The organism is Thauera propionica (genome assembly GCF_002245655.1).
GTDB lineage: Bacteria > Pseudomonadota > Gammaproteobacteria > Burkholderiales > Rhodocyclaceae > Thauera > Thauera propionica.
This window is the reverse complement of the sequence record NZ_NOIH01000007.1, coordinates 338048-393728: the sequence shown is the minus strand read 5'-3', so window position 1 is coordinate 393728 and position 55681 is coordinate 338048. Positions and strand designations below refer to the sequence as shown.

General features: G+C 65.4%; 54 protein-coding genes (1 of these 54 only partly in view). 38 read left to right on the top strand and 16 right to left on the bottom strand.

Features of this window, described 5'->3' with window-relative positions; all coding sequences use genetic code 11:
* Nucleotides 1–1252 carry the 5' portion of a transglycosylase SLT domain-containing protein gene (locus tag CGK74_RS07805; RefSeq protein ID WP_094267906.1) on the bottom strand. 242 nt of this gene lie to the left of the window's left edge, so 1252 of the gene's 1494 nt are visible here — the first part of the coding sequence; the start codon lies at nt 1250–1252; the stop codon falls past the left edge of the window.
* 252 nt (nt 1253–1504) lie between these two features.
* Here CGK74_RS07805 and CGK74_RS07800 point away from each other — a divergent pair, with 252 nt between their 5' ends.
* Nucleotides 1505–1879: a response regulator transcription factor gene (locus CGK74_RS07800; protein ID WP_094267905.1), complete on the top strand. Its 375-nt coding sequence runs from the start codon at nt 1505–1507 to the stop codon at nt 1877–1879.
* 12 nt (nt 1880–1891) lie between these two features.
* Here CGK74_RS07800 and gloB read toward each other — a convergent pair whose 3' ends face one another.
* Complete coding sequence (gene gloB / locus CGK74_RS07795) at nt 1892–2665, bottom strand: hydroxyacylglutathione hydrolase (protein ID WP_094267904.1); 774 nt, start codon at nt 2663–2665, stop codon at nt 1892–1894.
* A 27-nt stretch (nt 2666–2692) separates the two neighbouring features.
* Here gloB and CGK74_RS07790 point away from each other — a divergent pair, with 27 nt between their 5' ends.
* The 3 genes from CGK74_RS07790 to dnaQ are packed head-to-tail and all read left to right on the top strand — an operon-like array spanning nt 2693 to nt 4652.
* Entirely contained in the window at nt 2693–3421 is a 729-nt protein-coding gene (locus tag CGK74_RS07790) for a class I SAM-dependent methyltransferase (RefSeq protein WP_165770055.1), read from the top strand.
* On the top strand, nt 3422–3880 hold the full coding sequence (gene rnhA, locus CGK74_RS07785) for a ribonuclease HI (RefSeq protein WP_094267902.1): 459 nt from the start codon (nt 3422–3424) through the stop codon (nt 3878–3880).
* A gap of 52 nt (nt 3881–3932) precedes the next feature.
* Nucleotides 3933–4652 (top strand): DNA polymerase III subunit epsilon, encoded by a 720-nt coding sequence (dnaQ, locus tag CGK74_RS07780; RefSeq protein ID WP_094267901.1) that lies wholly within the window; start codon nt 3933–3935, stop codon nt 4650–4652.
* A 3-nt stretch (nt 4653–4655) separates the two neighbouring features.
* On the opposite strand, the gene CGK74_RS07775 is transcribed toward dnaQ, so the two are convergent.
* From CGK74_RS07775 to mutS, 4 genes are all read right to left on the bottom strand, one after another.
* The gene (locus CGK74_RS07775; protein ID WP_094267900.1) at nt 4656–5063 is read right to left on the bottom strand and encodes a CBS domain-containing protein; all 408 of its coding nucleotides are present in this window, start codon (nt 5061–5063) and stop codon (nt 4656–4658) included.
* Nucleotides 5064–5091: 28 nt separating this feature from the next.
* On the bottom strand, nt 5092–5304 hold the full coding sequence (gene nqrM / locus CGK74_RS07770; protein WP_094267899.1) for a (Na+)-NQR maturation NqrM: 213 nt from the start codon (nt 5302–5304) through the stop codon (nt 5092–5094).
* A 119-nt stretch (nt 5305–5423) separates the two neighbouring features.
* On the bottom strand, nt 5424–6194 hold the full coding sequence (locus CGK74_RS07765; RefSeq protein WP_094267898.1) for a spermine/spermidine synthase domain-containing protein: 771 nt from the start codon (nt 6192–6194) through the stop codon (nt 5424–5426).
* Nucleotides 6195–6203: 9 nt separating this feature from the next.
* Entirely contained in the window at nt 6204–8762 is a 2559-nt protein-coding gene (gene mutS / locus CGK74_RS07760) for a DNA mismatch repair protein MutS (protein ID WP_420823169.1), read from the bottom strand.
* A 195-nt stretch (nt 8763–8957) separates the two neighbouring features.
* On the opposite strand from mutS, the gene CGK74_RS07755 reads away from it, so the two are divergent.
* On the top strand, nt 8958–10046 hold the full coding sequence (locus CGK74_RS07755; protein ID WP_094267897.1) for an extracellular catalytic domain type 2 short-chain-length polyhydroxyalkanoate depolymerase: 1089 nt from the start codon (nt 8958–8960) through the stop codon (nt 10044–10046).
* A gap of 60 nt (nt 10047–10106) precedes the next feature.
* On the opposite strand, the gene CGK74_RS07750 is transcribed toward CGK74_RS07755, so the two are convergent.
* On the bottom strand, nt 10107–10907 hold the full coding sequence (locus CGK74_RS07750) for an inositol monophosphatase family protein (RefSeq protein WP_094267896.1): 801 nt from the start codon (nt 10905–10907) through the stop codon (nt 10107–10109).
* Nucleotides 10908–11008: 101 nt separating this feature from the next.
* Here CGK74_RS07750 and CGK74_RS07745 point away from each other — a divergent pair, with 101 nt between their 5' ends.
* The 11 genes from CGK74_RS07745 (at nt 11009) to iscX (ending at nt 19470) form a co-directional block, all read left to right on the top strand.
* Nucleotides 11009–11740 carry an RNA methyltransferase gene (locus tag CGK74_RS07745; RefSeq protein WP_094267895.1) on the top strand — a complete coding sequence of 244 codons (732 nt, stop codon included), beginning with the start codon at nt 11009–11011 and terminating at the stop codon, nt 11738–11740.
* Nucleotides 11741–11890: 150 nt separating this feature from the next.
* Nucleotides 11891–12646, top strand: a complete 756-nt coding sequence (cysE, locus tag CGK74_RS07740; protein WP_094267894.1) for a serine O-acetyltransferase — start codon at nt 11891–11893, stop codon at nt 12644–12646.
* Between the two features lie 140 nt (nt 12647–12786).
* The gene (gene iscR, locus CGK74_RS07735) at nt 12787–13269 is read left to right on the top strand and encodes a Fe-S cluster assembly transcriptional regulator IscR (RefSeq protein ID WP_165770054.1); all 483 of its coding nucleotides are present in this window, start codon (nt 12787–12789) and stop codon (nt 13267–13269) included.
* Between the two features lie 8 nt (nt 13270–13277).
* Nucleotides 13278–14441 (top strand): cysteine desulfurase family protein, encoded by a 1164-nt coding sequence (locus CGK74_RS07730; RefSeq protein ID WP_094267893.1) that lies wholly within the window; start codon nt 13278–13280, stop codon nt 14439–14441.
* 51 nt (nt 14442–14492) lie between these two features.
* Nucleotides 14493–15704, top strand: coding sequence for an IscS subfamily cysteine desulfurase (locus CGK74_RS07725; protein WP_094267892.1), 1212 nt, complete (start codon nt 14493–14495; stop codon nt 15702–15704).
* A gap of 31 nt (nt 15705–15735) precedes the next feature.
* Entirely contained in the window at nt 15736–16119 is a 384-nt protein-coding gene (gene iscU / locus CGK74_RS07720; protein WP_004251048.1) for a Fe-S cluster assembly scaffold IscU, read from the top strand.
* Between the two features lie 26 nt (nt 16120–16145).
* Complete coding sequence (gene iscA / locus CGK74_RS07715) at nt 16146–16469, top strand: iron-sulfur cluster assembly protein IscA (RefSeq protein ID WP_094267891.1); 324 nt, start codon at nt 16146–16148, stop codon at nt 16467–16469.
* A gap of 31 nt (nt 16470–16500) precedes the next feature.
* Nucleotides 16501–17034, top strand: coding sequence for a Fe-S protein assembly co-chaperone HscB (gene hscB / locus CGK74_RS07710; protein WP_094267890.1), 534 nt, complete (start codon nt 16501–16503; stop codon nt 17032–17034).
* Nucleotides 17035–17056: 22 nt separating this feature from the next.
* Nucleotides 17057–18925, top strand: a complete 1869-nt coding sequence (hscA, locus tag CGK74_RS07705; RefSeq protein ID WP_094267889.1) for a Fe-S protein assembly chaperone HscA — start codon at nt 17057–17059, stop codon at nt 18923–18925.
* Between the two features lie 7 nt (nt 18926–18932).
* A complete protein-coding gene (gene fdx / locus CGK74_RS07700) occupies nt 18933–19274 on the top strand; it encodes an ISC system 2Fe-2S type ferredoxin (RefSeq protein ID WP_094267888.1) in 342 nt (113 codons plus the stop codon).
* A gap of 1 nt (nt 19275) precedes the next feature.
* The gene (gene iscX / locus CGK74_RS07695) at nt 19276–19470 is read left to right on the top strand and encodes a Fe-S cluster assembly protein IscX (RefSeq protein WP_094267887.1); all 195 of its coding nucleotides are present in this window, start codon (nt 19276–19278) and stop codon (nt 19468–19470) included.
* Nucleotides 19471–19524: 54 nt separating this feature from the next.
* On the opposite strand, the gene CGK74_RS07690 is transcribed toward iscX, so the two are convergent.
* From CGK74_RS07690 to dapC, 6 genes are all read right to left on the bottom strand, one after another.
* A complete protein-coding gene (locus CGK74_RS07690; protein ID WP_094267886.1) occupies nt 19525–19983 on the bottom strand; it encodes a response regulator in 459 nt (152 codons plus the stop codon).
* Nucleotides 19984–20022: 39 nt separating this feature from the next.
* Nucleotides 20023–20997 carry a 50S ribosomal protein L3 N(5)-glutamine methyltransferase gene (gene prmB, locus CGK74_RS07685; protein ID WP_094267885.1) on the bottom strand — a complete coding sequence of 325 codons (975 nt, stop codon included), beginning with the start codon at nt 20995–20997 and terminating at the stop codon, nt 20023–20025.
* Nucleotides 20998–21023: 26 nt separating this feature from the next.
* A complete protein-coding gene (dapE, locus tag CGK74_RS07680) occupies nt 21024–22166 on the bottom strand; it encodes a succinyl-diaminopimelate desuccinylase (RefSeq protein WP_094267884.1) in 1143 nt (380 codons plus the stop codon).
* A gap of 21 nt (nt 22167–22187) precedes the next feature.
* A complete protein-coding gene (locus tag CGK74_RS07675) occupies nt 22188–23366 on the bottom strand; it encodes a PilT/PilU family type 4a pilus ATPase (protein WP_094267883.1) in 1179 nt (392 codons plus the stop codon).
* Nucleotides 23367–23437: 71 nt separating this feature from the next.
* A complete protein-coding gene (dapD, locus tag CGK74_RS07670; protein ID WP_094267882.1) occupies nt 23438–24259 on the bottom strand; it encodes a 2,3,4,5-tetrahydropyridine-2,6-dicarboxylate N-succinyltransferase in 822 nt (273 codons plus the stop codon).
* Nucleotides 24260–24273: 14 nt separating this feature from the next.
* A complete protein-coding gene (gene dapC / locus CGK74_RS07665) occupies nt 24274–25467 on the bottom strand; it encodes a succinyldiaminopimelate transaminase (RefSeq protein WP_094267881.1) in 1194 nt (397 codons plus the stop codon).
* 161 nt (nt 25468–25628) lie between these two features.
* Here dapC and smc point away from each other — a divergent pair, with 161 nt between their 5' ends.
* From smc to galU, 4 genes are all read left to right on the top strand, one after another.
* Nucleotides 25629–29165: a chromosome segregation protein SMC gene (smc, locus tag CGK74_RS07660; protein ID WP_165770060.1), complete on the top strand. Its 3537-nt coding sequence runs from the start codon at nt 25629–25631 to the stop codon at nt 29163–29165.
* Nucleotides 29166–29194: 29 nt separating this feature from the next.
* Complete coding sequence (locus CGK74_RS07655; RefSeq protein WP_094267880.1) at nt 29195–30310, top strand: cell division protein ZipA; 1116 nt, start codon at nt 29195–29197, stop codon at nt 30308–30310.
* On the top strand, nt 30310–32367 hold the full coding sequence (ligA, locus tag CGK74_RS07650) for an NAD-dependent DNA ligase LigA (protein ID WP_094267879.1): 2058 nt from the start codon (nt 30310–30312) through the stop codon (nt 32365–32367). The genes CGK74_RS07655 and ligA overlap by 1 nt, the downstream gene beginning before the upstream one ends.
* Nucleotides 32368–32464: 97 nt before the next feature.
* Entirely contained in the window at nt 32465–33367 is a 903-nt protein-coding gene (gene galU / locus CGK74_RS07645) for a UTP--glucose-1-phosphate uridylyltransferase GalU (protein ID WP_094267878.1), read from the top strand.
* 148 nt (nt 33368–33515) lie between these two features.
* On the opposite strand, the gene typA is transcribed toward galU, so the two are convergent.
* A complete protein-coding gene (gene typA, locus CGK74_RS07640; RefSeq protein WP_094267877.1) occupies nt 33516–35333 on the bottom strand; it encodes a translational GTPase TypA in 1818 nt (605 codons plus the stop codon).
* A gap of 187 nt (nt 35334–35520) precedes the next feature.
* On the opposite strand from typA, the gene CGK74_RS07635 reads away from it, so the two are divergent.
* Together CGK74_RS07635 and CGK74_RS07630 are read left to right on the top strand one after the other, a co-directional pair.
* Nucleotides 35521–36258, top strand: a complete 738-nt coding sequence (locus tag CGK74_RS07635) for an S-methyl-5'-thioinosine phosphorylase (protein ID WP_094267876.1) — start codon at nt 35521–35523, stop codon at nt 36256–36258.
* Between the two features lie 13 nt (nt 36259–36271).
* Nucleotides 36272–36775, top strand: coding sequence for a TIGR00645 family protein (locus CGK74_RS07630; RefSeq protein ID WP_094267980.1), 504 nt, complete (start codon nt 36272–36274; stop codon nt 36773–36775).
* 26 nt (nt 36776–36801) lie between these two features.
* Here the strand turns inward: CGK74_RS07630 and CGK74_RS07625 are convergent, their stop codons facing one another.
* Nucleotides 36802–39378: a [protein-PII] uridylyltransferase gene (locus CGK74_RS07625; protein WP_094267875.1), complete on the bottom strand. Its 2577-nt coding sequence runs from the start codon at nt 39376–39378 to the stop codon at nt 36802–36804.
* 36 nt (nt 39379–39414) lie between these two features.
* A complete protein-coding gene (gene map, locus CGK74_RS07620; protein ID WP_094267874.1) occupies nt 39415–40236 on the bottom strand; it encodes a type I methionyl aminopeptidase in 822 nt (273 codons plus the stop codon).
* A gap of 294 nt (nt 40237–40530) precedes the next feature.
* Here map and rpsB point away from each other — a divergent pair, with 294 nt between their 5' ends.
* From rpsB to CGK74_RS07540, 16 genes are all read left to right on the top strand, one after another.
* Entirely contained in the window at nt 40531–41286 is a 756-nt protein-coding gene (gene rpsB, locus CGK74_RS07615; protein ID WP_094267873.1) for a 30S ribosomal protein S2, read from the top strand.
* A gap of 105 nt (nt 41287–41391) precedes the next feature.
* Nucleotides 41392–42291 carry a translation elongation factor Ts gene (gene tsf / locus CGK74_RS07610; protein WP_094267872.1) on the top strand — a complete coding sequence of 300 codons (900 nt, stop codon included), beginning with the start codon at nt 41392–41394 and terminating at the stop codon, nt 42289–42291.
* A 10-nt stretch (nt 42292–42301) separates the two neighbouring features.
* A complete protein-coding gene (gene pyrH / locus CGK74_RS07605) occupies nt 42302–43015 on the top strand; it encodes a UMP kinase (RefSeq protein WP_094267871.1) in 714 nt (237 codons plus the stop codon).
* A 19-nt stretch (nt 43016–43034) separates the two neighbouring features.
* Nucleotides 43035–43592: a ribosome recycling factor gene (gene frr, locus CGK74_RS07600; protein ID WP_094267870.1), complete on the top strand. Its 558-nt coding sequence runs from the start codon at nt 43035–43037 to the stop codon at nt 43590–43592.
* A gap of 46 nt (nt 43593–43638) precedes the next feature.
* Nucleotides 43639–44418 (top strand): polyprenyl diphosphate synthase, encoded by a 780-nt coding sequence (gene uppS / locus CGK74_RS07595; protein ID WP_094267869.1) that lies wholly within the window; start codon nt 43639–43641, stop codon nt 44416–44418.
* Complete coding sequence (locus CGK74_RS07590) at nt 44411–45232, top strand: phosphatidate cytidylyltransferase (protein WP_094267868.1); 822 nt, start codon at nt 44411–44413, stop codon at nt 45230–45232. Before uppS ends, CGK74_RS07590 begins: the two co-directional genes overlap by 8 nt.
* 40 nt (nt 45233–45272) lie before the next feature.
* Nucleotides 45273–46469: a 1-deoxy-D-xylulose-5-phosphate reductoisomerase gene (gene ispC / locus CGK74_RS07585; protein WP_094267867.1), complete on the top strand. Its 1197-nt coding sequence runs from the start codon at nt 45273–45275 to the stop codon at nt 46467–46469.
* Between the two features lie 2 nt (nt 46470–46471).
* Nucleotides 46472–47836: an RIP metalloprotease RseP gene (gene rseP / locus CGK74_RS07580; RefSeq protein ID WP_094267866.1), complete on the top strand. Its 1365-nt coding sequence runs from the start codon at nt 46472–46474 to the stop codon at nt 47834–47836.
* Nucleotides 47837–47844: 8 nt separating this feature from the next.
* Entirely contained in the window at nt 47845–50184 is a 2340-nt protein-coding gene (gene bamA / locus CGK74_RS07575) for an outer membrane protein assembly factor BamA (protein WP_094267865.1), read from the top strand.
* A 35-nt stretch (nt 50185–50219) separates the two neighbouring features.
* Nucleotides 50220–50720: an OmpH/Skp family outer membrane protein gene (locus CGK74_RS07570; protein ID WP_094267864.1), complete on the top strand. Its 501-nt coding sequence runs from the start codon at nt 50220–50222 to the stop codon at nt 50718–50720.
* Nucleotides 50721–50731: 11 nt separating this feature from the next.
* The gene (lpxD, locus tag CGK74_RS07565) at nt 50732–51766 is read left to right on the top strand and encodes a UDP-3-O-(3-hydroxymyristoyl)glucosamine N-acyltransferase (RefSeq protein WP_094267863.1); all 1035 of its coding nucleotides are present in this window, start codon (nt 50732–50734) and stop codon (nt 51764–51766) included.
* Between the two features lie 8 nt (nt 51767–51774).
* Complete coding sequence (fabZ, locus tag CGK74_RS07560; protein WP_094267979.1) at nt 51775–52209, top strand: 3-hydroxyacyl-ACP dehydratase FabZ; 435 nt, start codon at nt 51775–51777, stop codon at nt 52207–52209.
* On the top strand, nt 52206–52976 hold the full coding sequence (gene lpxA / locus CGK74_RS07555) for an acyl-ACP--UDP-N-acetylglucosamine O-acyltransferase (protein WP_094267862.1): 771 nt from the start codon (nt 52206–52208) through the stop codon (nt 52974–52976). The genes fabZ and lpxA overlap by 4 nt, the downstream gene beginning before the upstream one ends.
* Before the next feature lie 15 nt (nt 52977–52991).
* Complete coding sequence (gene lpxB / locus CGK74_RS07550) at nt 52992–54143, top strand: lipid-A-disaccharide synthase (protein ID WP_094267861.1); 1152 nt, start codon at nt 52992–52994, stop codon at nt 54141–54143.
* Nucleotides 54140–54763: a ribonuclease HII gene (gene rnhB / locus CGK74_RS07545; RefSeq protein WP_094267860.1), complete on the top strand. Its 624-nt coding sequence runs from the start codon at nt 54140–54142 to the stop codon at nt 54761–54763. Before lpxB ends, rnhB begins: the two co-directional genes overlap by 4 nt.
* The gene (locus CGK74_RS07540) at nt 54760–55548 is read left to right on the top strand and encodes a TrmH family RNA methyltransferase (protein WP_094267859.1); all 789 of its coding nucleotides are present in this window, start codon (nt 54760–54762) and stop codon (nt 55546–55548) included. Before rnhB ends, CGK74_RS07540 begins: the two co-directional genes overlap by 4 nt.
* Nucleotides 55549–55681 lie beyond the last annotated feature (133 nt).

Sequence of the window (55681 nt, the reverse complement as noted above, 5' to 3'; positions counted from 1 at the left end):
ATCCGCGTCCTGTCGGTGCCTTCAGCCCGCCGCCGCCCGTTCCGCCGATCTTGAGGCCCTGCTGGCGTGAGGCAGCCGCCGCAAAAGGCAGCAGGCTGCTGACCGCCAAGGCACCCTCGGGGTCGATGCCGGCAGGCACCAGGAGGACGTGGCCGGGTGACACGGTCTTGCCGCCCAGGCCGTTGATCTGCCGCAACTCGGCAGTCGACAGGTCGTGTCGTGCTGCGATCTTGTCGAGGGTTTCGCCGCGCTCGACGGTGTGCATCGTCCAGCCGCGACCGCTGCGCTGCAGTTCGTCGAGGCCCTCGCGCAGCTTGCGCGCGCGGTCGGTCGGCACGATGAAGGTCTGACCGGGCATCGTGGTTGCGGGCCGGTTGAAGCCCGGGTTCAGCGCCAGGAATTCGTCCAGCGGCATGTCGGACAGCTCGGCGGCGGTGGCGAGATCGACGCCGACCGGCGCTTCGACCGCGACGAAGTGCATCTCGTTGGCGACGTAGGGCAGCTCCAGATGGAAGAGTTCGGGCTCGCCGATGATGTTCTTGATCGCCTGCAGCTTGGGCACGTAGTTGCGTGTTTCCTCGGGCATGCGCAGGTGGCTGTATTCCAGCGGCAGGCCATCGTCCGCATTGCGTTTCAGCGCACGCTGCACCGCGCCTTCGCCCCAGTTGTAGGACGCCAGCGCGAGGTGCCAGTCGCCGTGCATCTCGTAGATCTTCTGCAGGTAGTCGAGCGCGGCGTTGGTGGAGGCGATCACGTCGCGCCGTTCGTCGACCCAGGAGTCCTGCGTGAGGTTGAAGTACTTGCCGGTCGAGGGAATGAACTGCCACAGGCCGGATGCGTGCGAGCGCGAGTAGGCCATGGGGTTGAAGCTGCTTTCCACCATCGGCAGCAGTGCCAGTTCGGTCGGCATGCCGCGGCGCTCGAGTTCGTCGACGAAGTAGTACAGGTAGCGTCCGCCACGCGCCAGCACCTGCTTCAGGAAGGCGGGACGGTTGAGGTAGAAGGCCTGCTGCTCGGCCACGCGCTCGCTGTCGAGATCGGGCATGCCGTAGCCGCGCCGGATGCGGTCCCAGATGTCGTTGGCGTCACGCGTCAGGTCGAGCGTGAGCACCCGTTCGGGAGCGATGACTTCCTCGACTTCGACAGGCTGCTCTGCAGGCCCTGCGGCATCCTGTGCCTGCACGGCCGACGGAGTGCCCGCAACCCAGACGCAGAGGACACCGGCGAGGAGGGCAACGAGGTGTCGGGTCATGATCGGGGGGCGCGAGGGGCCCCGTGGGCGTAAAGCGCGCAAGTCTAGCGACGAGGCGAATGGCGCGTCAATTTGGGATGGATAAGGGGCGGGACGCTCGTCCGCGGCTGCCTTGTCGGGCGAGGCGGCCTTGCGCCGCGTGGAAAACCGCACATGGCACGCATTGCGACCATGATCTGCCTGCGCATTCGGGCCGCAGTGCGGCGATAATCTCACCATTCCAGATCAACTGAATTCTTCCGGTGAGCAGGCATGTCGCGTAGGGACCGAACCATCGTTGTGGTCGATGACAACGAGCTCATCCGGATTTCGCTGCGCACGATCCTGCGGCAGGCAGGCCATGTCGTCGTCGGCGAGGCCAAGTGTGGTGACACCGCGCTCGAGATGATCGAGCGCCATGTGCCCGACCTGGTCTGCCTCGACGTGAACATGCCCGGCCGCAACGGCCTGGAGGTGCTGGGCGAGGTGCGTCAGCGCTGGCCCAAGGTCCGCGTGATGATGGTGACGTCCCAGGCCGACCGCGACAGCATCCAGACCATGCTGGCCAAGGGTGCGGACGACATCATCCTGAAGCCCTTCAACAGCGCGCGGGTGGTCGAGACCATCACCCGTGCGTTCAAGCTCTGAGCGCGGGGCGCGTCAGAACACGTTCTTCCACTCGCGCAGCGCGGCCAGGCAGGCCAGCGCGTCCGCAGGCCGCTGACCGGTGTGAGCGGTGACCGCATCGATGATTCCCGGTTGGCTGCAACGCAGGAAGGGATTGATGGCCTTTTCGTGCCCGATGCTGCTTGGCAGGGTCGGCCGGCCCGCGTTGCGCAGTGCCACGCAGTGTTCGGCGTAGGCGTCGCGCTCGGGGTTGTGCGGCTCGGCCACACGCGCGAAAGCGAGGTTGGACAAGGTGTATTCGTGGGTGCAATAGACGGCAGTGTCGTCCGGCAGCGCGGCGAGGCGGGCCAGCGATTGCGCGAGCTGGGCGGGTGTGCCCTCGAACAGGCGCCCGCAACCGGCCGAAAACAGCGTGTCGCCGCAGAACAGGATCGGCGGCGAGGCACTGCGGCACACGTAGGCGATGTGGCCGGCGGTGTGGCCCGGCACGTCGAGCACATCGAAAGTCAGGCCGAGCGCATCGATGCCCACCGTATCGCCATCGCCCACGGGATGATCAACCCCCTCGATCGCTTCGTTGAAGGGGCCGTACACCGGTGCGGTACAGGCCTGGCGCAGGCGGGCGAGTCCGCCGACGTGATCCGCGTGGTGGTGGGTGACGAGGATCGCGGCGAGCTTCAGCCCCTCGGCCGCGAGGTAGCCGAGCACCGGACCGGCGTCGCCCGGATCGACGACCAGCGCCTGGTCGCCCTCGCGCACGAGCCAGATGTAGTTATCGCGGAAGGCGGGAAGAGGGATAATGTCCATCCGCGAATTTTGAGGGGCTGATCGCCGATGTCAATGCCGGACCTCTCCGACTGGCTGGAGACCCCGCTCGGGCGCTATCTGCTGGATTGGGAGCGCGGCGCGATCGATCGTACGGTGGCAGACATCTTCGGCTATAACGCCGTCCAGATCGGTCTGCCGGGCATCGACCTGCTGCAGGCGAACCGCATGCCCTTCCGTCTCAATTGTGCGCGTGACGGTGAGGTGGCGGTGCGCGCGCAGGCCTTCGAGCTGCCGTTCGCGACGGCCAGCATCGATCTGGTGCTGTTGCCGCACGTGCTGGAGTTTTCGTCCGATGCCCACAGCGTGTTGCGCGAGGTGGAGCGGGTGCTGGTGCCCGAGGGCAGCGTGGTGCTGAGCGGGCTCAATCCGCTGAGCCTGTGGGGCGCGCGACGTGCGCTGGCGCGGGGCGAGGGTGCTTTCCCCTGGCGCGGACAATATCGCTCGTCGATGCGCATCAAGGACTGGATGAAGCTGCTCGGGCTGGAGGTGGTGGGGCTCGAATCCGGCTGCCACGTGCCCGTGGTGGGCACCGAGGCGTGGCTGCAGCGCTGGAGCTTCATGGACCGCGCAGGACCGCGCTGGTGGCCGGTGCTCGGCGCGGCGTATGTGATGCACGGGGTCAAACGCGTGCAGGGCATGCGCCTGATCATGCCGCAGTGGCGCGAACGCAAGGCTTCGGCCAAACGACTATCGACCGTTGCACAGCGCAACGGTGAAACACGGAAAACGCAATAGATGGAAGAAGTCGATATCTACACGGACGGCGCATGCAGCGGCAACCCCGGTCCCGGCGGCTGGGGCGCGATCCTGCGCGCCGGCACGCACGAAAAGGAGATCTGGGGCGGCGAGCCGGCCACGACCAACAACCGCATGGAGTTGCTCGCGGTCATCCGCGCGCTGAACACGCTGAAGCGCCCCGTGATGGCGCGGGTGCATACCGACAGCCAGTACGTGCAGAAGGGCATCTCGGAGTGGATTCACGGCTGGAAGGCGCGCGGCTGGAAGACAGCATCGAAGGAGCCGGTCAAGAACGCCGACCTGTGGCGGGCGCTGGACGAGGCGCAGACGCGTCACCAGGTGAAGTGGCTGTGGGTGCGCGGTCACTCTGGTCACGTCGAGAACGAACGGGCAGATGCGCTCGCCCGGCGCGGCGTGGACGCCGTGCGCAAGACCGGAAAGACGGTCGAGGCCTGAGCCGCGACCGCAGTCACTTCCACCTATATCGAATTCATTCAGAGGAGCGGCAATGCGACAAATCGTGCTCGATACCGAAACGACCGGTCTGGACTGGCGCAATGGCGACCGCGTGATCGAAATCGGCTGCGTGGAGCTGCTCAACCGCAGCCTCACCGGCCGCCATTTCCATGTCTATCTGAACCCGGGACGCGGCATCGACGCCGAGGCCGTCGCGGTGCACGGCATCACCGAGGAATTCCTTGCCGACAAGCCGAAGTTCGCCGACGTCGTGACGCAATTCGAGGACTTCGTCCGCGATGCGGAACTGGTCATCCACAACGCGAGCTTCGACGTCGGCTTCCTCGACAACGAACTCGACCTGCTCGGGCGTGACAAGCTCGCTCGGCTCTGTGCCGGCGTGATCGACACGTTGAAGATGGCCAAGGAGCAGAACCCGGGCAAGAAGGCTTCGCTCGACGCGTTGTGCGACCGCTACGAGATCGACAACGGCCACCGCGAACTGCACGGCGCCTTGCTCGATGCGGAACTGCTGGCCGAGGTCTACCTGGCGATGACGCGTGGCCAGGAAAGCCTGATCATGGCGCTGGACGACGACTTGCCCGCGCACGATGGCGACGGCGACGGCATGCCGCGGGAGCGCAAGCCGATTAAGGTCTTGCGCATCAGCGATGCCGAACTGCAGGCTCATGAGAGCGTGCTTGCCGACATCGCCAAGGCGAACAAGGGTCTGTGCCTGTGGCTGCCTCCGGAGGAACCGGCGACGGCGTGAGGATCATCTGCGCGCGGCGCGCAGCTTCTCGAGCCCCCGCAGGATGTCCTGGCGCGAGATCTGGCCGACCAGGCGTGATCCCTCGACGACCGGCAGGCAGCGGAAGTTCTTGCTGACGAAGATCTGGATTGCCTCGATCAGGCTGGAGTCAGCCGCAACCGAAACGACGTCCTTGCTCATGAAGTCCTGTACCGAACCTTCCTCGCGGCGGAAGTAGGACGCATCGAGTGCGGCCTTGAGGCAATCCTTCTCCGAGATGAAGCCGATCAGGCGATTGTTCTCGTCGACCACCGGCGCGCCGCTGAGGCCGTGTTCCAGCAGCTTGTGGACCGCGCGCAGCAGGTTGGTCGAGGGGCTGAAGGCGAGGTGGTCGCCGATCATGTAGTCCTTGACGAGCAGGGATTGCAACATGTTGTCTCCGCAAAGTGGCGTGATGTGATTATTGTCGTGCGTCGGTCGCAGTCTCGGCGGCAGCCTTCATGCGTGCCTCGCGTTTGGAGCAGGGCTTCTTGCAGCCGAACTCGCATTCGCCGCCAACGGCGCCGAGGCCGCCGCAACTGCCTGCGATGGGCTTGCGGCCGAACATGACGCCGATGGCCATCGCCGCGATGACGAGTCCGATGACGCCGAGGGTGATCAGAAATGTGTTCATGGTTTTCCTGCCTTTCTCCGGTCGGTTAGGCGTCCCTGCCTGCGCGGAGGGTGGACAATAACGCGCATGGGATCGTTCTGGCCATGCCTGTGTGAGGGGTGTTCGCGGCGTGGTGGCATTCAGATGTGCAGCACGCCGCCGGGTACGCTGCCGGACTGTTCCAACCGTGAGATGGTAGGGCCGAGGTCGAGCCCGGTCGCGGCCTTCAGCAGCCGTGCGCGCTCACGCAGTTCATCCAGCGGGCGCTCGATCGGCTCGCCGACGGCCCCAAAGGCGACGACGTTGCCACTGTCGCAGGACGGGAAGGCGAGCACGCGGTCGTCGAAGGCGGCGAGGATGCGTTCGACGCTGGCCTTGTAGCCGCGCGAGCGTCCGAACAGGTTTACCGCCATCAGCCCATTGGCCGACAGCCGTGAGCGCACGGCGAGGTAGAAAGGTAGGGTGTCCAGCGCGCCCGCGCGGGCGTTGCGGTCATAGCCATCGATCAGGATGTAGTCCCAGGTCTGGTCCTTCTCCATCACGTATTGCGCGCCGCAGCCGAGGTGGATGCTGAAGCGCGCATCCTCCTCGGGGAGTTTGAAGAACTGGCGCGCGGCGGCGACGACCGAAGGGGCAATCTCGACCACGGTGATGCGTGCCTGCGGGCAATGGTGATGGACGAATTTCGCCAGTGAGGCGGCGCCGAGGCCGATGATCAGCACCTTCTTGGGCCACTGACCAGCGTCTTCGACGAGGCCGTCACGCAGCAGCAGGCCCGCCATCATCTCGCGCGTGTAGGCGAGCTCGAGCGCGTTGGGCTTGCGGATGCGCATCGCGCCCTGGATCCAGTCCGAGCCGAAGTGCAGGTAGCGCACGCCGGCTTCTTCGGAAATGTCGATCGGTGTACTCATCGGGTGTTCTCAGGAGGCGAGGCGCTTGAGCGAGTACAGGCGCTCGAGCGCCTCGCGCGGGGTCAGCGAATCGGGGTCGATGTCGGCGAGTTCGGTCAGCACCGGATGCGACAGGGGCTCGGCCTCGGGTTCGGGCAGCGTGGCGAATAGATCGGCCTGCGGGCCGGCGTGGATCTCGCGGTTCTCCAGCGCGCGCAGCCGGCGGCGCGCGTCGCGAATCACCGGCGCGGGGATGCCGGCCAGCGCAGCGACCTCGATCCCGTAGCTCTGGCTCGCCGGGCCTTCTTCCAGCGCATGCAGGAAGACGATGCGGTGGCCGTGCTCGACCGCATCCAGATGCACGTTGGCGCACTCGGGGTAGTCCGCGTTGAGCCGGGTCAGTTCGAAGTAGTGGGTGGCGAACAGCGTCAGACTGCGGTTCTTCTCCAGCAGCTGGCGTGCGATCGCGGCGGCCAGCGCGAGGCCGTCGAAGGTGGAGGTGCCGCGGCCGATCTCGTCCATCAGCACCAGGCTGTGCTCGGTGGCACCATGCAGGATGGCGGCGGCTTCGGTCATCTCGACCATGAAGGTCGAACGGCCGGAAGCCAGGTCGTCCGAAGCACCGATGCGGGTGAAGATGGCGTCCAGCGGACCGAGCTCGGCGACATCCGCCGGCACGAAGCTGCCAACGTGCGCGAGCAGGCAGATCAGCGCCACCTGGCGCATGAAGGTCGATTTGCCGCCCATGTTGGGGCCGGTGATCATCAGCATGCGGCGGGTGGGCGCGAGCCGCGCATCGTTGCGGATGAAGTTCTCGACCTGGCGCTCGACCACCGGATGGCGGCCGCCGGCGATATCGAGCCCGGGTGTGTCGCGAAAGCGGGGGCGGACGTAGTTGTAGCGCAATGCCGCCTCGGCGAACGCGGCAAGGCCGTCGAGCAGGGCCAGCGCGCGTGCGATGCGCTGCAGCGCCGGAATGTGGGCGGCCAGCGCGTCGAGAATCGCCTCGTACAGCAGCTTCTCGCGCGCCAGGGCGCGGTCGTTTGCCGACAGGGCCTTGTCCTCGAAGGCCTTGAGTTCGGGCGTGATGTAGCGCTCGGCGTTTTTCAGCGTCTGGCGGCGGCGGTAGTCATCCGGCACCTTGTCGGCGTTGGCGCGGCTGACCTCGATGTAGAAGCCATGCACGCGGTTGAACTCGACCTTCAGGTTGGGAATGCCGCTGCGCTCGCGCTCGCGGGCTTCGAGTGCCAGCAAGAATTCGCCGCAGTTGCTCTGGATGCCGCGCAGCTCATCCAGCTCGGAGTCGTAGCCCGGCGCGATCACGCCGCCGTCGCGCACCATGGCGGCGGGCTCGGCGTCGATGGCGCGTTGCAGCAGGTCGAGCGGGTCGGGTGCGATGTCGAGCGCGGCGCAGACCTCGCGCAGCAGAGCCGTGTTGCAGCCGGCCAGCGTCGCGCCCAGTTCCGGCAGGCGGGTGAGGCTTTCGCGCAACGCGGAAAGGTCGCGCGGTCGCGCACTGCGCAGGGCAATGCGCGCGGTGATGCGGTCCACGTCGGCTACGCCGCGCAGCGCGCCGCGCACGGTGCCCGCGGTGCGGCCATCGCGGCTTTCGATGCCGTAATCACCTTGCTCGCCGACCAGTTCCGCCACGGCGGCCTGGCGCGCCGCGGGCACGCCACGGTCGCGCAGCGGGTGGTGCAAGGCATGTCGCAGCCAGCGCGAGCCCATGCTGGTGATGCAGGTGTCGAGCAGCGACAGTAGGGTTGGCGCGGGTTCGCCGCGCAGGGTTTCGGTGAGTTCGAGGTTGCGACGGGTGGAAGCGTCGAGCCGCAGGTATTCCGATTCGCGCTCGACGACGAGGCCGGTGACGTGGGCGAGCGTCTGGCGCTGGGTCGCCTGTGCGTAGTCATACAGGGCGGCGGCGGCGGCCAGCGCCACCGGCAGGTCCTCGACGCCGAAGCCGACCAGGTCGCGCGTGCCGAAGTGGCCGGTCAGCAGCCGGGTGCCGGTTTCGGCATCGAACTGCCAGTCGGCCAGGCGACGCAGCGCCGGGGCCAGGGTGTCGAGCAGCGGCAGCGCCAGACCGTCGGGGATCAGCACCTCGGCCGGGCGCAGGCGCTCTAACTGGGCCTGCAGCGTCTCGGCCGGGCACTGCATCAGGCGGAAGTCGCCGTTGGCCAGGTTCAACCAGGCCAGACCGAGCACGCCGCGATGAAGGTTGGCCGACAGCAGCAGGGCGTCGCGACGGTCGTCGAGCAGCGCGGCGTCCGTCAGCGTGCCGGGTGTCACGATGCGGCTGACGGCGCGCTCCATCGGACCCTTGGTGGCGCCGGGTTCGCCCACCTGCTCGGCGATCACCACCGCCTCGCCCAGCTTCACCAGTCGTGCAAGGTACTGTTCGACTGCGTGGAAGGGCACGCCCGCCATCTTGATCGGCTGGCCGCCGGACTGGCCGCGGGTGGTGAGCGTGATGTCGAGCAGCCGCGCCGCCTTCTCGGCGTCCTCGAAGAACAGCTCGTAGAAGTCGCCCATGCGGTAGAACAACAGCGTGTCCGGGTGCTGCACCTTGATGCGAAGATATTGCTGCATCATGGGCGTGTGGGCGCTGATCTCGGCTTCGCTCAGTTCGTGGGGCTTGGGGTGGGGCGTCAATGCAACCTCTTGATCGGGGAGCGGGCGGCTGCGTTGGGCGGCCAGCCCGGTCGTGGTCGAAACCCGCGGAGTTTACGCATGCAGGCGCGCTTGTGCATCTGTCGTGCACGAATTCGGGTTTGGGAGTCGAGGATGAAGCGTCGAATCGGAGTGAGCGGCTGGCTGCAGCATGTGGCGCTCGGCATGGTCTGCCTCTTGTCAGCCACGGCGGTGTCGGCGCAAGCCTTGCCAGCGCTGGGGGGGGACGCGGCAACGGTGACCGTGTCCGGCGTCTCGTCGGGGGCTTACATGGCGGTGCAGCTCCAGGTGGCGCACTCGAGCCTGGTCAGGGGCGCCGGTGTGATCGCCGGCGGACCCTACGACTGCGCCGAAGGCAGCATGTGGCGCGCGCTCGGCGACTGCATGGCGCCGACAACGCCAGACCGTGTGCCCGGTGCGAACGCTACGGCGGCGCGCATTGCTGCGTGGGCGCGTGCCGGGCGCATCGACGATCCGGTCGGGCTGGCGGACGACCGGGTGTGGGTGCTGTCGGGCACGGCAGACCGCACGGTCGAGCGGGCCGTGGTCGACAGCCTCGTCGCGTTCTATCGTGCCCGGCTGCCGGATGAGGCAGTTCGCTACGTGCGGCACGAGGGCGCCGGCCACGCAATGATCTCGATTGCGGATCCGGCAGCGAATGCATGCGAGACCTCGGCGCCACCGTTCATCAACCGCTGCGGCGAGCTGGATGCGGCGGGCGAGCTGCTCGCGCATCTCTATGGATCGCTGGCACCGAGGGCTGCCAGGCCGGGCGGGGAGCTGATCGCGTTCGCGCAGCGCGAATTCACCACCGTCGCGCCGATCGAGCTGAGCATGGCGGCGCAAGGCTACGTCTATGTTCCGCAGGTCTGCCGCGAGGGTGGCTGCAGGATCCACGTCGCGCTGCATGGCTGCCGTCAGGGAGAGGGCGTGATCGGCAGGCGTTTCGTCGAGCGCGCCGGCTACAACGAATGGGCCGACGCCAATCGCATCGTGGTGCTCTACCCGCAGGTCGCGGCGCGCAGCGGACTGGCGTGGGGGTCGTGGCGCTGGGTGTACAACCCGAAGGGCTGCTGGGACTGGTGGGGCTACAGCGGGCCGACGTACGCGACCCGGGACGGCGGACAGGTTCGCGCCATCCGGGCCATGATCGACCGCCTCACCGCGCCTGCAGCGGCGGAACCGGGGCGCGCTGCGCGATGAACCGGCAGGGTGGGGCGCGAGAGGCCGCCCCACCGGGTTTATCGGATGACGATGGACTGGTCAGGCCTGCATGTTGGCCGGGCGGTAGGCCTGGATGATCGGCAGCAGCTGGCCGAAGATCTTCGGCGTGCCGGCGACCACGTTGCCGGTGGCCATGAAGTCCGCCTCGCCCGACAGGTCCGATACCAGTCCGCCGGCTTCCTGGATCAGCAGCACGCCGGCTGCCATGTCCCACGGCGACAGGCCCATCTCCCAGAAGCCGTCGAGGCGGCCGCAGGCGACATAGGCCAGGTCGAGCGAGGCCGCGCCCGGGCGGCGGATGCCGGCGGTCTTCTGCGTGAGTTCCTTGAACATCGCGAGATAGGCATCGACATTGTCGAACTGGCGGAAGGGGAAGCCGGTGCCGATCAGCGAGTCATTCAGACGGGTGCGGCGCGACACGCGGATGCGGCGGTCGTTGAGGAAGGCGCCGCTGCCGCGCGAGGCGGTGAACAGCTCGTTGGTGCAGGGGTCGTAGACCACCGCGTGCTCGAGGGCGCCGTTCTTGGTCTGCGCAATCGAGATGGCGTACTGCGGGAAACCGTGGATGAAGTTGGTCGTGCCGTCGAGCGGATCGATGATCCAGTTGAACTCGCTTTCCGGGCCGGACTCGCCTGACTCCTCTGCTAGAATCCCGTGCCCCGGAAAGGCGTCACGCAGGACTTCGATGATCGCCTGCTCGGCGGCGCGATCGACTTCGGTGACGAAATCGTTGGGCGACTTGCTCTGGACGGTGAGCAGGTCGAGCTGGGTCGAGGCACGGTTGATGACGGTCGCGGCGCGACGGGCGGCCTTGACGGCGATGTTCAGGGTGGGATGCATTCGAAGCGGTCTCTGTTAAAGAAGCGGGCGACGGCTGCGGCTACCCATCGGGAACCGGCTGGCGTCGCCACGGCAGAATTCGGAAAACGCGGAATTTTAATATGAATCGCCCACTTGCGCTCGACCGTATCCGGGTCGTGCTGTCCCGTAGCAGCCATCCTGGCAATATCGGTGCTGCCGCCCGCGCCATGAAGACGATGGGGCTGCGCCAGCTGTGGCTGGTTGCGCCGGCCTCGTTTCCGGATGAGATCGCCACCGCGCGCGCTTCCGGCGCGGTCGATCTGCTCGAATCCGCACGCGTGGTGGGCACGCTTGAGGAGGCGCTGGCGGACACCGTGTTCTCCGCAGCGCTGACCGCGCGCCGGCGCGAGTTGTCACTGCCGCGCATGCATGCGCGCGAGGCGGCGGTCGAGATCGTCGGGCGGACCGTCGACGGCGATGTGGCGCTGGTGTTCGGCAACGAGACCAGTGGCATGACCAACGAGGAGGTCGCGCTGTGCAGCCTGCCGGTGACGATTCCGACCGACCCGGATTTCTCGTCGCTTAACCTCGGTGCGGCTGTCCAGTTGCTCGCCTATGAATTGCGCATGGCGGCACTGAATCCGCCGCCACCGCAGGATCTTCAGGGCGAGCCGGCCACGCATGCCGACTTCGAGGGTTTCATGACGCACCTCGAGCAGGCCGTGACCGCCAGCGGTTTCCATGATCCGAAGAATCCGAAGCGCCTGCTGCCGCGCATGCGGCGGATGTTCAACCGCGTCCGGCTCGAGCGCGAAGAGGTCGCCTTGCTGCGCGGCATGCTGACGACCTTCGAGCGCCCCAAGCGGCGCTGAACGCGTCATGGCGGTCGGTGCGAGCGTCGCGGTGCGCGGGTCCGGCCGTTTCAAAGTTGATCCTAAGTCGATTAAAATAGTCGGGAATTGACCGGCGCAATGTGCAGCCGGCCAGTTCTCTTCCATATTCCCATCCTGGAGCCCCTGGAAATGTTCAGCCGCCTGCGTGAAGACCTGGCCAGCGTTCGCGAACGCGATCCCGCCGCCCGCTCCACGTTCGAGGTGCTGACCTGTTATCCGGGCGTACATGCGCTGATGTTCCATCGCCTCGCGCATGGGGCGTGGCGACGGCAGTGGTTCTGGCTGGGACGCTTCATCAGTCACGTCAGCCGCTTCTTCACCGGGATCGAGATCCATCCGGGTGCCGTGATCGGCCGTCGCGTGTTCATCGATCATGGCATGGGCGTCGTCATCGGCGAAACGGCCGAAATCGGCGACGACTGCACGATCTATCAGGCGGTCACGCTCGGTGGCACTTCGTTGTACCGCGGCACCAAGCGTCATCCGACCCTCGGCAAAGGCGTGGTGGTCGGTGCGGGTGCCAAGGTGCTGGGCGGTTTCACGGTCGGTGACGGGGCCAAGATCGGCTCGAACGCTGTGGTGGTGAAGCCGGTGCCGGCGGGCGCGACGGCGGTCGGCAACCCGGCGCGCATCATCGACGCCGAGCGTGACGCCGAGCGCGAACAGAAGGCGGAGCAGATGGGCTTCAGTGCCTATGGCGTCACGCGCGACATGGACGATCCGGTGTCCAAGGCGCTGCACGGCTTGCTCGACCACGCGGTCGATACCGATCGCCGCCTGCAGGCGATCGTGGCGCGGCTTGAGGCCAGCGGGGTCAGGCTGGAGGACGCAGCGGCGTCGGCGGACGACTTCGATGCGAACCGCTTGTCGCGCATGGTGGACTGAGGCCAGGCTGCGACCGACTATCGTGGTGATTAGTTGACCGTTTTTGTCGGGATAAGTATAGTTGACCGAAACGTTCGGGTATTGCGGTGGGATTGCCCTGCCTGCGGCTGGACGGCTTACGGTTCCTGCGAGGTGACACCATGAGACTGACGACCAAAGGGCGATTCGCCGTCACGGCAATGATCGATCTGGCTGCACGCCAGGACGATGGGCCGGTGACGCTGGCCGGCATTGCCGAGCGTCAGAAGATCTCGCTGTCCTACCTCGAGCAGCTGTTCGGCAAGCTGCGACGCCACCAACTGGTGAGTAGCGTGCGTGGCCCCGGAGGCGGCTACCGCCTGGCGCGCGGCATGGACGCGATCACCGTGGCCGACATCATCATCGCCGTGGATGAACCGCTGGATGCAACGCAGTGCGGTGGCAAGCAGAACTGTCATGACGAGCATCGCTGCATGACGCACGACCTGTGGGCGAACCTCAACAAGCGCATGTACGCCTACCTCGACTCGGTGACGCTGCAGGCGCTCGTCGACCGTCAGGTCAAACCGGATGCGGACATGGCGGTGCTCAAGAACATCCGTCGTCGCGCCACATTGCAGGTGCGCGAAATCGCGGCGGTCTGAGGGCTGCGATGAGCTTTGCCCCGGTCTATCTCGACTGGAACGCGACCACGCCGATCGCCCCAGAGGTGCGCGACGCGATGCTGCCTTGGCTGGGCGCCGCCGAGTCGGCGCGCTTCGGCAATGCATCGAGCCGGCACGAGTACGGTCGCCAGGCCCGCGCCGCCATCGATGAGGCGCGCGCACAGGTGGCCACAGCCGTCGGCGCGCATGCGACTGAGGTGATCTTCACCAGCGGCGGCTCGGAGGCGAATAATCTGTTCCTGAAGGGCGCGGCAGCCTGCCTCAAGTCCGGCACGCTGGCGATCAGTGCGATCGAGCATCCCTGTGTGCGCGAACCGGCCAGGCAGCTTCGCCGTGCGGGGTGGGCCTTGCGTGAGATCGCGGTCGATGCGGACGGCAGGATCGATGTCGCCGACTGGCAGTGTGCGATTGAGGCACGTCCGGCGTTGGTGTCGGTGATGCTCGCCAATAATGAGACCGGCGTCCTGCAGGATGTGGTAGCACTGGGCGGCGATGCGCGCAAGGCCGGTGCCCTGCTGCATACCGATGCGGTGCAGGCGCTGGGCAAGATCGAGGTGGATTTTCGCGCGCTCGGCGTGCATGCGATGACGCTGTCTGCCCACAAGATTGGCGGTCCGCTCGGTGCGGGCGCACTGGTGGTCGACAAGCGTGTCGAGCTGTCGCCGCTGATTGCGGGCGGTGGCCAGGAGCGCGGTTTGCGTTCGGGCACGGAGAATGTCGCCGCTATTGTCGGCTTCGGTCTTGCCTGTGAGCGCGCGGTTGCACGGCGGGTGGTGGAGGCGGCACGGCTCGTCGCCTTGCGCGACAGCATCGAGCACGCGCTGTCGGTGCTGGGTGCAGTGGTGTTTTCACGAGCAGCTGCAAGGCTGTCGAATACGGTATTTTTCGCGTTTGACGGTATCGATGGTGAGACGCTGGTCGGCAAGCTGGATCGCGCCGGCTTTGCCTGCGCGAGCGGCTCCGCGTGCTCCAGTGCGCAGCCCGAGCCCTCGCACACCCTGTTGGCGATGGGGGTCGATCCGGTGGTGGCGCGTGGTGCTGTGCGCGTGAGCCTCGGGCGCGACACTACGGCGGAGGAGGTTGAGCGATTCGTCGCCACCCTGTCGCACGTGGTTCGGGATTTGAAGAAGCTGGCATCGGTCGCGTTCTGAGCGGCCGTGCCAGGACATGAAAAAGACACAACCCCTCTGCGGAGAGAAGCAATGCTGAAGTTCCCGATCTACCTCGACTATTCGGCGACGACGCCGGTTGACCCCCGCGTGGCGGCGAAAATGATCCCGTGGCTGACCGAGCATTTCGGCAACCCGGCCAGTCGTTCGCACGCCTACGGCTGGGAAGCCGAACAGGCGGTCGAGGAAGCGCGCGAACAGGTTGCGGCCCTGGTCAATGCCGATCCCAAGGAGATCATCTGGACCTCGGGCGCGACCGAATCCAACAACCTTGCCATCAAGGGCGCGGCGCATTTCTACCAAGGCAAGGGCAAGCATGTCATCACCGTCAAGACCGAGCACAAGGCGGTCCTCGACACCGTGCGCGAACTCGAGCGCGAGGGCTTCGAGGCCACCTACCTCGATGTGCAGGAAAACGGTCTGATCGACCTCGAGGTGCTGAAGGCGGCCATCCGTCCTGACACCATCCTGGTGTCGGTGATGTTCGTGAATAACGAGGTCGGCGTCGTGCAGCCGATCGCTCAGATCGGCGAACTCTGCCGCGAGAAGGGCATCGTCTTCCACGTCGATGCGGCGCAGGCGACCGGCAAGGTCGACATCGACCTCGACAAGCTCAAGGTCGACCTGATGAGCTTCTCGGCCCACAAGACCTACGGCCCGAAGGGCATCGGCGCCCTCTACGTGCGCCGCAAGCCGCGCGTGCGCCTCGAGGCGCAGATGCACGGTGGCGGCCACGAGCGCGGCCTGCGCTCGGGCACGCTGGCAACGCACCAGATCGTTGGCATGGGCGAGGCCTTCCGCCTGGCACGCGAGGAGATGGCGGAGGAGAATGCGCGCATCCGCAAGCTGCGTGACAAGCTGCTGAACGGCCTGACCGACATCGAGGCGACCTACGTCAATGGCGACCTCGAGCAGCGCGTGCCGCACAACCTGAACATCTCCTTCGCCTACGTCGAAGGCGAGTCGCTGATCATGGCGATCAAGGACATTGCGGTGTCGTCCGGTTCGGCCTGCACCTCGGCCAGCCTCGAGCCGTCCTACGTGCTGCGCGCACTGGGGCGCAACGACGAACTGGCGCACAGCTCGATCCGCTTCTCCATCGGCCGCTTCACGACCGAGGAAGAGGTGGACTTCACCATCGACCTGCTGCACAAGAAGATCGGCAAGCTGCGCGAGCTGTCGCCCCTGTGGGAGATGTACAAGGACGGCATCGATCTCGACACCGTGCAGTGGGCCGCACACTAAAAGACACGACGAAATCCCCTGGAGAAAAGACATGGCATACAGCGACAAGGTCCTGGACCATTACGAGAACCCCCGCAACGTCGGTTCCTTCGGCAAGGACGAAGAGGGCGTGGCGACCGGCATGGTCGGTGCCCCCGCCTGTGGCGACGTGATGAAGTTGCAGATCAAGGTCGGCAAGGACGGCGTGATCGAGGACGCCAAGTTCAAGACCTACGGCTGCGGTTCGGCAATTGCCTCGAGCTCGCTCGTCACCGAGTGGGTGAAGGGCAAGACCATCGACCAGGCGCTCGACATCAAGAACACCCAGATCGCCGAGGAGCTCGCGCTGCCGCCGGTCAAGATCCACTGCTCGATCCTGGCCGAGGACGCGATCAAGGCGGCCGTGGCAGACTACCGCAAGAAGCACCAGGCCTGAGCGGCCGCGATCAGGAGGCAAAGACCATGGGCGTGACCCTGTCCGAAAGCGCTGCCCGTCACGTGTCGAACTTCATTGCCAAGCGTGGCAAGGGCTTCGGCATTCGCCTGGGGGTGAAGACCTCGGGTTGTTCCGGCATGGCGTACAAGCTCGAGTTCGTCGACGAGACGCACGGCGAGGATCTGGTGTTCGAGAGCCACGGCGTCAAGGTCGTGGTTGATCCGAAGAGCCTGGTGTATCTCGAGGGCACTGAACTCGATTTCGTGAAGGAAGGGCTGAACGAAGGCTTCAAGTTCAACAACCCGAACGTGAAGGATCAGTGCGGTTGCGGCGAAAGCTTCAACGTCTGATACCCATCCTGCGTTTATCGACCGAGACTGCATGAGCATCGACCTCACCCAGGATTACTTCAGCCTGTTCGGGTTGCCGCGCCGTTACGCGCTAGACGAACCCGCACTCGAGGCCGCGTGGCATCGCCTGCAGTCGCAGGTCCATCCGGATCGCTATGCGCACCTGCCCGACGCCGACAAGCGTCGGGCGATGCAGTGGGCGACGCGCGTCAACGAGGGTTTCCGTACGCTCAAGAAGCCGCTCGCACGGGCGCAGTACCTGCTGGTGCTCGCGGGCGTCGATGCCGCCATCGAGACCAACACCGCGATGTCGCCCGAGTTCCTGATGGAGCAGATGGAGTGGCGCGAAGCGGTTGAAGAGGCGCGTGCGGCCGGTGAGGTGGAGGCGCTCGAGCAACTCCACATGCGCCTGTTGCACCATGCGCGCGAGGTGCGGGCCGAGCTGGGCCGCCAGCTCGACGTCGACAATGCATACACCGAAGCGGCCGACACCGTGCGTCGGCTGATGTTCATCGAGAAACTCCAGCACGAGATCGACGAGGCGCTGCTCGCACTCGAAGGCTGATAACAAGAGGCACGGAACCCCAATGGCCCTGCTGCAAATCGCCGAACCCGGCATGTCCACCGAGCCCCACAAGCATCGGCTTGCGGTGGGCATCGATCTCGGCACGACCAACTCGCTCGTCGCGACCGTCCGCAACGGAATCGCCGTGTGCCTGCCGGACGAATCAGGCCGAACCATGCTGCCGTCGGTGGTGCGGTATTGCGCCGATGGCCGGATCGAGGTCGGGCAGGCGGCCGCCAAGGTGCAGGCCACCGACCCGCGCAACACGATCGTGTCGGTCAAGCGCTTCATGGGGCGTGGCCTCAAGGACGTGGCGCACGTCGAGATGATGCCGTACGACTTCGAGGACGGCGCCGGCATGGTGCGCCTGCGTACGGTGCAAGGGGTCAAGAGTCCGGTCGAGGTGTCGGCGGAGATCCTGCGCGTGCTGCGCAACCGTGCCGAGGCCAGCCTGGGCGGCCCGCTGACCGGGGCGGTCATCACCGTTCCGGCGTATTTCGACGATGCCCAGCGCCAGGCGACCAAAGACGCGGCAAAGTTAGCGGGTCTGGACGTTCTGCGCCTGCTCAACGAACCCACGGCGGCAGCCGTCGCCTACGGCCTGGACAATGCGGCCGAGGGTGTCTACGCGGTCTACGACCTTGGTGGCGGCACCTTCGACCTGTCGATCCTCAAGCTCTCCCGTGGCGTGTTCGAGGTCCTGTCGACCAATGGCGATGCCGCGCTGGGCGGCGACGATTTCGATCACCGTCTGTTCTGCTCGATCCTGGAGCGGGCCGACATCGACCCGCCTTCGCTCGAGGATGCGCGCCGCCTGCAGATGAAGGCGCGTGAGGCCAAGGAGCTGCTGACCTCGTGCGAGGAAGCGCCAGTGCATCTGGTCCTCGGCTCCGGCGAGGAGGTCGATCTGGTAATCACGCGCGACGAGTTTGCGGAGATGACCCGCCATCTGGTGCAAAAGACCCTGACGCCGGTGCGCAAGGCGCTGCGCGACGCAGGCCTCACGCCCGAGGAAATCAAGGGTGTGGTGATGGTCGGCGGCGCGACCCGCATGCCGCATATCCAGCGCGCCGTCGCCAATTTCTTCGGCCAGGAGCCCCTGACCAACCTCGACCCCGACAAGGTGGTCGCGCTCGGTGCCGCCATGCAGGCAAACGCCCTGGCAGGCAACCGTGCCGAGCAGGACGACTGGCTGCTGCTCGACGTTATCCCGCTGTCGCTCGGCCTGGAGACCATGGGTGGCCTGGTCGAGAAGGTCGTGCCGCGCAACTCGACGCTGCCGATCGCGCGCGCGCAGGAATTCACCACCTTCAAGGATGGCCAGACCGCGATGGCTTTCCACGTCGTGCAGGGCGAGCGCGAACTGGTTGCGGATTGCCGCTCGCTCGCGCGTTTCGAACTGCGCGGCATCCCGCCGATGGTGGCCGGCGCGGCACGGATCCGCGTGACCTTCCAGGTGGACGCCGACGGCCTGCTGTCGGTTTCGGCGCGCGAAATGTCCTCCGGTGTCGAGGCCAGCGTGCTGGTCAAGCCTTCCTACGGTCTGTCGGACGACGAAATTGCCGAAATGCTGAAGTCGGGCGTCGAGCATGCTGGCGATGACATGGCGCTGCGAGCCCTGCGCGAGCAGCAGGTCGAGGCCGAACGCGTGATCGAGGCCACCGAACAGGCGCTGACCAAGGACGGGCATCTGCTCGATGCCGGCGAACGCGCGGCTGTCGACGCGGCGATCTCCCGCCTGCGTGCGTTGCGCGAAGGCGATGACCACCGCGCGATCAAGGCGGGGATCGATGCCTTCGCCCGCGCCACCGACGAATTTGCCGCCCGGCGCATGGACAACAGCATCCGCAGCGCGCTGGCCGGCCACAAAGTAGACGAACTCGAACTCTGACCCGCCCATGACCCAGATCATCGTTCTTCCCCACGTCGAGCTCTGCCCGGATGGCAGCGTGATCGAGGCCCGCCCGGGCCAGACCGTCTGCGAGAGCCTGCTCGAGAACGGAATCGACATCGAGCACGCGTGCGAGATGTCCTGCGCCTGTACCACCTGCCACGTGATCGTGCGCGAAGGCTTCAATGCCCTCGAGGCCGCTTCGGACGACGAAGAGGACCTGCTCGACAAGGCCTGGGGCCTCGAGCCCCAGTCACGTCTGTCCTGCCAGGTGCATGTGGGCGAGACGCCGCTGGTGGTCGAGATCCCGCGTTACACGATCAACATGGCCCGCGAAGGAAAGCACTGAAATGAAATGGACCGATGTGCAGGAGATCGCCATTCAGCTGGCGGACGCACGCCCCGACGTCGATCCGACGCGGGTGAATTTCGTCGACCTTATGACTTGGGTGCTTGAACTGCCTGAGTTCGACGATGATCCGAAGCGCTGTGGCGAGCGCATCCTCGAAGGAATCCAGCAGGCCTGGATCGACGAGGTCGCGTGACGGAGCCGGAAAAAGGCGAGATTGAAGGCCGGGGTAGCCCCCGGCCCTGACGCGCTAGTAGGCGGCGCTGGCGCTCGCTTCGACGGTCTCGTTGAGGCTCAGCCAGTAGCGGCCGAGGAGGGCGACCACCTCCTGGAAACGATCGAAATCCACCGGTTTGCGGATGTAGCTGTTGGCGCCGAGGTTGTAAGCCTGCTGAAGGTCCAGCGCTTCGCGTGAGGTGGTCAGAACCACGACGGGTAGCAAGGTCGTCCGCGCGTCGGCACGGATTCGCCGCAGCACCTCCAGCCCGTCGATACGCGGCAGTTTTAGGTCGAGCAGCACCACGGCTGGCATGACGCCGAGGTCGCGGCCGGCGAACGCACCCGTCCCGAACAGGTAGTCCACGGCTTCGACCCCATCGTGCACCACGACCACGGGATTGGTGATGCGGTTACGCGAGAAGGCATGCAGCGTCAGCGCCTCGTCGTCGGGGTTGTCCTCGACCAGCAGGATCGGGCGTTCGTTGGGCATGTGTTCCTTGCTCCCCAGTTGCCGTCTCGACAGCGGCGGTCAGTCCGTGCCGCCCGGCAGGTCCTCGCGGCGCAGCACGAACACCATGTCGTCGCCGCCGCGGGTGGATAACCAGTTGAAGGGCAGCTCCGGGAAGGCCTCCTCGACGATTGCCCGGTTGTGGCCAACCTCCACGGCCAGGATGCCACCGGTGTTGAGGTGCGCAGCGCCTTGTTCGATGAGCTTGCGCACGATGTCGAGACCGTCTTCGCCGGCGGCGAGCGCCATGCGGGGTTCGTGCAGGTACTCGGGCGGCAGCGCATCCATGTCCTCGCCCGTGACATAGGGCGGGTTGCTCAGGATCAGGTCGTAGCGTCGGCCATCTAGGGCCGAGAAGACGTCCGTGCGGACCAGCTCGATGCGATTATCCAGCCCGTAGTCGGCCACGTTCTGCAGCGCGACGTCGAGTGCATCCTCCGACAGATCCGCGCCGGTGATCTCGGCATTCGGGAAGGCATGGGCCATCAGGATCGCGAGGCAGCCGGAGCCCGTGCACATGTCCAGCGCGCTGCCGATGCTTGCAGGGTCGTCGATCCACGGCGCAAGGCCGTCCTCGAGCAACTCGGCGAAGAAGGAGCGCGGCACGATCACACGCGGGTCTACGGTGAAGCGGAAGTCGCCGAGCCAGGCCTCGCCAAGGATGTAGGCCGTCGGCAGGCGGTCATCCGCGCGCTGTTCGATCGCGTCGAGCAGCGCCACGCGTTCGTCACCGGGGATGCAGGCGTCGAGGAAAGGTTCCAGGCGGTCGAGCGGCAGCGCCAGCGAACCAAGCAGCAGCCAGGCGGCTTCGTCGAAGGTGTCGGTGACGCCGTGGCCGCAGAAGATGCCACTGCGGTTGAAGCGGGTGACGGCGTAGCGCAGCCAGTCGCGCACGGTGACCAGCTCGGCCAGCGGGCCATGGTCGTGTTCATGGTCGTGATCCCCATCGTCATGATGTTGATGGTCGTCGTGCGCATGTTCGTGATGCTGAGTCATGGATTCGTTCTCGCGTTGGAGCGGGTTCAGGCGGCCAGCAGCGCGCGCAGTGTGCGCTCGTAGACCACCGACAGGGGCTCGATCGCCGCCGCGTCGATGCATTCGTTGACCTGGTGGATCGAAGCATTCACCGGGCCGAACTCGACGACCTCGGCGCAGATGTCTGCGATGAAGCGGCCGTCGGACGTGCCGCCGGTGGTGGAGAGTTCGGTTTCCAACCCGAGCGTTTCGCGGATCGCCGCCGACAGGGCGCCGACCAGCTTGCCGCGCCCGGTGATGAAGGGCTTGCCCGACAGGTGCCAGTCGAGCTCGTAGTCGAGACCATGACGGTCCAGGACCTCAAGGGTGCGGGCCTTCAGGCTGTCCGCGGACGACACCGAGCCGAAACGGAAGTTGAACAGCACCTCGCACACGCCGGGGATCACGTTGTTGGCACCTGTGCCGGCATGTATGTTCGAGACCTGCCAGGTCGTGGGCGGGAAGAACTCGTTGCCCTGGTCCCACTCGATCGCGGCGAGTTCGGCCAGGGCGGGCGCGAAGGCGTGGATCGGGTTGCGGGCAAGATGGGGATAGGCGACGTGGCCCTGCTTGCCCTTCACGCGCAGCGTGCCGGACAGTGAGCCGCGGCGGCCATTCTTGATCATGTCGCCCAGGGTCTTCACCGAGGTCGGTTCGCCGACCACGCAGTAGTCGAGGCGTTCGCCGCGTGCGGCCAGCGCCTCGACGACCTTCACCGTACCGTGCGTGGCAATTCCTTCCTCGTCCGAGGTCAGCAGCAGCGCGATGCTTCCTGCGTGGTCGGGGTTTGACGCGACGAAGCGCTCGATGGCGGTGACGAAGGCTGCCAGCGACGACTTCATGTCGGCAGCGCCTCGGCCGAACAGCACGCCGTCGACGATCGTGGGTTCGTAGGGCGGGGTTTTCCAGGCGTCGAGCGGGCCGGCGGGGACGACGTCAGTGTGGCCGGCAAAACAGAGCACAGGTCCGGTCTGGCCACGACGGGCCCACAGGTTGGACACGCCGCCGGTGTCGATCCGTTCGCAGGCGAAGCCGAGTGCCTGCAGTCGCCCGGCGATCAGTTCCAGGCAGCCGGCGTCTTCAGGCGTGACTGAAGGGCGGGCAATCAACTCGCAGGCGAGGTCAAGCGTCGGGTTGTGAGTCTGGGGCATGGATGGGGTTGGGGTTCAGGGCTATTGGTTATGGTCGACGTGCAGCGTGAATTCCTGGAAGGATGCGCCGTCGGGGTTGCTGCGTTCGAAGTCGAGCAGGCTGGGTGCCTTCTTGGCCGCCGCCTGCTGGTCGTTGGCGCTGAGCTGCGCATTGTTGATGAGCCAGTGCAGGTTGGTCGGAGAGTCGGCGTTCGCCAGTGCCTCTTCGAGCGAGATGGTGCCGTCCGAATAGAGCTTGTAGAGATTCTGTTCGAAGGTCTGGCATCCCGGTGCGAGGCTCTGCTCCATGGCCTCCTTGATCTCGTTGATCTCGCCGCGTTCGATAAGCTCGGAGATGTGGCGTGTGTTCATCAGGATCTCGACGGCCGGCGCGCGCTTGGAGTCTGGGCGGCGCACGAGGCGCTGAGACACGATGCAACGTAGCGCCACTGCAAGATCCAGATAAAGCAACTGGCGGTTTTCCAGCGGGAAGAAGTTGATGATGCGGTTCAGCGCGTGGTAGGCGTTGTTCGCATGCAGCGTGGCCAGACAGAGGTGGCCGGATTGCGCGTAGGAAATGGCGGCCTGCATCGTCTCGCGGTCACGAATCTCGCCGATCAGGATGCAGTCGGGCGCCTGGCGCATGGCGTTGCGTAACGCCTCGGCCCAGCTGAGCGTGTCGATGCCGACCTCGCGCTGATTCACCACCGATTTGCGATGGGTGAACAGATATTCGATCGGATCCTCGACGGTGAGGATATGACCCGCCCGGTTGCGGTTGCGGTGGTCGAGCATCGAAGCCAGCGTGGTCGACTTGCCCGATCCGGTCGCACCGACGACGAGCACCAGGCCGCGCTTCTCCATGACCACTTCCGTCAGCACGGGGGGCATTCCCAGTTCCTGGACGGTGGGAATGTCGCTCTGGATGTAGCGCACCACGGTGGCAAGCGAGTTGCGCTGCCAGAACACGTTGACGCGGAAATTACCCAGGTCGCGGCGGCCGAACGACAGATTGAGTTCGCGGTCGCGTTCGAGTTGGGCAAACTTTTCCGGCGGGATCGCCTCTTCGATCATCCGGCGGATCATGGGCGGTTCCATGACCTGCTGGTTGATCGGCATCGTGTGGCCCTGAATCTTGATGTGGATCGGGGCGCCGGCGGTGATGAAGATGTCCGAGGCCTTCTTTTCAGCCATCAGCTGGAACAGACTGTCAAAAATCATGGCCTCGCGACCCTCGTCGTCAGCATGAAGGCGGAGATCGCATGATCTCCGCCCGTTGGTCGAAAGCGCGATCAGGCGCCGCGCAGGAGTTCGTTGATTCCGGTCTTGGCGCGGGTCTGCGCGTCGACCTTCTTCACGATCACGGCGCAGTACAGGCTGTACTTGCCGCAGGCCGATGGCAGACTGCCCGGCACCACGACGGCACCGGCCGGCACGCGGCCATAGGTGATTTCGCCCGTCTCGCGGTCGTAGATCTTGGTGCTCTGGCCGATATACACGCCCATCGACAGCACCGCGTTCTCCTCGATGATGACGCCTTCCACGACTTCCGAACGCGCACCGACGAACACGTTGTCTTCGATGATCACCGGACCAGCCTGGACCGGCTCGAGCACGCCACCGATGCCGACGCCGCCCGACAGGTGCACGTTCTTGCCGATCTGGGCGCAGGAACCGACGGTGGCCCAGGTGTCGACCATCGTGCCTTCATCGACGTAGGCGCCGATGTTCACATACGAGGGCATCAGGACAACGTTCTTGCCGATGAAACTGCCCTTGCGCGCGACAGCCGGCGGCACGACGCGGAAACCGCCCTCGCGGAACTGCTCCGGGGCGTAGTCGCCGAACTTGGTCGCGACCTTGTCGTAGAAGTTGAGGCCGCCGGCCTGCACGACTTCGTTGTCGCGCAGGCGGAAGGAGATCAGCACGGCCTTCTTGATCCACTGGTTCACCACCCACTGACCGTCCTTCTTCTCCGCCACGCGCAGCGTGCCGGCATCAAGGCCGGCGATCACTGCTTCCACCGCGTTGCGGATCTCGGCCGGGGCGGAGGAGGGCGACAGGCTGGCGCGGTTCTCGAAGGCGTCGTCAATGATCTGTTGCAGAGCGTGCATGGGGAAATTCTCTCTCAGAGGGTTTTGCAGAAATCGATGATGCGCTGGGCGGCTTCCACGCATTCGTGCGTGTCGGCCACCAGCGCGATGCGGACGAACCCGTCACCCGGGTTGATGCCGTTGGATTCGCGGGCAAGATAGCTGCCCGGCAGGACGGTCACATTATATTCAGCCTGCAGACGGCGGGCGAACTCGGTATCCGGCAGCGGCGTACGCACCCAGTAGTAGAAGCCGGCGTCCGGCAACTCGACCGGTAGACAGGGCTGCAGCATCGGCGTGATGCGGGCGAATTTCTCGCGATACAGGCGACGATTCTCCTCGACGTGCACCTCGTCGTTCCACGCCACGACCGAGGCCGCCTGCACCGGCGGGCTCATCTGGCAGCCGTGGTAGGTGCGGTAGAGCACGAAGTCCTTGAGGAGCTTCGCGTCGCCCGCGACGAAGCCCGAGCGCATTCCCGGCACGTTGGAGCGCTTGGACAGGCTGGAGAACATCACGATGTTGCGGAAGTCCGTCCGCCCCAGGCGCCAGGCTGCCTCGAGGCCGCCGATCGGCTTGGCATCGTCATCGAAGTAGATCTCGGAATAGCACTCGTCGGCAGCGATGATGAAGCCGTAGCGGTCGGACAGCTCGAACAGGTGCTTCCACTCGTCCAGCGACAGCACGCGGCCGGTGGGGTTGCCGGGCGAGCAGACATAGACGAGTTGCACGCCGCGCCAGGTGGCTTCGTCGATGGCGTCGAACTCCGACGCGAAGCCGTTCTCGGGCAGGTGGTTGAGGAAGATCGGCTCCGCCCCGGCCAGGTAGGCCGCACCTTCGTATATCTGATAGAAGGGATTCGGACACAGCACCTTGGCGCCGGGTCTTGTTCCGTCGACCACGCACTGGCAGAACGCGAACAGGGCCTCGCGGGTGCCATTGACCGGTACCACCTGGGTTGCAGCGTCGATCTTCGGCAGTCCGTAGCGGCGCTCGAGCCAATGCGCGATCGCGTTGCGCAGCGCATCGCTGCCCAATGTCAGCGGATAGCTCGACAGCCCGCCAAGGTTGTCCGCCAGCGTCTGACGTATGAAGCCGGGCGTCGGGTGCTGCGGCTCGCCGATCGACAGCCGGATCGGACTCAGGTCGGCAGGGGGCGTGATGCCGGCGAACAGCGTGCGCAGCTTCTCGAAGGGATAGGTCTGGAGGCGGGCGAGATTCGGATTCACTTTGGCACAAAATCCGCGCGGCGTGCCGCCGGCGCAGCAGAGTGGGGAAGGCCGGTGATGTTATCATGCTGCGCCTTGCCGGCGCCCTTGCAGGCCTTGCCGCCGGCCCCGTTCAACTGCCGTTTCGCCCCTTGGGGTGTGGTTCGGAATCCCTCGTCGACGTGCGCCTGTCCAAGCTAAAACTCGCCGGGTTCAAGACCTTCGTCGATCCGACCACCGTGCTCACGCCGGGCAACCTTGTCGGCGTCGTCGGGCCCAATGGCTGCGGCAAGTCCAACATCATCGATGCCGTGCGCTGGGTGCTAGGCGAGACACGGGCCTCGGCGCTGCGCGGCGAGTCGATGCAGGACGTGATCTTCAACGGCTCGACCACGCGCAAGCCGGTGTCGCGTGCCAGTGTCGAGCTCGTGTTCGACAACGCCGAGGGGCGCGCGGCGGGGCAGTGGTCGCGCTACACCGAGATCTCGGTCAAGCGGGTGCTGGACCGCTCCGGCGAGTCGACCTATTACATCAACAACGTTCACGTGCGGCGCAAGGACGTGATCGATCTGTTCCTCGGTACGGGTCTCGGGCCGCGTGCCTACGCGATCATCGAGCAGGGCATGATCTCGCGCATCATCGAGGCGAAGCCGGAGGATATCCGGGGCTTCCTCGAGGAGGCGGCCGGCGTCACCAAGTACCGTGAGCGGCGCAAGGAGACCGAGGGGCGGCTGCGCGATGCGCGCGACAATCTCGCGCGCCTCGACGACATCCGCATGGAGCTGGGCGAGCGCATCTCCCATCTCGAGGCGCAGGCCGAGGTTGCTGCGCGCTACAACACCCTAAATGCCGCGCACGTGCAGAAGCAGCAGCTGCTGTGGTTGCTCAAGCGCAACGAGGCGCAGGCTGAGCACGCGCGCCTGAGCGAAGAGCTCAACGCAACGACGCAGCGCATTGAGGGCGACAGCGCACGCCTGCAGGAACTCGAGGCCGCGGTCGAGGGGGCGCGCGAAGCGCATTTCGAGGCCTCGGAGGCGGTGCATGTGGCGCAGAGCGACCTCTTCGCCGTCGGCGCCGAAGTGACCCGTCTCGAAACCGAACTCCAGCATTTGGGCGAGGCGCGCAAACGGCTCGAAGCCCGCCTGGCGCAACTCGAGCTCGACCGCGGCCACTGGCAGGCGCGGCGGGAAGCGCTGGGCGAAGACCGCGAGCGCTGGCAGGCGCTGGCCGAGAATGCCGCGATGCGTGCCGAGCAGGCCGAGGCGCGGCATTTCGAGATTGCCGACCGCGTGCCCGATCTGGAAAACGGCCGCCAGGCGGCCGACACGACCGTCGCCGCAGCGCGGCGTGAGCTCGCCCAGACCGAGCAGCAACTGCGGGTGGAGGAGGCGAACCGCGCCAGCGCGACGCGCGCGCTCGAGGCCTTGCAGCAGCGCAGGGGACGCCTGGAGACCGAACGCGGTGCCATTTCCGGACCCGACGAGCGCGAGCTGGCCGAGCGTGAGGCGCGGCTCGAGGCACTGCAGGATGCGCTGGAGGCGCAGCAACAGGAACTGCAGCAGGTGCAGGCGCGCCTGCCCGATGCGCAGGCCGCGTTGAAGGCTGCGCTCGAACACGAACGCATGGTGCAGCGACGGCTCACCGAGCTGCGCGCCCGGCGCGATGCGCTGGTGCAGCTCCAGGCGCGTGTGCAGTCGCAGGGCAAACTCGGCGACTGGCTCAAGCGGCACGGGCTGGATGCGCTGCCGCCGCTGTGGCGAAGCCTGCGTGTGGAGGAAGGTTGGGACACGGCCGTGCAGGCGGTGCTGCGCGAGCGTCTTGCCGCGCTGGTGGCGCCGGACGATACCGCCGCCGTGTCGGCCGCCAGTCTGGTGCTTGACGAGGCGCCGCCGGAGTCGCTTGCCGTCGCGCTGCCCGGGGCCCCGGTCACGGCCCCGCAGGACGAGTTCGCCGGCTTGCCGCGGCTGCTTGAGCGGATCACCGTCACGGACCCTGGTCTGCAGCCGCTGCTGGCCAGTTTCCTGCGCGGGGCGTTCGCGGTCGAGCGTCTCGGCGACTGGCTGGCGCGACGTGATGAGCTGCCTGCGGGCGTCGTGCTGGTCGGGCCGCACGGCCAGATCCTCTCGCGCGATGTGCTGGTGCATTCGGCACCGGACAGCCGCACCCATGGCGTCATCGAGCGTCAGCGCGAAATCGATACGCTGGCCGAACAGCAGCAGGTGCTCGAGGATGAGGCCCGGATCGCGCATGACGCGCTGCTGACCGCGGAAGCCGCTGCCGCTGCGCTGCAGGAAACGGCCAATACCCTGCGGCGTGACAGTCAGGGCGTACAGGCGCAGGTCCACGCGGAGCAGGTTGAAGTGCTCAAGCTCGCGCAGGCGCGCAGTCGCGCCGAGGAGCGCCGCGGCCAGCTTGCCCGCGACCTGGAGGACCTGGTCCATCTCGAGCAGACCGAGCGCGAACATCTGGCTCGCGCCGACATGGAGCAGGCGCGCGCGGCCGAGCTGGCCGAGCTGCAGCGCGAGCGGCTGGACGCGTCGATGGAGGTGCTGCGCGAGCGCGAACAGGCCTTGCGCGAAGCGCGCGCGCTCGAGCAGGCCGCTGCGCGCGAACTGCAGGAGGCGAAGTTCTCCGAGCGCGAATGCGCCGGCAAGCTCGATGACATCGGACGCAACCTGCAGCTGGCCGCCGAGCAGCTCGCGCGCATCGTCGCCGAGACGGAAACCCGTGGTGCCGAACTCGACGCCACCGACGACAGCCGCAGTTTCGAGGCCCTGCAGAGTGCGCTCGGCTTGCGTGTCAGTCGCGAGGCCGCGCTCGCCGCACGCCGCGATGCGCTCGAGGACGCGGCGGCCCGGCTCAAGCAGACCGAGGAAATGCGCCTGCGGGTCGAGCAGGAGGCTGCCCCGATCCGGAATCGCGTCGCCGAACTGCGGCTGGCCGTGCAGGCGACCGAGCTGGCGGTGACCCAGTTTGCCGATCGCCTGCTTGAGGTGAAGGCGGACGAGGCCGCGCTGCTGCCGCTGCTGAACGATGAGCTGAAGGAAAGCACGCTGCAGCGCGAAGTGGCGCGACTGGCGCGCGAGATCGCGGAACTCGGCGCGGTCAATCTTGCCGCGCTGGACGAACTGCGCAGCGCGTCCGAACGCAAGGGCTATCTCGATGCGCAGACCGATGATCTGCTGCAGGCGATCGAGACGCTCGAGGACGCGATCCGGCGCATCGACCGCGAGACGCGCGAGCAACTGCAGGAAACCTACAATACCGTCAATCGCCAGTTCGGCACGCTGTTCCCGCAGTTGTTCGGCGGCGGCCGTGCCGAACTGGTGCTGACCGGTGACGAGATCCTGGACGCAGGCATCCAGATCGTGGCCCAGCCGCCCGGGAAGAAAAACACCTCCATCCACCTGCTGTCGGGCGGCGAGAAGGCACTTACGGCGATTGCGCTGGTCTTCTCGATGTTCCAGCTCAATCCGGCGCCGTTCTGCATGCTTGACGAGGTGGACGCGCCCTTGGACGATACGAACACCGAACGCTATGCCAACATGGTCAAGCGCATGTCCTCGCAGACGCAGTTCATCTTCATCAGTCACAGCAAGATCACGATGGAGTTTGCGCAGCAACTGGTCGGCGTGACCATGCAGGAACAGGGCGTGTCGCGCGTGGTGGAAGTCGATATCGAAGAAGCGCTGCGCCTGGCAGAGCCGGCGGCAGCCTGAAACAACAGCAAGGAATTCGGGAACCTCCTATGGACAGCGAACTACAGATCGCCCTCATCGGCGCGGGTCTTGGCGCGGTGGTGCTGATCGTGGCTTACAACAAGTGGCAGGAGCGCAAGCACCAGCACAAGGCCGACAAGGCCTTCAAGTCCGAGCATCGCGACGTGCTGCTCGAGCCGCGCGTTGCCGCCGACGACGCCAGGGACAGCGCCGCGCGCACCGAGCGCCGCGAACCGGGCATTGCGGACAATGACGACATTCCTGATGGTCCGCGACCGGTGCGCGAGGCCTCGATCATGCGTTCGGCCCCCGAGGTGCCCGAGTTGCTCGACGAACGGACCGACTGCGTGATCCGCCTTGAGGCGATCGAGCCGCTCGATGTGCAGCGCGTCTGGCAGGCGCAGGGCGAGCAGCTTGCCGGCCTGTCGAAGCCGGTGCGCTGGTTCGGTTTCAACGACGCCGAGAACCTGTGGTTCCCGATCGGTCCGAACAGTGCGGGTGCCTGCCACTGGTTCTGCGCGGCGCTGCAGCTCGTCGATCGGCGGGGCTCGATCGGGGAGTCCGATTTCATGCGCTTCTCGGGGGGGGTCCAGCGCGTCGCCGACGTGGTGATGGCGCTGCCGCCGGGCCTGCCGGCGCGCGCCGAAACCCTGCGCAATGCCACCGAGGTCGACCGTTTCTGCGCCGACGTGGATGTGCAGATCGGCGTCAATGTGATCGCATCCGCACGGCCGTTCGATGGTGGCGAAATCGTCAAGCTGGCGGCTCGCCATGGCCTTACGCTGTCGGGTGACGGCAGTTTCCATGCGCTGGCGGACGATGGCAGCACGCTGTTTACGCTGGCGAACCTGGAGCCGGGCCTGTTCGCGGCCGAAACGCTGCCGGCCATGGCGACCGGCGGCCTGACCCTCGTCATCGATGTGCCGTGGGTGCAGGATGGGGTGGCGGCGTTCGACCGCATGATGCGTATCGCCAACGACTTCGCGGCGCACTTCGGCGGCCATGTCGTAGACGACAATCGCGCGGCCTTCGGCACGGATGCGGCGGACCTGATCCGTGCGCAGATCCGCCAGTTCCAGGCGCGCATGGCCGAGCATGGCATCCCTGCGGGCGGACCGTTGGCAAGGCGACTGTTTGCGCTGTGATGGACCTGTTTGCTTCAGCTGCGCAGCAGCGCGTCCGGGCGCTGCGCGAAGAGATTGCGCGGCATGACCATGCCTACTATGTGCTTGACGCGCCGACGATTCCGGATGCCGAGTACGACCGCCTGTTCCGCGAACTGCAGGCCCTCGAGGTCGAGCATCCGGACCTGCGCACGCCCGATTCACCGACCCAGCGCGTTGGCGGCAAACCGCTGGCGCAATTCCCGCCGGTGCGCCATCGCGTGCCGATGCTGTCGATCCGCACCGAGACCGATACCGAGGCGAGCGGTGCGCAGGCCTTCGATGCGCGCGTACGGCGCGAACTCGGCCTGGGCGAAGGCGATCCGGACGTCGAGTATGCGGTCGAACTGAAGTTCGACGGTCTGGCGATCAACCTGCGCTACGAGCACGGCGTGCTGGTCCAGGCCGCGACGCGTGGCGATGGTGAGACCGGCGAGGACGTCAGCAGCAACGTGCGCACCATGCGCTGCGTTCCCCTGCGTCTGAAGGGCGAGGCGCCCGAGGTCATCGAGATCCGCGGCGAGGTGTACATGCGCCGCGACGATTTCGAGGGCCTCAACCGGCGCCAGGCGGAGGCGGGCGAGAAGACCTTCGTCAATCCGCGCAACGCGGCGGCGGGCAGCATCCGTCAGCTCGATCCCGCGATTGCCGCGAAGCGGCCATTGTCCTTCTTCGCCTATGGCCTGGGAGAGACGGTGGGGTGGCAGATGCCCGCCACGCACGGCGAGGTGCTCGACGCCATCGCTGCATTTGGCCTGCCGGTGTGCGAACACCGCAGGGTGGTGCGTGGCGCGACCGGGCTGGCCGATTTCCATGCAGATATCGCAGGCCTGCGCGACAGCCTGCCGTTCGACATCGACGGTGTGGTGTACAAGGTCAATTCGCTCGAACTCCAGCGCCAGCTCGGCTTCGTGACGCGCGAGCCGCGTTGGGCGGTGGCGCACAAGTATCCGGCGCAGGAGGCGCTGACCGTGCTGCGCGGCATCGAGGTGCAGGTCGGACGCACCGGCGCGCTGACGCCGGTCGCGCGCCTGGAGCCGGTGTTCGTCGGCGGCGTGACGGTAACCAATGCGACGCTGCACAACCAGGACGAGATCGACCGCAAGGACGTGCGCATCGGCGACTGGGTGATCGTGCGCCGTGCCGGCGACGTGATCCCCGAGGTCGTGGCGCCGGTCATCGAGCGCCGGCAAGGTGATCTGCCGCGTTTTCGCCTGCTCGAGCAGTTTCCAACCTGCCCGGTGTGCGGCTCGCATGTCGTGCGCGGCGAGGACGAGGCGGTCGCGCGCTGCACCGGCGGGCTGTTCTGCCCGGCCCAGCGCAAGCAGGCGCTGCTGCATTTCGCTGGCCGGCGGGCGATGGACATCGAGGGGCTGGGCGACAAGCTGGTCGATCAGCTTGTCGACGCGGCGATCGTCAAGACGCCGGTCGACCTGTACCGCCTCGGCGTTCTTGCGCTCGCGAACCTCGAACGGATGGGCGAAAAGTCGGCGCAGAACCTGCTCGCCGCGATCGAGAGGAGCCGTTCGACGACGCTGGCGCGTTTCATTTTCGCGCTCGGTATCCGCAACGTCGGTGAGGCGACTGCGCGCGATCTGGCGCGGCATTTCGGCAGTCTCGACGCCTTGCTCGCTGCCGACGCCGAGGCGCTGCAGCAGGTCGAGGACGTGGGGCCGATCGTCGCGCGTTCGATCGTCGAGTTCTTCGCCGAGCCGCACAACCGCGAGGTTATCGAGCAGTTGCGCGCAGCCGGCGTGCATTGGCCGGAGGGCGCGCCCGCGCCTGCGGCAGGGGGTGCGCTGGCGGGCAAGACCTTCGTGCTGACGGGCACGCTGCCGACCTTGAGCCGCGACGAGGCGAAAGCACTGATCGAGGCGCAGGGTGGCAAGGTGGCGGGCTCGGTATCGAAGAAGACGACCTACGTCGTTGCCGGAGCAGAAGCGGGCTCCAAACTGACCAAGGCGCAGGAACTCGGGCTCGACGTCCTCGACGAGGACGGCCTGCGTGAACTGTTGAGCAAAACGGATACAAATAGCTAGTGCCTTTGCGCCCGGCTTCGCGCATGATGCCGGGCGCCGCATACCCGTGTCGGGTGTGCGGGATCTGCTGAAACATTCATACCGGAGTGAAACAAGAATGAAGAAGGTCACCAAGGCGGTCTTCCCCGTTGCCGGCATGGGCACGCGCTTCCTGCCGGCCACCAAGGCCAGCCCGAAGGAAATGCTGCCAATCGTCGACAAGCCGCTGATCCAGTACGCGGTCGAAGAAGCGGTCGCGGCGGGCATCACCGACATGATCTTCATCACCGGTCGGACCAAGCGTTCGATCGAGGACCACTTCGACAAGGCCTACGAACTCGAGACCGAACTGGAAGCGCGCGGCAAGAAGGAACTGCTCGAGATCGTGCGCAAGACGGTGCCGAAGGGCGTCAACTGCATCTACATCCGCCAGTCCGAAGCGCTTGGCCTGGGGCACGCCGTGCTGTGCGCGAGCCATGTCGTCAGCGACGAGGCCTTCGCCGTGATCCTGGCCGACGACCTGCTCGACAACAAGGACGGCAAGCCGGTGCTCAAGCAGATGGTGGATGTGTACAACTACCATCGCTGCTCGGTGCTGGGCACCATGAACGTGCCGCGCGAGGAAACCCGCAGCTACGGCATCGTCAGCACCGAGACCGACCAGGGCCAGGTGCAGCGCATGACCGGCATCGTCGAGAAGCCGAAGCCCGAAGAAGCGCCGACGACTCAGGCGGTGGTCGGCCGCTACATCCTGACGCCGCGCATCTTCGACCACATCCGCGCGCTGAAGCCGGGCGCCGGCGGCGAGTACCAGCTCACCGACGCCATCGCGTCGCTGCTGAAGGAGGAGGCCGTGCTGGCCTACCAGTTCGACGGCGTGCGCTACGACTGCGGCTCCAAGCTCGGCTACCTGAAGGCGACGATCGAGTTCGGCCTGCGCCATCCGGAGACGGGGGGCGATTTTGCCCAGTACCTGAATGGCCGGTTCGGCGCGGAAGCGGCCGGCAGCAAGAAGAAGTGAGCGTTGGTTCGCTGTAGCGCCCGACCGGTTGAGCGGTCAGGCGCTGCAAGCGCAAAGTCAGGGCAATTCATGCGCCTGGAAACAGAGAGGCCCCGGCGGGACATTCCCGGCGGGGCCTCTTCACACATTCAGGCGCAGATGAGGTCGATCAGGCCTCGGCAGCCTTCGCCGCGCGCTTGCGATCGTTTTCCTTCAGGTGACGCTTGCGCAGACGGATGTTCTTCGGCGTGATCTCGACCAGCTCGTCGTCGGCGATGAACTCAATCGCGGATTCCAGCGTCAGCGCGATCGGCGGGATCAGGCGCACGGCTTCGTCGGTGCCGGACGCGCGCACGTTGGTGAGCTGCTTGCCCTTGATCGGGTTTACGACGAGGTCGTTGTCGCGCGTGTGGATGCCGATGATCATGCCTTCGTACAGCGCTTCGCCCGGGCTCACGAACATGCGGCCGCGGTCCTGCAGGTTCCACAGCGCGTAGGCGACAGCGTCGCCGTCGTTCTGCGAGATCAGCACGCCGTTGCGGCGCTCGGCCATCGCGCCGGCCATCGGACCGTAGTCATCGAACACGTGGCTGGCAAGGCCGGTGCCGCGCGTCATGGTGAGGAACTCGCCCTGGAAGCCGATCAGGCCGCGCGCCGGGATGCGGTATTCGAGGCGCACACGACCCTTGCCGTCCGGCTGCATGTCCTGCAGTTCGCCGCGGCGGCGGCCGAGCTCTTCCATGACGCCACCCTGGTGGTCTTCCTCGACGTCGACCGTGAGCATTTCGTACGGCTCGCATTTCACGCCGTCGATTTCCTTGTACACCACGCGCGGGCGGCCAACCGCCAGCTCGTAGCCTTCACGGCGCATGTTCTCGAGCAGGATCGTCAGGTGCAGCTCGCCACGGCCCGACACCTCGAAGACGTCCGAGTCGCCGGTGTAATTCACGCGCAATGCAACGTTCTTCAGCAGTTCCTTTTCCAGGCGCTCGCGGATCTGGCGGCTGGTGACGAACTTGCCTTCGCGGCCGGCCAGGGGCGAGGTGTTGACCATGAAGTTCATGGTCAGCGTCGGCTCGTCGACCGCGATCGGCTTCATGCCTTCGAGGCATTCCGGATCGCACAGCGTGACACCGATGTTGACCTGCTGGATGCCAGCGATCAGTACGATGTCGCCGGCTTCGGCCGATTCGGCAGGAGAGCGCTCGAGGCCCTTGAAGGTCAGGATCTGGCTGACCTTGCCCTTGCCACGGTTCTCGTCGCCGTACATGACGACGACTTCCTGGTTCGGACGCACGCGGCCGCGCTTGATGCGGCCGATGCCGAGCTGACCCATGTAGGTGGAGTAGTCGAGCGAGCAGACCTGGAGTTGCAGCGGGCCGTCGGCATCGACCTCGGGGGCCGGCACGTGCTCGAGGATGGCCTCGAACAGCGGACGCATGTCCTTGCGTTCGTCGTTCTCGTTGATGACCGCGAAGCCGTTCAGGCCCGACGCATAGATCACCGGGAAGTCGAGCTGCTCTTCGGTGGCGCCGAGCTTGTCGAAGAGGTCGAAGGTGTGGTTGATGACCCAGTCCGGACGCGCGCCCGGGCGATCGATCTTGTTGATGACGACGATCGGCTTCAGGCCCAGGGCGAGTGCCTTGCGGGTGACGAAACGCGTCTGCGGCATCGGGCCTTCGACCGCGTCGACCAGCAACAGCACGCTGTCGACCATCGACAGCACGCGTTCGACCTCGCCGCCGAAGTCGGCGTGGCCCGGGGTGTCGACGATGTTGATGTGGGTGTCGCCGTACTGGATGGCGCAGTTCTTCGACAGGATCGTGATGCCGCGTTCCTTCTCGATGTCCCCCGAATCCATGATGCGTTCGGCGACCTGCTGGTTCTCACGGAAGGTGCCGGACTGGCGCAGCAGTTGGTCGACGAGGGTGGTCTTGCCGTGGTCGACGTGGGCGATGATGGCGATGTTGCGGATGGCGCGGGACATGGAGGCGGGAAGTCTTTGAAAGGGCGAGGATTCTACCACGTGCTGTGGCAGCGCAACATGAATTCTCGTGCATGCTTGCAGGGCCGCGAAATGGCTGTGGCAGGCGCTCGTCTGCGTGTGTCTGAGCGCCGTTTGGCTGCCGGGGCGCGTGATAAAATCCGCGGCCCTGAAACTCTGGAGCGACTGCATGCTCGCGATCATCGGCGGAAGCGGTCTGACGCAGCTTTCGAACCTGGCGGTGGAGCGCCGTGAAGTGGCGCGCACGCCCTACGGCGAACCGTCCGGCGCGCTGACCTTCGGGCGGCTATGTAATGAGCCGGTCGTGTTCCTCGCCCGTCACGGTTACGGTCACACGATCCCCCCGCATCTCGTGAACTACCGCGCGAACATCTGGGCGCTCAAGCAGGCGAAGGTGACGGGGATCATCTCGGTGGCGTCGGTCGGCAGCATTCGTGCTGATCTCGGGCCGGGGTCGCTGGTCGTGCCCGACCAGATCATCGACTACACCTGGGGGCGAAAGAGCACCTTCTTCGAGGGGGGCGACACACCGGTCAAGCATGTTGATTTCACGCATCCCTATGACGAAGAACTGCGCCGCAAGTTGATCGCGGCTGCTGGTCTGGCGGGGGAGGTGGCGCTCGATGGTGGTGTCTATGCGGCGACGCAGGGGCCGCGGCTCGAGACTGCGGCCGAGATCAACCGCTTCGAGCGCGACGGCGCCGACGTCGTCGGCATGACCGGCATGCCCGAGGCCGTGCTGGCGCGCGAGCTCGACGTGCCGTATGCGGCGCTCAATGTCGTCGTGAATCACGCGGCCGGCCGTTCGGCCAGTGCCGATGGCATCGTCTTCGACGACATCGAAACCATGTTGCAGAGCGCGATGGTGCGGGTGCGCGCCATCCTCGACAAGCTCTGTCACATCTGAAGGATTCATGCGCATGAAGCGTCTCGAAAACAACTTCGAACACCTGCTTTTCTCCAGTCGCTGGCTGATGGCGCCGGTCTATTTCGGGCTGGTGCTGGCCATGGTGGTGCTGCTCGTCAAGTTCGCCAAGGAGGTCTGGGGGCTCTTTGCCGACATCATGACCGCCACGGGCGGCGAGCTCATCATCGGGGTGCTGTCGCTGGTCGATATCGCCCTGATCATGAACCTGCTGATCATTATCATGTTCAGCGGTTACGAGAATTTCGTTTCCAAGATGGACGACCTGCACAGTCATCAGGATCGGCCAGACTGGATGGGACACATCGGCTTCTCGGACCTGAAGATCAAGCTGATTGGCTCGATCGTGGCGATCTCGGGAATCGAGTTGCTGAAGGCGTTCATGAACGTGGACAACCTGAGCGATCGCCATCTCGGCTGGATGGTCGGCATCCACGTCACTTTCCTGTTTTCCGGCGTGCTCTACGCGTTGATGGATCGCCTCGGCAACAAGCACTGATCCGGCTCCGACCCGCGCCCGCAGCCTCAAACCTGCAGGCGTTCGAGCAGTTCGCGCTCCACGCGCAGCAGCTGGGCGTCCTGCGACAGCGTGGCGCCGGTGAGCAGGAAGGTGTCTTCGACACGCTCGCCGAGCGTGGCGATCTTGGCTGTGTGCAGGCGGATGCCGTGGCCGGAGAGGGTTTCGGCGATTTCGAACAGGAGCCCGGGGCGGTCGGCCGCAGTCAGTGACAGGATGTAGTGGCGGCCGGCTTCGTCGGCCCGGATGCTGACCTGCGGCGTGATCGGGAAGTGCTTGACCTGACGCGACAGGCGGCCGCGCGAGGGGCGGTCGATGGCGTCCGGGCGGGCGAGGTAGCTCGCGAGCTCGTGTTCGATCAGCGTGATCACGTCGCGGTAGCTCGCTTCGCCGCCCGGGTCCTGCAGCATGAAGCTGTCCAGTGCGTAGCCGTGGCGGGTGGTGTGCACCTTGGCGTCGAGGATGGTGAAGCCCAGTCGCCCGAAGAAGCCCGTTAGGCGGACGAACAGCTCCTTCTGGTCGGGCGTGAACACCATGACCTGAACGCCGTCCTCTTCCTCGGCGACACGGGCCTTGACCACGGGTTCGTCGGCATCGGGGCGGAAGTACAGCACCCGTGTGTGCCAGGCGATCTCCTCGGCGGAATGCCGCATGAAGTACACGGCGTCGAGTTCGGACCACAGCCTGTCCTCGATGCCCGGCCTCAGGCCGTGGAAGCGCAACAGGCGGCGGGCGTCCTCCAGGCGGTCGTCCAGTCCCAGCGCCTGCTGGGGCGTCGCGCCGCGCAGCAGGCGCTGGGCCGCAAAAAACAGGTCCTCCAGCAGCTTGCCTTTCCAGCCATTCCACACCTTGGGACTGGTGCCGCGGATGTCGGCGTGCGTCAGCAGGTAGAGCGCGGTCAGGCGCCGCTCGTTGCCGACGATGCGGGCGAAGCGCTGCACGACTTCCGGATCGGACGTGTCTTCCTTCTGCGCGTAATGCGACATGGTGAGGTGGTGCTCGACCAGCCATACGACCAGGTCGGCGTCCTCTTCCTCAAGGCCGTGCAGCGCGCAGAACTCGCGGGCGTCGCTCATGCCCAGCTTGGAGTGGTCGCCGCCGCGCCCCTTGGCGATGTCGTGGAAGAGTGCGGCGAGGTACAGCAACCAGTGACGCTCGAATGCCATGATCAGTCGCGTCATCAGCGGGTATTCGTGAGCGTGTTCGCCCATGGTGAAGCGGCGCATGTTGCGCAGCACCATCAGGATGTGCTGGTCGACCGTGTAGACGTGGAACAGGTCGTGTTGCATCTGGCCGATGATGCGGCGCCAGCTCGGCAGGTAGCGAGACAGGATGCCGTACTCGTTCATGCGCCGGAATGCATGCACGATGCCGCGCTTCTGCTGCAGGATCTGCAGGAACAGCGCGCGGTGCTCGGGATTGGCGCGGAAGGCGGCGTTGATGCGGTTGCGGTTTATCCACAGTGCGCGCAGCGTGCGCGCCGTCATGCCCTTGAGTTCGGAGCGCTGCTGCAGCAGCAGGAAGCATTCGAGCAGGGCAGAGGGATAGCGCTCGAAGATGTCTTCCTGGCGCAGGTCGAGCAGCTCGCGGACGACCTGAAAGCGCGGGTTAATGACGAAGGCTGCGCCCCGGTCGGGGAAGATCACGGTGCCGTAGTTCTGCAGCAGCACGGTGTTGAGCTGCGTCACCATTTTCGCAGTGACGTAATAGCGCTGCATCAGCACTTCGGACGCGCGCCGGGTCGCGGTCGCTTCGATGCCCATGATGCGCGCGAGCTTTTCCTGGTGATCGAACAGCAGCCGGTCTTCGGCACGCCCGGTCAGGTAGTGCAGGCGGATGCGCAGGTGTTGCAGGAAGCGCTCCACGCTGCGCAGGTCACTGGCCTCGCCACCGGTGATGAGGCGGCGACGGGCAAGGTCGCGCCAGTTGTGGCCCAGACCTGCAGCGCGCGCGATCCAGCCCAGCATCTGCAGGTCGCGCAAGCCGCCGGGGCTTTCCTTGCAATTCGGCTCGAGCGCGTAGGGGCTGTCGTTGAAGCGGGCGTAGCGCTGCTCCTGCTCGAGCTGTTTCGCCTTGTAGAAGGCGCGCACATCCAGAGCCTCACGGTAACGCTCGTTGAGTTCGGCGAAGAGACGCACGTCGCCTGTGAGCAGGCGGGCTTCCAGCAGGTTGGTCTGGACCGTGATGTCGTCCGCCGCGGCCTCGATGCACTCGTCCACCGTGCGCACCGCATGCCCGATCTCGAGCCCGATGTCCCACAGCGCACCCACCATCGCCGAAAGGCGTTCGCAGATCTCGGGCGCCGCGGCCGTCGGCAGCAGCACGAGGATATCGACGTCCGAGGCGGGGAAGAGTTCGCCACGTCCATAGCCGCCGACCGCAAGCAGGGCCGCGTCTTCCGGCATGTCGCACGCTTGCCACAATCCGATGACTTCCGCGTCTACCAGTCGCGCTCGTCCTTCGAGCAGGGCCGAGGTGCGCGGGTGTGCCTCGTAGGCGGCCCTGAGCGCCGCCGAGCCCTCGCCCAGACGCCGGCGCGCTTCGCCGATCAGAGGTTGAAGGGCGGAGCAAAGGGCGTCTTTCATGGCTGCCTTCTGGCGGGTCGGGGCGGCGAGGGGTGATCAGGCGAAACGGGCGGCGACCAGTGCGGGAGGTGGGGGGCAGTTCTCCGACAGCGTCAGGACTTCTACACCGGTCTCGGTCACCACCACCGTGTGTTCCCATTGCGCGGAGAGGCTGCGGTCCTTGGTTACGATCGTCCAGCCGTCGGGGAGTTCGGAGATCGCAGCTTTGCCGGCGTTGATCATCGGCTCGATCGTGAAGATCATGCCCGGCTTCAGTTCGGGGCCGGTGCCGGCCTTGCCGTAGTGCAGCACCTGCGGCTCCTCGTGGAATTTGCGGCCAATGCCGTGGCCGCAGAACTCGCGGACCACCGAGAAGCCGTTGCCTTCGGCATGCTTCTGGATGACTGCGCCGATGTCGCCGAGGTGCGCGCCCGGCTTCACGGCGGCAATGCCCAGCCACATGCATTCGTAAGTGATCTGCGACAGGCGGCGTGCGGCAATGCTCGCTGCGGCCTCACCGCCCACCAGGAACATGCGGCTGGTGTCGCCGTGGAAGCCGTCCTTTATCACGGTGATGTCGATGTTGACAATGTCGCCTTTCTTGAGCGCCTTGTCGCCCGGCACGCCGTGGCAGACCTGATGATTGATCGAGGTGCAGATCGACTTGGGGTAGGGCGAGTAACCGGGCGGCGCGTAGTTGAGCGGAGCCGGAATCGTGTCCTGCACGTTCACCATATAGTCGTGGCACAGGCGGTCGAGTTCGCCGGTTGTCACACCGGGTTTGACGAAGGGCTCGATGTAGTCGAGGACCTCGGCCGCGAGACGGCAGGCCACGCGCATCTTGTCGATTTCTTCCGCGGTCTTGAGGACGATGCTCATTGTGATTTCTGTCTTGCTGGGGCTGTAAAGGACACAAAGGTATCGCATGCAGGCACTTGCCGGCAAACGCGTCACCGGATGCGGCTTGAGCGAGCCCTGAGGGGCGTGCTAACATCGCGGGCTTGTCTGCTGAGGCAGGCAAAATCCACACGTCCTGCGGCAATGGGGTCCGCAGCGAAGGTCGATCTGAATGGCTTTCGGTGCGGCGAGGTGTCGGGTGTTCGGGCCATGGCCGAACGTCGGGTATCCCGCGGGGCGGAGGTAAAACCCTTTGATCAGTTTGGAGTAACACACATGTCAGTCACGATGCGTCAGATGCTCGAAGCGGGCGTCCATTTCGGCCACCAGACCCGCTTCTGGAACCCGCGCATGGCCCCGTACATCTTCGGCCAGCGCAACAAGATCCACATCGTCAACCTCGAGAAGACGATGGTGAAGTACAACGAAGCCATGGACTTCGTACGCAAGCTCGCCGCCAACCGCGGCAACATCCTGTTCGTCAGCACCAAGCGCCAGGCTCGCGAGATCATCGCCGAGGAAGCGGGTCGTGCCGGCATGCCCTTCGTCGATGAGCGCTGGCTCGGCGGCATGCTGACCAACTTCAAGACGGTCAAGCAGTCGATCAAGCGCCTGAAGGAAGTCGAGGCCATGGTCGAGGATGGTTCGATCGAGCGCCTGTCGAAGCGCGAAGCGCTGACCGTGCGTCGCGAGATGGAAAAGCTGCAGAAGTCGATCGGCGGCATCAAGGAAATGGGTGGCCTGCCCGACGCGCTGTTCGTCATCGATGTCGGCTACCACAAGATCGCCATCACCGAAGCTCAGAAGCTCGGTATCCCGGTCGTTGCCGTGGTTGACACCAACCACTCGCCCGAGGGTGTGGATTACGTGATCCCGGGTAACGACGACTCCTCGCGCGCCATCCGCCTCTACGCCCGCGGCGTGGCCGATGCCGTGCTGCAGGGTCGCAGCCAGGTGCTGCAGGAAATCGTCGATGCCGGCGGCGACGAGTTCGTCGAGGTCGATGAAGAAGGTACGCAAGAGCAGGCCTGACCTGCAGCTTGCCGGGGCCTCGAGGGGCCCCTTTTTGTAATCTTGAACACCTGCCGCGCTGGGTAATCACCCGGCGCGGGCAATAGCGAAATCCGAGGAGTTAGCATGGCGGAAATCACCGCAAGCATGGTCAAGGAACTGCGCGAGAAGACCGACGCGCCGATGATGGAATGCAAGAAGGCGCTGGCCGAAGCGGCTGGCGACATGGCCAAGGCTGAAGAGATCCTGCGCGTCAAGCTGGGCAACAAGGCCTCCAAGGCGGCCACCCGCGTTGCCGCCGAAGGCGTGGTCGGCATCAGCATCTCGGCCGACGGCAAGCTCGGTTCGATCATCGAAGTGAACTGCGAAACCGATTTCGTTGCCAAGAACGACGACTTCCTGGCGCTGGTGAACGGCTGCGCCGAACTGGTTGCTGGCAAGAACCCGGCCGACGTCGCCGCGCTGTCGGCGCTGCCGATGGGCGAGGGTACGGTCGAATCGACGCGCACCGCACTGGTCGGCAAGATCGGCGAGAACATGTCGATCCGCCGCTTCACCCGCGTCGAAGCCAAGGGTCAGCTGTTCTCGTACGTCCACGGTGGTGCCAAGATCGGCGTGCTGCTGGACCTCGTGGGTGGCGACGAGCAGCTGGGCAAGGACATCGCGATGCACATTGCCGCGTCCAAGCCGAAGGCGCTGGACGCCTCGGGTGTGTCGCAGGACCTGATCGATTCCGAACGTCGCATCGCCATCGAGAAGGCCCGCGCCGACAACAAGCCGGAAGCCATGCTTGAGAAGATCGCCGACGGCACCGTGCAGAAATTCCTGAAGGAAGTCACGCTCCTGGCGCAGGTCTTCGTCAAGGCTGAAGATGGCAAGCAGACCATCGAGCAACTGCTGAAGGCCAAGGGTGCTTCGGTTGCCGGTTTCTCGCTGTACATCGTTGGCGAAGGCATCGAGAAGAAGGTCACCGACTTCGCGGCCGAAGTGGCCGAGCAGGCCGCTGCTGCAGCAGCCAAGAAGTAAGGAGTTGCACATGTCCGCCGCCTACAAGCGCATCCTGCTGAAGCTCTCGGGCGAGGCCCTGATGGGCGACGACACCTATGGCATCAACGAGGAGGTCGTCACTCGCATCGTCACCGAGATCGCCGAGATCGTACGTCTCGGCGTCCAGGTGGGGGTGGTTATCGGCGGCGGCAACATCTTCCGTGGCATGAAGGGCGCGGCTTCCGGCATGGATCGCGCCACTGCTGACTACATGGGCATGCTGGCCACGGTGATGAACGCCATGGCGCTCGCCGATGCGATGCGGCGCATGGAGGTCGAGGCGCGCGTGCAGTCGGCGCTGCGTATCGATCAGGTGGTCGAGCCTTACATCCGCGGTCGTGCGATCCGTCATCTCGAAGAAGGCCGCGTGGTGATCTTCGCCGCCGGCACGGGCAACCCCTTCTTCACCACCGACACTGCGGCCGCGCTGCGCGGCTCCGAGATCGGTGCGCAGATCGTGCTCAAGGCAACCAAGGTCGATGGTGTCTATACTGCCGACCCGAAGAAAGACCCGAACGCGCAGCGCTACCATCGCATCAGCTTCGATGAGGCGATCGGTCGCAACCTGGCAGTCCTCGATGCGACCGCGTTCGCGCTGTGCCGTGACCAGAAACTGCCGATCAACGTGTTCTCCATCTTCAAGCCCGGCGCGCTCAAGCGCGTTGTGATGGGCGAGGACGAGGGCACGCTGGTCCATTCCTGATGCTCTGGAGAGTGCGTTGATGATTTCCGAACTTAAGAAGAACACCGAGCAGAAGATGCAGAAGTCGGTCGAGGCACTCAAGACCGATCTCGCCAAGATCCGGACCGGCCGTGCCCACACCGGCCTGCTCGACCACGTGATGGTGGAGTACTACGGCTCGATGGTTCCCGTGAACCAGGTTGCCAACATCACGCTGATCGACGCCCGCACAATCGGTGTCCAGACCTGGGAAAAGCCGATGCTGCCGAAGGTCGAGAAGGCCATCCGCGACAGCGACCTGGGCCTGAACCCTTCGAACATGGGTGAGCTGTTGCGCGTGCCGATGCCGGCACTGACCGAAGAGCGTCGCCGCGACCTGACCAAGGTCGTGCGCCAGGAAGGCGAGACGGCGAAGATCGCCATCCGCAACCTGCGTCGCGATGCCAACCAGCATCTCAAGGATGCGGTCAAGGACAAGGAAATTTCCGAGGACGACGAGCGTCGTGCCGAGGAGGATGTCCAGAAGCTGACCGACAAGTACGTCGCCGAGATCGACAAGCTGCTCGCGCTGAAAGAACAGGAACTGATGCAGATCTGATCCGCCGGATCGGCTGTTCCCTTATGGGCAGAACAGGAGGCGGGTCATGATGCACAAGCGATTCACAAGCTCCACACGGGATATCCCGGCAGTGAGTGCGGTTCCGCGTCACGTGGCGATCATCATGGACGGCAACGGTCGTTGGGCGCGAAAGCGTCTGATGCCGCGCGTTGCCGGCCACTCCCGCGGCCTGGACTCGGTGCGCGCGGTCGTCCGGGCGTGCATGGAGCGCGGCATCGAGTATCTGACGCTGTTCGCCTTCAGCTCGGAGAACTGGCGCAGGCCGGCCGACGAGGTCTCCTTCCTGATGCAGCTCTTCATGAAGTCGCTGCGAAAGGAAGTTGCCCGACTGGACGAGAACGGGATTCGACTGCGCGTCGTCGGTGATCTGTCGCGCTTCGATCCGGAGCTCGTTCGCACGATCCGCGAGTCGGAAGAGAAGACGGCCACGAACGACCGTCTGCACCTGAGCATCGCGGCCAACTACGGCGGTCGATGGGATGTCGCGAATGCCGTTGGCGCCCTGATGCGCGCGCATCCCGATCGGCGTGAGGGTTTCAGCGAAGATGAGATTGCCGGTGCGCTGTCGATGAACTTCGCACCCGAGCCCGATCTTTTCATCCGTACGGGTGGCGAAAAGCGCATCAGCAACTTCCTGCTGTGGCAGCTGGCCTACACCGAGCTTTACTTCACCGACACCCTCTGGCCGGATTTTGACGCGGCGGCACTCGACGAGGCCATTGCTTCGTATGGTGGCCGCGAACGCCGCTTCGGTCGCACGAGCGAGCAACTCGTCGAACAGGGCGCAGCGGGGCATCATGCTTAAAGCACGTGTTCTGACTGCGATCGTGCTGCTGGTTGGTCTGCTCGGCGCGGTTTTCCTGCTGCCTGCGTCGGGATGGCTGGTGCTGTGCGCGCTCGTCTGTGGCGCCGCGGCGTGGGAGTGGGGCGGCCTTGCCGGCTTCGAGCGCCCGTTGCGGATGTCCACCGCCATCTCGTTCGGCATCGCCTGTCTGATCCTCGGGGTGCTCAGTGGCCTCGTGAGTGGCGTGACTGCGGGCGCGGGGGTCCTCGTGCCGCTCTATGGGATCAGTGCGCTGTTCTGGGTGTTCGTCGTTCCGGCCTGGCTGTCGCGGAAATGGACCCTGTCGAACCCGATGCTGGCGTCCCTGGTCGGCTTCGTCGTGTTGGTGCCGACTGCGCTCGCACTGGTGCATCTGCGTGCGCTTGGCCCGTGGATCATGCTGGCGGTCATGGCCGTCGTGTGGGTGGCCGACATTGCGGCGTACTTCTCTGGGCGCGCCTTCGGCCGCCACAAGCTGGCGCCGTCGATCAGTCCGGGAAAAACCTGGGAGGGAGCGGTCGGTGCCGCGGCTGCGGTGCTGCTGTTCGGCTTCGGCGTGCTGACCTGGCTGGGGGCGAGCAACCCGGGTGGCGCGATGGTGGTGGCCGCAGGGCTCGTGCTATGGACCGCTATCAGCATCATCGGCGACCTGTTCGAGTCGCTTCTGAAGCGCCAGGCGGGCCTGAAGGATAGTGGCACGATCCTGCCCGGGCACGGCGGCATCCTCGACCGCATCGACAGCCTGACCTCCACTCTGCCGCTCGTTGCCCTGTTTGCCGTTCTGCTGGCGCGCTGAGTCGGCGGAACGCCCTTCGTTTTCCGTTCCTGCCCATCAAATGCGACAACCCGTCACGCAGCGCATCACCGTTCTTGGGGCGACCGGCTCCATCGGCCAGAGCACCCTGGATGTCGTAGCCCGGCATCCGGACCGCTTCGAGGTCTTCGCCCTGACGGCGCACCGCCAGGATGACAAGCTGCTGGAGCAGGTTCTCCGGTTTTCACCGCGCTATGCCGTGATGGGCGAGGAGGAGGCCGCGCAGCGTCTCCGTGCTGCGCTCGCGGCCGCGGGCAGTCGCACTGAGGTCTTGTCTGGCCCCGAGGCGCTGGAGCAGGTTGCTTCTGCATCCGACGTCGACATGGTGATGGCTGCGATCGTCGGGGCTGCCGGCTTGCGGCCGAGCCTCGCGGCTGCACGTGCCGGAAAGAAGGTGCTGCTCGCCAACAAGGAAGCCCTGGTGCTCTCCGGGCAGCTCTTCATGGATGCGGTGGCGGCCAGTGGCGCGGTGCTGCTGCCGATCGACAGCGAGCACAACGCGGTCTTCCAGGCGCTGCCGGCCGACTATGCGCGAGAGCCGGCGAGGGCGGGCGTGCGCCGCGTCCTGCTCACCGCGTCGGGCGGACCGTTCCGCGAGGCGCCGATTGCCGACCTCGCGGCAGTGACGCCGGATCAGGCCTGTGCGCATCCGAACTGGGTCATGGGGCGCAAGATCTCCGTCGATTCGGCAACGATGATGAACAAGGGGCTCGAAGTCATCGAGGCGCACTGGCTGTTTGGTGTGCCGGCCGACATGATCGAGGTCGTCGTCCACCGCCAGAGCGTCATCCATTCGATGGTCGAGTACGTCGATGGCTCGGTTCTCGCACAGCTCGGCAATCCCGACATGCGGACGCCGATCGCGCACGCGATGGCATGGCCCGAGCGTATCGAGGCGGGGGTGCGGTCGCTCGATCTGTTCGAGATCGCGCGGCTCGATTTCGAGCGACCCGACTTCCAGCGTTTCCCCTGTCTCGGGCTTGCGTTCGCCGCGCTGCGGGCGGGTGGGGCGGCGCCCGCCGTGCTCAACGCCGCGAACGAGGAGGCGGTGGCCGCCTTCCTCAACGGGTGCATCGGTTATCTTGATATCGCGCGCGTCATCGAGCCCTGCCTGGAACGCAGTGCGGGCTTCGCGGTCGATTCGTTGGACGCTGTGCTCGCTGTCGATGCGCAGGCGCGTGACTGGGCATCCGCCCAGATCCGGACTCTTTCCCGCTGACGATGAATCTTCTCAACTATCTGGTTCCCTTCGCCCTTGCGCTGGGCTTGCTGATCCTCGTGCACGAGCTCGGCCACTATCTCGTGGCGCGCTGGTGTGGCGTCAAGGTACTGCGCTTCTCGATTGGCTTTGGCAAGCCGCTTCTTCTGCGTCGGGCCGGGCGGGACCGGACTGAGTGGGCGCTGGCCGCGTTTCCGCTCGGGGGCTACGTCAAGATGCTCGACGAGCGCGAGGGGCCTGTTGAGCCAGCGGAGCTGCATCGGGCCTTCAACCGGCAGAGCGTGTACCGACGCTTTGCGATCGTCGCGGCGGGTCCGATCGCAAACTTCATCCTCGCGATTGCGCTGTACTGGGGACTGTTCGTGGCAGGCACCGATGAGCTCCGCCCGCGTCTGGCGCTGTCGGAAACGCCGGCGATCGCCGTGGCGGCGGGTGTGCGTGACGGTGATCTGGTTCTCGCGGTCGACGACGAGCCGGTGCGATCGTGGCAGGACCTGCGCTGGGTGCTGCTCCAGCACGCACTGGAGCAGCGTGAAGTCGTGCTCCAGGTGCGCACGCTCGACGAGGTGGAGACTTATCGGCGCCTGAACCTTGCCGGCGTGCCGATTGAGGATGGTAGTCAGGATCTGATCGTGCGCTTGGGCCTCAAACCCTGGCGGCCCATCATCCCGGCCGTCGTCGGGCGGATATCGGAAGGCGGTTCGGCTGAGCGGGCCGGGTTGCGAGAGGGTGACGAGGTCATTGCGATTGAGGGTGCGGCCATTGCCGGGTGGACGGAACTGGTCGAGCGTGTGCGCGCCGCGCCAGGCAGGCCTCTGAGTTTTGATGTGCTGCGCGCCGGAGAACGACTTGCTCTGAGCGTCACGCCCGAATCCGGTACCGAGAACGGTGCGCAGATCGGCCGCATCGGGGTGGGGGTCGCGGAGCCCGTTGAAGGTGGGTTGTCGATGTTCTCCCAGGTACGCTATGGGCCGATCGAAGGCCTGACGAAGGCTGTGCGGCAGACTTGGGAAACGAGTGTACTGAGCCTGAAGATGATTGGTCGGATGTTCACCGGTGAAGTGTCGTGGAAGAACCTCTCCGGACCGGTCACGATTGCCGATTACGCGGGCCAGACGGCGCAGCTCGGACTGAGCCATTACCTCAAGTTCGTGGCGCTGATCAGCATCAGTCTGGGGGTCTTGAACCTGCTCCCCATCCCGGTGCTCGATGGCGGGCACTTGTTGTACTATACGGTCGAAATCATCAAGGGCGGTCCGATTCCGGAACGCGTCATGGAGATCGGTCAGCAGATCGGTCTCGTCCTGCTTGCCATGCTGATGGCATTTGCTTTCTACAACGACATCAATCGTCTCATTTCCGGCTGAATTCCTGCATGAATCGCAAGCTCCTGCCCGGGCTCATCATGGCCCTTTTTGCCGCTGTGCCGGCGTTCGCGTTCGAACCTTTCGTAGTCAAGGACATCCGGGTTGAAGGCATCCAGCGGACCGAAGCGGGAACCGTGTTCAACTACCTGCCGGTGCGGGTCGGTGAGCGCTTCGATGAGGGGCAGGCGGCAGAAGCAATCCGTGCGCTCTTCGCGACAGGTTTCTTCAGCGACGTACGCATCGAGACCGAAGGTGATGTGATCGTTGTCGTGGTGGACGAGCGTCCGGCGATTGCGCAGATCGACTTTGTCGGCGTGAAGGAGTTCGACAAGGATGCGCTCAAGGCGGGCCTGCGCGAGGTCGGTCTCGCCGAATCCCGCATCTTCGACCGTTCGTTGCTCGAGCGCGCCGAGCAGGAACTGAAGCGGCAGTACCTGTCGCGCGGCAAGTACTCGGCCCAGATCAAGACCACGGTCACTCCGCTGGAGCGCAACCGGGTTGGCATCAATTTCAATGTCGAGGAAGGCGACGTCGCCAAGATCAGGCAGATCGCCATCGTCGGGGCGAAGGCATACGACGAGGACGATCTGCTCGAGCAAATGCAGCTGACGACGCCCGGCTGGCTGACCTGGTACACCAAGAACGACCAGTACTCGCGCCAGAAGCTGTCGGCCGACCTTGAGACGCTGCGTTCCTTCTACCTGAACCAGGGTTATCTCGACTTCAACATCGATTCGACCCAGGTATCGATCACGCCCGACAAGCAGGACATCTACATCACCGTGAACATCACCGAGGGCGAGAAGTACACCGTCAGCGGTATGCGCTTTACCGGCGATCTGGTGCTGCCCGAATCGGAGTACCTGGCGATGTCCCAGCTGCGCCCGGGCGACACCTTTTCGCGCGAGCGGCTGACCGAGACCACGAAGGCGATCACCGACCGCCTGGGCAATGAGGGCTATGCCTTCGCCAACGTCAACGCTGCTCCGGAGGTGGACAAGGAAAAGCGCCAGGTCGCTTTCACGGTGTTCGTCGATCCGGGTCGTCGCGTGTATGTGCGCCGGATCAACATCGGCGGCAACACCAAGTCGCGCGACGAGGTCGTTCGCCGCGAGATGCGCCAGATGGAAGGGGGGTGGTACGACGCAGCGGCGATCAACCGTTCGCGCACCCGTATCGACCGCCTCGGCTTCTTCGACGAGGTGAACGTCGAGACACCGGCCGTGCCGGGTACGACCGACCAGGTCGATGTCAACTTCACGGTCAAGGAGCGCCCCACCGGCAATCTGATGCTGGGTGCGGGCTTCTCCAGCTCGGAGAGCATCGTGCTGTCAGCGTCGATCGCACAGCAGAACCTGTTCGGCAGTGGTAACGCTCTCACGTTGGCGTTGAACACGAGCAAGTCCAATCGCACCGTTTCGCTGTCCTTCACCAATCCGTACTACACGGTGGATGGCGTAAGCCTGGGCTGGGACCTGTATCACCGGACCTACGACTCGACCGATTACAACAGCCTGTCTCCGTACAAGACCGTGTCGACCGGTGCAGGGCTGCGGCTGGGTTGGCCGATCGCCGAGGATGACCAGATCAATTTTGGTTTGACGGCGGATCAGACCAAGATCACGACCTTCGATGAAAGCCCACGGCTCTATCAGGACTTCTGCAACGACAACGGTGGTTGCAGTGGCACTGGTGTGGGCGATGTGTCGGTCAGTAGCCTGCTGCTGACGGTCGGTTGGTCACGGGATAGTCGCGACAGCTTCATCTATCCGCGCAAGGGTACCTACCAGCGCCTGTATGGTGAGGTGACGGTGCCGGTCGGCGACCTGCGCTACGGAAAACTGGGCTACCAGCATCAACACTGGTTCCCGTTTGGGCGTGATTACGCGCTGATGCTCAATGCCGACGTCGGCTATGCCAAGGGCTTCGGCGGCAAGGGTGTGCCGTTCTACAAGAACTACTACGTTGGCGGCATCGGCTCGGTGCGTGGTTTCGATCAAGGCACGCTGGGCCCGAAGTTCACGGACACTGACGGCGACATCACCTCCACCGGCGGTACTCGCAAGCTGGTCGGCAACGCCGAGTTCTATTTCCCGATGCCCGGAGCGGGCACCGACCGCTCGTTCCGGATTTCGGCCTTCTTCGATGCGGGTTACGTGTGGGGCGAGGACCCGGACACGGGCAAGGAACAGAAGATCGGTTTTGACGACCTGCGCTACAGTACCGGCCTCGCGTTCTCTTGGAGTTCGCCGATCGGGCCGCTCAAGTTCAGCCTCGGCTATCCGCTGAAGAAGGAAAAGGACGACGAGATCCAGCGGTTCCAGTTCCAGCTCGGCAGCGTCTTCTGATCGCGCCACAAGACAAGATTCATCCGGAGGCATAAGTGAAAGTCAGTACCCTCTCCCTGGTGGCTGCCGCCTTGATCGGCGTTTCCCAGGCCGCAGTTGCCGATACCAAGATCGGCTTCGTCAACTCCGACCGTGTGATGCGCGAGGCGGCCCCTGCGGTCCGCGCGCAGCAGCGCCTCGAGAAGGAGTTCGAGAAGCGTGACCAGGAGCTTCAGCGCATGGCGAAGGATCTCAAGTCCATGCAGGAAGAGCTCGAGCGTGAAGCGCCGACGATGGCCGAGAGCGATCGTCGCAGCAAGGAGCGTGCGCTCAACGACCTCAATCGCGATTTCCAGCGCAAGCAACGTGAGTTCCGCGAGGACCTCAACCAGCGTCGCAACGAGGAGCTTGCCTCGGTGCTGGACAAGGCCAACCGTTCGGTGAAGCAGATCGCTGAGAGCGAGAACTACGACATCATCTTCCAGGAAGCGGTCTACGCGAACCCGAAGATCGACATCACCGACAAGGTCATCAAGGCCCTGTCCGACGCGAAGTAAGCGTTTCCCGCATGTTTCGTCTCGACGAACTGGTCGCGCGCCTGGGCGGTGAAGTCAGCGGCGATGCCAGTGTGACGGTGCGCCGCGTCGCAACGCTCGACCAGGCGGGAGACGGAGACCTGGCCTTCCTGGCCAACCGAAAGTACCTGTCGCGCCTGCAGGACAGCGCGGCGAGCGCGGTGATCGTGGCGCCGGAGGTCCTGGCGCTGGTGAAGGGGCGCGCGTGCATTGTCACGGGCGACCCTTACCTTTATTTCGCCCGCGTTGCGCAGCTGTTCAATCCCGCTCCGGTGGCGCAACCGGGCATCCACGCGCTCGCGAGCGTCGCGTCCCCGGTTCCCGCATCGGTCGAAATCGGGCCGGGTGTGTCGATCGAGGAGGATGTGGAGATCGGCGACGAGGTCATCATTGGCGCTGGCTCCCACGTCGGCCGCGGCGCCCGTATCGGCCGCGGGACCCGCCTTGCCCCTCGGGTGACGGTACTGGACGGCTGCGTTGTGGGCGAGGATTGCATCGTCCATTCAGGCGCGGTGATCGGTTCGGACGGCTTCGGTTTTGCGCGCGAGAAGGGTGGGCGCTGGGTCAAGATCCCGCAGGTCGGGCGCGTCGTCATCGGCAACCAGGTCGAGATCGGGGCCAACACCACGATCGACCGTGGCGCGCTCGACGATACCGTGATCGGCGATGGCTGCAAGCTCGACAACCAGATCCAGATCGCCCATAACGTTCGGATCGGCGAATGCACCGCGATCGCCGGCTGCGTCGGCATCGCCGGCAGCACCACAATCGGCGCGCGCTGCATGATCGGCGGGCAGGCCGGCATCATCGGCCACCTTTCGATCTGCGATGACGTGGTGATTTCCGCTGGCACGTTGGTCAGCAAGTCGATCACGCGGTCGGGCGTCTATACGGCTAGCCTGCCGGTGCAACCGCATTCCGACTGGGTGCGCAATTTCGCTCATCTGCGTCACCTCGACGCGCTCGTCGGGCGTGTCCGTAGTCTCGAGAATCAACAAGGCGGTCCCGACGACCGCAACCCGGGTTGAACCACATGATGAACATCAACGAAATCATCGAGTACCTTCCGCACCGCTATCCCTTCCTCCTGATCGACCGTGTGCTCGAGATGGAAGAGGGCAAGCGCATCATTGCGCTGAAGAATGTCACGATGAACGAGCCTTTCTTCCCTGGCCACTTCCCGCATCACCCGGTGATGCCGGGTGTACTGATCGTCGAGGCGATGGCACAGGCTGCGGCGGTACTGTCATTCAAGAGCATGGGGATCAAGCCCGACGAGAATTCGGTGGTCTACTTCGCCGGCATCGACGCGGTGCGCTTCAAGCGCCCGGTTGTGCCGGGTGATCAGCTGATCTTCGAGGTCGAGATCACGCAGAACAAGCGCAACATCTACAAGTACAAGGGGGTCGCACGCGTCGACGGCGAAATCGCGACCGAAGCCGAACTGATGTGCGCGCTCAAGACCCTATGATCCACCCGACTGCCATCGTTCATCCGGGCGCAAAGCTCGGTGAGAACGTCTCGATCGGTCCGTACTCGATCATCGGCGAGCACGTCGAGATCGGCGACGGCACGCGGGTGGGACCGCATGTGGTGATCGAAGGCCACACCCGGATCGGACGCGACAACGAGATCTTCCAGTTCTGCTCCCTTGGCGCGAAGCCACAGGACAAGAAGTACGACGACGAGCCGACGGCGCTGGAGATCGGCGACCGCAACACGATCCGCGAGTTCTGCTCGTTCAACGTCGGCACCAGCCAGGATGCGCACGTCACCCGCATCGGCAACGACAACTGGATCATGGCCTACGTCCATATGGCACATGACTGCCAGGTGGGTAACAACACCATCTTCGCCAACAACGCCACGCTGGCCGGCCACGTGCATGTCGGCGACTGGGCGATCCTGGGCGGATTCACCGGCGTGCACCAGTTCTGCCGCGTCGGCGCGCACAGCTTCTGCGGCGTCGGAACCGTGCTGCTGCAGGATCTGCCGCCCTTCGTCACCGTCGCCGGCAATCCTGCCAAGCCGCACGGCATCAACAGCGAAGGCCTCAAGCGTCGGGGTTTCAGTGCGGAAGGCATTGCCGCCATCAAGCGTGCCTACCGCGCACTGTATCGCGCCGGCCTGACGCTGCAGGAGGCGCGGCAGCGTGTTGCCGAGATCGCCGCCGAGCATGCCGAAGTGGAGGCGTTCTCCGCGTTCATCGCCCAGTCCGATCGCGGCATCGTTCGCTGAGGCTCGCCCGACACCATGACGGTCCGTATCGCCATGGTCGCGGGGGAGACCTCGGGCGACCTGCTTGCCAGTCATCTGATCCGCGCGATCCGCCAGCAGGTGCCGGATGCCGAGTTCTTCGGTATCGGTGGGCCGAAGATGCAGGCCGAAGGTTTCGACGCACGCTGGCCGTGCGAACTGCTGGCAGTTCACGGTTACGTGGATGCGCTGAAGCGTTATCGCGAGCTGTCGGGAATTCGTCGTGCGCTGCTGGGGCAGATCCGCAAGGAGCGGCCGGCTGCCTTCATCGGCGTGGATGCGCCGGATTTCAATCTCTGGCTGGAAGGTAAGGTCAAGGATGACGGCATTCCTTCCATCCACTTCGTAAGCCCGTCGATCTGGGCCTGGCGCGGCGGGCGCATCAAGCGTATTGCGCGTTCGGTCAGCCGGATGCTGTGCCTGTTTCCGTTCGAGCCCGAGATCTACGAGCGTGCAGGCGTGCCGGTGAGCTACGTCGGTCATCCGTTGGCCGACGTGTTCCCGCTGCATCCCGATCGTGACGCCGCGCGCGAGTTGCTGGATTTGCCTCGGGAGCGTCGGGTGGTGGCGCTGCTGCCCGGCAGCCGGCAGTCGGAGGTTCGCAATCTCGCCGATACCTACATCGCGACGGCGAAGCGGATGATCGAGCGCGATCCCTGGCTGTGCTTCCTGGTTCCCCTGGCAACACGCGAAACCCGGGCGATCTTCGAGGAAGCCCTGCATCGTAACGAGGCGCTGGATCTGCCGATTCGGATGCTGTTCGGTCATGCGGTCGAAGCGATGACTGCGAGCGACGTGGTGCTCGTGGCCAGTGGCACTGCCAGCCTCGAGGCAGCGCTAGTCAAGCGGCCGATGGTGATCACCTACCGCATCGGGAAGTGGCAGTACCGCCTGATGAAGTGGATGGCCTATCTGCCCTGGGTCGGCCTGCCCAACATCCTCTGCAACGAAGGGCTGGTGCCCGAACTGCTTCAGGACGAGGCAACGCCCGAGAACCTGGCCGCAGCGCTCGATGCCTGGCTGAACGATCCGGATCGCCGTGCCGCGCTCGAGGCTCGCTTTACCGAGCTGCACCTGACCCTGAGACAGAATACGGCCGAGAAGGCGGCGGAGGCCATCCTGCCCTATCTGCGGCAGGGCGTCGTATGACGGCGGACCTGTTTCTTCCGCGCGCCGTAGCCGGCGATGGCACGCTGGTGTGCGGCGTCGACGAAGCGGGACGCGGCCCCCTGTGCGGTCCCGTGGTTGCCGCCGCGGTCATCCTCGATCCCGCGCGGCCGATCGAGGGGCTGGCGGACTCCAAGAAGCTCAGCGAGCGCGCGCGCGAACAGCTCGCCCCATTGATTCGTGAGCGTGCGCTGGCGTGGGCGGTGGCCGAGGCGAGCGTGGACGAGATCGACAGCCTCAACATCCTCCACGCGACCATGCTGGCCATGCAGCGAGCCGTGTGCGCACTGTCCGTTGCGCCGGGCGAGGTGCGGGTGGATGGCAATCGCTGTCCGACGCTACCCTATCCGGCGCGAGCCATCGTCAAGGGCGACGCCACCGAGCCGTCCATCTCCGCCGCCTCTATCCTGGCCAAGACGGTGCGTGACGAGGCCATGCGCGTCCTCGACCGGGATTGGCCGCAGTACGGGCTGGCCGGGCACAAGGGGTATCCGACGGCGGCGCACCTCGCGGCCATCGAGTCCCATGGCGTTGCACCGTTCTACAGGCGCAGCTTCGCCCCGGTGCGACGCCTGCTCGAGCGCGCAGACCGTTCCGCATGAAGGCGATCTCATCGCGCGACAACCCGCTCGTGAAGCGTCTGCACGCGCTCGCAACGTCGGGGCGTGAGCGCCGCAAGCTGGGTGAGACCCTGCTCGACGGACCGCATCTGCTGCAGGCTGCGCTGGAATGTTCGTACCCCTTGAAGGGACTGGTCGTATCGGCGTCGGGTGTCGACAAGGCCGAGATCGCCGCGCTGCTCCACGAGGTCGGGTCGGATGTGCCTTGCCATGTATTGCCAGACTCTTTGTTTGCCCACGTGAGCCCGGTGGACACTCCTTCCGGCTTGCTCGCGATCATCGACCTGCCGGCGGCGAAGTCGCTGGGAACGATCGTCGAGAACGTGGTGGTGCTGGATGGCGTACAGGATCCGGGAAATCTCGGGACCATCCTGCGCACCGCGGCGGCGGCGGGTGTGCGGCACGTGCTGCTTGCGGACGGGTGCGCGGGCGCCTGGTCGCCGCGGGTACTTCGCGCGGGCATGGGCGCGCACTTCGTTCTCGACGTGCATGAGCGGGTCGATGCCGCGACCTGGCTGCGCGGCTTCGGCGGACCTGTGCTCGCGACCGCGCTCAGTGCGGACGCCCGCAGCCTTTACGAACTCGATCTGCGGGCGCCAGTGGCCTGGGTCTTCGGGGGCGAAGGGCGGGGCGTGTCGTCCGAGGTGATGGCATGCGCCACGCGCCACGTCCTCATCCCCATGCCTGGCGCCATCGAGTCGTTGAACGTCGGCGCTGCCGTTGCAGTCTGCCTGTTCGAGCAGGCCAGGCAGCGCAGTCTCCGATAACTGCGTCACATTCTCTCGTCGTGCTCCATTGACATAGATGGCGCTGCGCCGCGATCCTCACACCGCTCGTGGCGTATCGGAGGGCTAGCTCCAACGCACCGATCCAACCAACGGACGCGCATAAAGACGGCAA

Excerpts from the sequence above, each read along its gene's own strand:
- bamA (WP_094267865.1), top strand. The coding sequence starts at position 47,845 with ATGAATCGCAAGCTCCTGCCCGGGCTCATCATGGCCCTTTTTGCCGCT.
- prmB (WP_094267885.1), bottom strand. The coding sequence starts at position 20,997 with ATGACTCAGCATCACGAACATGCGCACGACGACCATCAACATCATGAC.
- CGK74_RS07590 (WP_094267868.1), top strand. The coding sequence starts at position 44,411 with ATGCTTAAAGCACGTGTTCTGACTGCGATCGTGCTGCTGGTTGGTCTG.
- cysE (WP_094267894.1), top strand. The coding sequence starts at position 11,891 with ATGTTCAGCCGCCTGCGTGAAGACCTGGCCAGCGTTCGCGAACGCGAT.
- frr (WP_094267870.1), top strand. The coding sequence starts at position 43,035 with ATGATTTCCGAACTTAAGAAGAACACCGAGCAGAAGATGCAGAAGTCG.
- CGK74_RS07775 (WP_094267900.1), bottom strand. The coding sequence starts at position 5,063 with ATGTTGCAATCCCTGCTCGTCAAGGACTACATGATCGGCGACCACCTC.
- dapD (WP_094267882.1), bottom strand. The coding sequence starts at position 24,259 with ATGCACGCTCTGCAACAGATCATTGACGACGCCTTCGAGAACCGCGCC.
- CGK74_RS07730 (WP_094267893.1), top strand. The coding sequence starts at position 13,278 with ATGAGCTTTGCCCCGGTCTATCTCGACTGGAACGCGACCACGCCGATC.
- fdx (WP_094267888.1), top strand. The coding sequence starts at position 18,933 with ATGACCCAGATCATCGTTCTTCCCCACGTCGAGCTCTGCCCGGATGGC.
- fabZ (WP_094267979.1), top strand. The coding sequence starts at position 51,775 with ATGAACATCAACGAAATCATCGAGTACCTTCCGCACCGCTATCCCTTC.
- iscA (WP_094267891.1), top strand. The coding sequence starts at position 16,146 with ATGGGCGTGACCCTGTCCGAAAGCGCTGCCCGTCACGTGTCGAACTTC.
- rseP (WP_094267866.1), top strand. The coding sequence starts at position 46,472 with ATGAATCTTCTCAACTATCTGGTTCCCTTCGCCCTTGCGCTGGGCTTG.
- ligA (WP_094267879.1), top strand. The coding sequence starts at position 30,310 with ATGGACCTGTTTGCTTCAGCTGCGCAGCAGCGCGTCCGGGCGCTGCGC.
- CGK74_RS07655 (WP_094267880.1), top strand. The coding sequence starts at position 29,195 with ATGGACAGCGAACTACAGATCGCCCTCATCGGCGCGGGTCTTGGCGCG.
- rpsB (WP_094267873.1), top strand. The coding sequence starts at position 40,531 with ATGTCAGTCACGATGCGTCAGATGCTCGAAGCGGGCGTCCATTTCGGC.
- CGK74_RS07725 (WP_094267892.1), top strand. The coding sequence starts at position 14,493 with ATGCTGAAGTTCCCGATCTACCTCGACTATTCGGCGACGACGCCGGTT.
- iscR (WP_165770054.1), top strand. The coding sequence starts at position 12,787 with ATGAGACTGACGACCAAAGGGCGATTCGCCGTCACGGCAATGATCGAT.
- CGK74_RS07625 (WP_094267875.1), bottom strand. The coding sequence starts at position 39,378 with ATGAAAGACGCCCTTTGCTCCGCCCTTCAACCTCTGATCGGCGAAGCG.
- CGK74_RS07750 (WP_094267896.1), bottom strand. The coding sequence starts at position 10,907 with ATGCATCCCACCCTGAACATCGCCGTCAAGGCCGCCCGTCGCGCCGCG.
- tsf (WP_094267872.1), top strand. The coding sequence starts at position 41,392 with ATGGCGGAAATCACCGCAAGCATGGTCAAGGAACTGCGCGAGAAGACC.
- CGK74_RS07690 (WP_094267886.1), bottom strand. The coding sequence starts at position 19,983 with ATGCCCAACGAACGCCCGATCCTGCTGGTCGAGGACAACCCCGACGAC.
- CGK74_RS07635 (WP_094267876.1), top strand. The coding sequence starts at position 35,521 with ATGCTCGCGATCATCGGCGGAAGCGGTCTGACGCAGCTTTCGAACCTG.
- ispC (WP_094267867.1), top strand. The coding sequence starts at position 45,273 with ATGCGACAACCCGTCACGCAGCGCATCACCGTTCTTGGGGCGACCGGC.
- CGK74_RS07755 (WP_094267897.1), top strand. The coding sequence starts at position 8,958 with ATGAAGCGTCGAATCGGAGTGAGCGGCTGGCTGCAGCATGTGGCGCTC.
- map (WP_094267874.1), bottom strand. The coding sequence starts at position 40,236 with ATGAGCATCGTCCTCAAGACCGCGGAAGAAATCGACAAGATGCGCGTG.
- dnaQ (WP_094267901.1), top strand. The coding sequence starts at position 3,933 with ATGCGACAAATCGTGCTCGATACCGAAACGACCGGTCTGGACTGGCGC.
- CGK74_RS07800 (WP_094267905.1), top strand. The coding sequence starts at position 1,505 with ATGTCGCGTAGGGACCGAACCATCGTTGTGGTCGATGACAACGAGCTC.
- hscB (WP_094267890.1), top strand. The coding sequence starts at position 16,501 with ATGAGCATCGACCTCACCCAGGATTACTTCAGCCTGTTCGGGTTGCCG.
- iscU (WP_004251048.1), top strand. The coding sequence starts at position 15,736 with ATGGCATACAGCGACAAGGTCCTGGACCATTACGAGAACCCCCGCAAC.
- CGK74_RS07540 (WP_094267859.1), top strand. The coding sequence starts at position 54,760 with ATGAAGGCGATCTCATCGCGCGACAACCCGCTCGTGAAGCGTCTGCAC.
- lpxA (WP_094267862.1), top strand. The coding sequence starts at position 52,206 with ATGATCCACCCGACTGCCATCGTTCATCCGGGCGCAAAGCTCGGTGAG.
- lpxD (WP_094267863.1), top strand. The coding sequence starts at position 50,732 with ATGTTTCGTCTCGACGAACTGGTCGCGCGCCTGGGCGGTGAAGTCAGC.
- CGK74_RS07745 (WP_094267895.1), top strand. The coding sequence starts at position 11,009 with ATGAATCGCCCACTTGCGCTCGACCGTATCCGGGTCGTGCTGTCCCGT.
- pyrH (WP_094267871.1), top strand. The coding sequence starts at position 42,302 with ATGTCCGCCGCCTACAAGCGCATCCTGCTGAAGCTCTCGGGCGAGGCC.
- CGK74_RS07765 (WP_094267898.1), bottom strand. The coding sequence starts at position 6,194 with ATGAGTACACCGATCGACATTTCCGAAGAAGCCGGCGTGCGCTACCTG.
- hscA (WP_094267889.1), top strand. The coding sequence starts at position 17,057 with ATGGCCCTGCTGCAAATCGCCGAACCCGGCATGTCCACCGAGCCCCAC.
- lpxB (WP_094267861.1), top strand. The coding sequence starts at position 52,992 with ATGACGGTCCGTATCGCCATGGTCGCGGGGGAGACCTCGGGCGACCTG.
- iscX (WP_094267887.1), top strand. The coding sequence starts at position 19,276 with ATGAAATGGACCGATGTGCAGGAGATCGCCATTCAGCTGGCGGACGCA.
- dapE (WP_094267884.1), bottom strand. The coding sequence starts at position 22,166 with ATGCCCCAGACTCACAACCCGACGCTTGACCTCGCCTGCGAGTTGATT.
- uppS (WP_094267869.1), top strand. The coding sequence starts at position 43,639 with ATGATGCACAAGCGATTCACAAGCTCCACACGGGATATCCCGGCAGTG.
- CGK74_RS07630 (WP_094267980.1), top strand. The coding sequence starts at position 36,272 with ATGAAGCGTCTCGAAAACAACTTCGAACACCTGCTTTTCTCCAGTCGC.
- rnhB (WP_094267860.1), top strand. The coding sequence starts at position 54,140 with ATGACGGCGGACCTGTTTCTTCCGCGCGCCGTAGCCGGCGATGGCACG.
- typA (WP_094267877.1), bottom strand. The coding sequence starts at position 35,333 with ATGTCCCGCGCCATCCGCAACATCGCCATCATCGCCCACGTCGACCAC.
- CGK74_RS07675 (WP_094267883.1), bottom strand. The coding sequence starts at position 23,366 with ATGATTTTTGACAGTCTGTTCCAGCTGATGGCTGAAAAGAAGGCCTCG.
- galU (WP_094267878.1), top strand. The coding sequence starts at position 32,465 with ATGAAGAAGGTCACCAAGGCGGTCTTCCCCGTTGCCGGCATGGGCACG.
- rnhA (WP_094267902.1), top strand. The coding sequence starts at position 3,422 with ATGGAAGAAGTCGATATCTACACGGACGGCGCATGCAGCGGCAACCCC.
- mutS (WP_420823169.1), bottom strand. The coding sequence starts at position 8,762 with ATGCAGCAATATCTTCGCATCAAGGTGCAGCACCCGGACACGCTGTTG.
- nqrM (WP_094267899.1), bottom strand. The coding sequence starts at position 5,304 with ATGAACACATTTCTGATCACCCTCGGCGTCATCGGACTCGTCATCGCG.
- gloB (WP_094267904.1), bottom strand. The coding sequence starts at position 2,665 with ATGGACATTATCCCTCTTCCCGCCTTCCGCGATAACTACATCTGGCTC.
- CGK74_RS07790 (WP_165770055.1), top strand. The coding sequence starts at position 2,693 with ATGTCAATGCCGGACCTCTCCGACTGGCTGGAGACCCCGCTCGGGCGC.